This window comes from Thiorhodococcus mannitoliphagus (genome assembly GCF_010915725.1).
GTDB lineage: Bacteria > Pseudomonadota > Gammaproteobacteria > Chromatiales > Chromatiaceae > Thiorhodococcus > Thiorhodococcus mannitoliphagus.
Map to the genome: position 1 here is coordinate 57672 of NZ_JAAIJR010000001.1, position 57671 is coordinate 115342.

The following is a 57671-nucleotide window of genomic DNA, read 5'->3' on the forward strand; positions in this document are numbered from 1 at the left end:
AGATCACCAAGCTCATCCAGGAAGGCACCGAGCGTCTCAACGCTGGACGAAACGTCATCATCTTTCCGGAGGGAACGCGTGTGGCACCCGGAACACATCACGCTTATGGCGTCGGTGGAGCATTACTCGCCGAGCGAAGCGGCCGCCCAATCCTTCCGATCGCACACAATGCTGGCGTTTTTTGGGGGCGCCGCAGCTTGATGAAACGCCCCGGGATCATCGACGTCGTAATCGGCCCACTGATCGAGCCGGCCGGCCGCAAGGCGACGAAGATCAACGCCCTCGCCGAGGAATGGATCGAGAAGACGGTGGCGAAACTGCCGACCGAGTGATGAACGCACCGCCGGCGCTGCGACAGGTGCTGCAGGGATGGCGTTGGTCTTTCCGAGCGGGAATAGAATAAAGGTGGCCGGATCGCTGAGCGTGATCCGGCCGAATGGATTCAGACGTCGAGGTTTTCCACGCTCAAGGCGTTGCGTTCGATGAACAAACGGCGTGGCTCGACCTGGTCGCCCATAAGGGTCGTGAAGATCTGATCCGAGGCGACCGCGTCCTCGATCGTCACTCGCAGCAAGCGGCGGGTCTCGGGATTCATGGTGGTTTCCCAGAGCTGCTCCGGATTCATCTCGCCCAGCCCTTTGTAACGCTGGATGCTGTAGCCTCGCTGTGCCTCGGAAAGCAGCCAGCGAATCCCTTCCCCGAGGTCGCCGATTTCCTGGCGACGCTCCCCCCTCTGGACATAAGCCCCAGGCTGAATCAGGCCCTCAAGCTTTTCGCCGAACTCCTTGAGCTTGGTGTAGTCGGCCGTATGGAAAAACTCAAGCGGGATAATGCGAGTCTCCGGGATGCCATGAATCAGACGCACAAGCTCAAGGGTGACAGGTTTGTCCGAAGAGATCTCGGAAACGCGGGCACGATAACTCAGGGAAGGGGAATCATCTGCGTTGAGGCGGGACTCGATCGTCTTACACCACTCCTCGAGGCGATCAGGATCCGACAAGATGTCTTCGGTGACGGGACCTGAGCTAACGAGTTCCTCAAGGAAGGCGGCGTCGTAACGCGACGCCAATCGTTTCAGGATGGCGACGAAGACTTGATAGTCCTTGGCGAGTGCCTCGAGGGCCGTCCGCGCTAAAGGCAGGGTGTCCGACGTGACATAGAGATCCGCGCCGTCCAAGGCGCTTTGTAGCATTGCGCCATTGAGGGCCGACTCGTCGAGGAGGTAGTCCTCTTGCTTGCCCCGCTTGATCTTGAACAGTGGTGGCTGGGCGATATAGATATGGCCGCGCTCAACCAACTCTGGCATCTGGCGATAGAAGAAGGTGAGCAGGAGGGTCCGGATGTGCGCTCCGTCCACATCCGCATCAGTCATGATGATGATGCGGTGATAGCGGAGATTATCCGGGTTGTACTCTTCGCGACCAATGCCACAGCCAAGGGCCGTGATCAGCGTACCCACCTCTGCAGACGACAGCATTTTGTCGAAGCGAGCCTTTTCGACATTCAGAATCTTACCCTTCAAGGGCAAGATTGCCTGAAAGGCACGGTCACGACCTTGCTTAGCGGAGCCGCCAGCGGAGTCACCCTCGACCAGATAGAGTTCAGAGCGGGCGGGATCTTTTTCCTGGCAGTCGGCAAGTTTCCCCGGGAGTCCGGCAACATCGAGCACACCCTTGCGCCGCGTCATCTCTCTCGCCTTGCGGGCGGCCTCTCGTGCCCGTGCAGCCTCCAGCATCTTATTAGCGATTACCTTGGCTTCGGCCGGCTGCTCCTCCAAGAACATACCTAGATGCTCGACCACAAGGGATTCAACGACGGACTTGACCTCGGAGGAAACCAGCTTGTCCTTGGTCTGGGATGAGAACTTTGGGTCTGGAACCTTGACCGAAAGGACGGCAGTCAAGCCTTCTCGCGCGTCGTCGCCAACTGGCCGAACCTTTTGATTACGATCCAAGCCTTCGCGTTCGATATAAGTGTTCAGCGTCCGCGTCAAGGCGGCCCGCAGGCCGGCAAGATGGGTGCCGCCATCTTTTTGAGGGATGGTGTTGGTGTAACAGAAGATGGTCTCTTGGTAGCTATTGTTCCACTGAATCGCAAGCTCGACAGAGATGTCCTGGCGCTCACTCGTGAAGTAGATGACCGTGGGATGAACCGGCTCTTTGTTCTTGTTCAGGTGCTGAACGAAGGCTTGGATGCCGCCCTGGTACTCGAAGGTATCGGTACGCCCTGTTCCCTCTTCACTGAGCGTTATGCGAACACCGGAATTCAGAAACGAAAGCTCTCGCAAGCGTCGAGCGAGGATGTCGTAGTGAAAATCGAGATTGGTAAAGATCTCGCCGGACGGATAGAAGCGGATCTCAGTTCCTGTCTCAGCCGTTTCCCCGACGACCTTCAGGGGATACTGAGGAACACCCAGTCCATAGGCTTGCTCGTAGAGCGAACCAGCCCGACGGATTTTGAGATAGAGCCGCTCGGAGAGGGCATTCACGACCGAGACTCCGACGCCATGCAGCCCACCAGAGACCTTGTAGGAGTTGTCGTCGAACTTTCCGCCGGCGTGAAGGACGGTGAGGATGACCTCAGCGGCCGAACGATTTTCCTCTGCGTGGATGTCCACCGGAATGCCGCGACCATCATCGCGCACGGACACAGATCCATCGCTGTGCAGCGTCACGGTGATCGTGGAGCAATATCCGGCTAGCGCTTCGTCGATGGAATTGTCCACGACCTCAAACACCATATGGTGGAGTCCGGTTCCATCATCCGTGTCGCCTATGTACATTCCCGGACGCTTACGAACCGCGTCCAGCCCTCTGAGCACCTTGATATTCGTGGAGTCGTACGTCATCGAAGATTAAGAGACTGGTGAATGGAGCGTTGACGGGGAGCCGTCGGGAAGGCTCAACGGCGATTGGCACAGGCGGCGCCACTTTGGCCGGATGGGCGAAGGAGTCAGCCTCGAGCGGTCGACGGGCAGATGAATCTAGACCGCGCCATTATACGCGAAGTCCTGAGCGCCCGCCTAAATGATTGAATCGCCAGATATTCAAAGAAAGAAGGTCACTGGGAGGCGAGGTGATTAACGGCTAAGAGATCGGGCGAACCTGTCCATGTTCCACGTGGAACATGGCAACATCTCGGTCCGAGGCAAGGAAGACGCTTTCCGGCCGGCAACTCACCCGGGTCGCGATGATTTGGCTTCGTGAGGCGCAGCCGAGTTCCCACAGCCGTCTCACCGTCGTTTCGTCGAGTTCCGATTCTAGATCGTCTAAGAGGAAGATCGCCGGCTCCTTTCCCCTCGCGAGATGGACCCGTTCGGCGGCCAGCTGCAAGAGCGTAACCGCGACCTTGGTCTGCCCCCGCGAAAGGGACTGTCGACGACCATCCTGCGTCACGCCGAAATCGGCCCGGCCCGGCCCGGCCAGTGAGAATCCTCGCTGCAATTCTCGCTCGCCACACTTCTTCAGTGTCTCTTCTATGCTTTCCGTCTCTGGCCAGCCCCTGTCATAACGCAGTTCGCAGGCTTCAAGGAAGGAGAATCCCTGGGCCAGCTCCCGAAACATCGCGTTCCAATCAGTCACAAAGGAGGCGCGAAAGGCGTGCATGGCGTTAGAAACAGAGACGAAGGGCGCATTCCAAAGCGCAACGCCCGCTCCCCCAATGCGAAGAGCTGCGTTCCTCTGCGCCAAGACGCGACGAAACTGAGCATGGACCCTTGCGAACCGAGGTTCCACGTGGAACACACCCAGATCTAGAAATCGTCTCCGAAGCTCTGGCTCACCGTCCAAGAGACTTTGCGGGTTCTCGCTCACCAGTTTCACCCGCAGTGGCATCTCAGCCGCTCCGTCATCCAACCAGCTCGGAGGATCTGCCAGTCGATGCACCCCTGCCCCATCCCGCGCGACTTCGATCCGCCCTCTCCCCCGCTCAAGGGTCTCCACCTCGGCGCACACCTCCAAGCGTTCCGACCCACGGGCGCAGAGCGGCCCCGTCTTCACGCTTCGGAACGTCCTCCCCCGAGCGAGAAGGTAGACCGCCTCTAGGAAGGTGGTTTTCCCTGCTCCATTTCCTCCGCTGAGCAGAATAACCGGGGCCTCCGTCTCAACCGTCACCCGTAGGAGGTTCCGCAGCGAGTTGATCTTCAGGCTCCGAAGACCACCGATCGTCTGAGTCCCCTCCTCGCGCTCCGTCACCATCCCTCCCAGCAAGCTAGAGCCGCATTGGCATCACAACGAAGGTCTCATCCTCCGACCCCTCGCCTTTCCAGATCGAACTCTTGTTGTCGACCTGGAATCGAATCTCGACCTTCTCCGCGTCCACCGCCCCGAGCACATCCATCATGTACGCTACATTGAAGGCGACAGAAACCGGCTCCCCGTCATAGTCGATCTCAATCTCTTCCTCGGCCTCTTCCTGCTCCGGATTGTGTGCCAACAGCTTCAGTATTCCCTTCCCGAAGCTCAGCCTGACGCCCCGATACTTTTCGTTCGAGAGAATGGCTGCCCGCGATAGGCTGCGCCGCAGCGCGTCCTTATCCAGGATCGCAACCTCCCCCAAGTCACGCGGTATGACCTGCTCGTAATCCGGGTAGCGTCCGTCGACCAGCTTAGACGTCATGGCCGTCTGACCCAGCAGGATGCGGAGGCTCTTCTCCCCGACACTCAATCGCACGCTGTCCTCCGACACGTTCAACTGACGCTTAAGCTCCATCACCGTCTTAGTCGGAATGATGACCTGCCTCGGCTCGTCGATCGCAAGATCCATTGACACCACGAACTTAGCCAGCCGATGCCCATCCGTGGCAACTGCGGTCAGAAGCGAACTCCTCAGCTCCATGAAGAGTCCGTTCAGGTAGTAGCGCACATCTTGTTGGGCCATGGCGAAGGAGCATTTCTCCAGCATGCGCTTAAGGCGAGTCTCTTCGACGTCGAACTCGAAACCTCCTTCCTCCAACCCCATCGCCGGAAATCCGGCCGCCGCCAGATACCCCAGTGAAAACCGTCCCCGACCCGCCGTGACCACACATCGCTCGTCCTTCAGGCGCATCCTAACGTCCGTCCCTTCCGCAAGATTGCGACAAATGTCGACAAGCTTCCTGGCCGGAACCGTGGTCTCGCCTTCCTCCTTCACATTCGCCCCAAACTCGGTCCTGACCTCCACCTCCAAGTCGCTGCCGGTCAGGGTGACGGTTTCACCCTGCGCGACAACCAACAGGTTTCCGAGGATCGGCAGGGTTTGCCGTCGTTCCACGACCCCGATCACTTTGCTCAGTGCGGGCAGAAAGACTTCGCGGTTCGCGACGAAATCCATGGACATCTCCATAACTAAGAAGAGAAATATAAAGATTGTAATGATAAGGCATGTGGAAAACCGCCAAAATCAGCCAAACTTCTTTCAAAACAGCCCGCTAGCCCTTCACAAACCACTGGGCATCTGTTGCGGAAGCTGTGGATAACATAACACCCCTGTCGCTACCCAGATCCACGCACAAGTTGTCCACAGCTAAGAACTCAGTGTTCTCAACAGGTTCTTATAGTCCTCCTCGACCCCGGCATCACTTTCACGCAGACTCTTGACCTTGCGCGTCGCGTGCAGGACGGTTGTATGGTCCCGCCCGCCAAAGGCTTTGCCGATCTCAGGCAAGCTGTGCTTGGTGAGTTCCTTGGCCAGTGCCATCGCGATCTGGCGCGGCCGCGCGAGCGAACGGCTGCGTTTCGCCGACAGCATGTCGGACGTCCGCAGCTTGAAGTACTCGGCAACCGTCTTCTGAATATTCTCAATGGTGACCTGTTTGTCTTGGGCCGCCAGCACATCTCGCAGCGCGTGCTTTGCGAACTCCATCGTGATCGGCTTGCCCGTGAACTCGGCATTCGCGACCAGTCGCCGAAGCGCGCCTTCCAATTCGCGGATATTGGAGCGGATCCTTCGGCCCACGAAGAAGGCAACGTCCTCCGGGAGTTCGACGCCAAGCTGACTCGCCTTGCAATGCAGAATCGCTACGCTGGTCTCCAAATCAGGTGGATCGATGGAGACCGTTAGCCCCCAGCCGAATCTGGACCTGAGTCGCTCTTCCAGTCCGACCACTTCTTTTGGGAAGCGGTCGCTCGATAGAACGATCTGCTGACGTGACTCGAAGAGCGCGTTGAAGGTGTGGAAGAACTCTTCCTGCGAGCGCTCCTTACCGGCGAAGAACTGCACATCGTCGATCAGCAAGGCATTAACCGAGCGGTATCTTTTCTTGAACTCCTCAATGCGATTGTGCTGCAGCGCCTTGATCATTTCGGCGACGAAACGCTCGGAGTGCAGGTAGACGACTCGGGCCGAGGGATTCGATGCCAAGATGATGTTGCCGACCGCGTGCATCAGGTGCGTCTTACCAAGACCGACTCCGCCGTAGATAAAGAGTGGGTTGTAGGCAGTTCCGGGGTTCTGCGCGATCTGCATGGACGCCGCGCGCGCAAGCTGATTGGATTTGCCTTCCACGAAGGTGTCGAAGGTAAAGTCCACATTCAAATGGGCCGCTGCACGCCGCTCCTGTAAGTCGGTTGCCGATTCGCCAACCTCGACGCCCTGCGCTGTCGTTTCACCGGAGTCCCGATCGAACTCGCCGACATCAAACCGCACTTGTGCGATGGCGCCGTCGCTGTATTGAGCGCAGAGATCGAGCAAGCGCTTCTCATAGTGCTTCTGGGCCCAATCCAAAACGAACCGATTGGGCGCTAGCAATCTCAGCTGAGTGCCATGGACACGCGCCTGTAACGGCAGAATCCAGGTGTTGAACTCCGCGGAGGTCAGCTCCCCCTTGAGCTGTCTGACACATTGATCCCATAAGCCAAAAGATATTCCCGACATTCGCCGTCCTGTTTGAGTGGAGCGAGGATTGCAGCACGCATCCTCATGCGTTGATTCCGATCCGGATAGGCCGAGCCGCTTGCCTCTAGAGGTGTGCTGCTTAGAGCCTAGAAAGCGCTCATCAATTGTTTCCCGATGCGAAGGATCCCGCCCGAAATCCCCCCTGGCCCCCCTTTGCGAAAGGGGGGAAGTTGTTGATGGCCACTTTCCTAGTGGATTCGCGGCGGTCCGCCGCCGATGCCAGTGCTGATTCTGAGCTGAGATGTCAGTGGCCGCCGTCTTGCTGCGCTCTTCACGGCGCGGGGTGCGCCTTGGCGTCCAGCGTCATTGCGCGCAGGATTGGATCCGCCAGCCGGAGGCGGGGCCCCTGTTGGTGGGGTGTCTGGTCGAGTGCGATCGGTCCGCCCGGTCTCGCGGCCGATCCAATGACCTTGCCGCGCCTGAAGTATGGATGACGACTCAAGCTTGGCGCGCATTGTAGGATCTGAAGTCTAACGTCCCGCAGCCGACTTATCCACAACCGCGGACCCTTTTTCGTGAGCCGATCGCAATTGACTTATCTTGTTAGATTGCGTACAGTTCCGGCCCTTTTCTGGCGGGTTCTTTCGGACCCTAAGCACACCTGGATTACTCTGGAGTACCCTTCATGAAGCGCACCTTCCAACCTAGCTGTCTCAAGCGTGCTCGCACCCACGGCTTTCGTGCTCGCAACGCCACCCGCAACGGCCGCAAGGTTCTCGCAGCGCGTCGCGCCAAAGGCCGCGCACGACTCGCGCCCTGACTCCCGCGGAGACAAACTCCCGTCCCGCCCAGCGTTTTCAGCGCGCCTTCAGACTGACCCATCCACGGGAGTTCCGGCGCGTCTTCGCTGAGCCGAAGCGGACGGTAAGACCTGGCTATGTCGTGCTCTACCGGCCGAATGGCCTGGATACAGCGAGACTCGGGCTAGCAATCTCCAAGAAATGCGCCCGCCGTGCCGTCGACCGGAATCGGCTGAAGCGCATTGCTCGCGAGAGCTTTCGGCGGAATCGCCAGCGGCTCCCCTGCATCGATGTCGTCGTGCTCTGTTCCCGTGGTGCAACGACCATGTCGAGTCAGCGACTGACCGAAACACTAGAGCAAGCCTGGGCCACTATCAGGAAATCACCATGCGTCGACTCTTGATCGGACTGATCAAGATCTATCAGTACCTGATCAGTCCGCTCCTCGGCCCACATTGCCGCTTCTACCCTTCCTGCTCCCATTACGCTGTCGAGGCCATTGAGCGCCACGGCATTTTCCATGGGGGCTATCTAGCCGTGCGCCGCGTCTCGCGGTGCCATCCCTGGCATCCGGGTGGTATCGACCCGGTCCCACAAGAAAGGCAGAGAACGATTCATGGATAACCAGCGCTTGTTCCTGTTCCTCGCACTTGCCGCGGTGCTCTTCCTGATCTACGAGGCATGGATGCAGGATTACGGGCGCCCTATGCCGCTCGAGTCCGCCGTCGAGCAGGCGCAAGGTACGCCGACCGTACCGACGACGACGCCCGCGACCGCCGGGGTTCCTAGCGTCGCAACCACACCGGACACCGTGACATCGAGCGTCGTTTCGGCCGAATCGGCTGGCCAGCCAGGCCTCGCTCCGATTCAGGTCGAAACGGATGTGCTCAAGGTTGAGATCTCCCCGCTCGGTGGGACCATCTCCAGCGTTTGGCTGTTGGATTACGCCATTACTCCAGAGCAGCCGGAAGAAAAATATCGGCTGATGAAGCCGGTGCCGCCGAACATGTTCATCACCCAATCAGGCCTTTTGGGTGAGGATGCCGCGCTGTTGCCGACGCACGAGGGCATTTTCTCGAGTCCTGAGGCGAGCTACGCCCTTGGCAACGGCGATTCGCTCGAGGTGGTTCTGACTTGGAAGAACGATGCCGGTGTCGAGGTTGCAAAGACCTATACATTCACCCGTGGCAGTTACCTCATCCAGGCCAAGCAGACCGTCAACAACGGCACCGATGCCGCCCTGGTCGCGCGCGAGTACAACCAGTTTCAGCGCACCGAACTCTATGATCCTAACGAGACCAAATTCATCCGGACCTTCACCGGCGGTGTCTACTACAGCCCGGAAGACAAGTACAAGAAGGTTTCCTTCGATGATATGACCGACGGCAAGCTCGACAAGAGTGTCGTCGATGGCTGGATCTCCATGATGCAGCACTATTTCATGGCAGCCTGGATCCCACCGCGAGGTGTGGCGGAGACCTTCTATACGAACGTCCTGGGGGGCTCTCGCTATATCATCGGCCAGTATTCGCCTGCCGTGAGCATCGCCCCTGGTGCCACTCATACCTTCTCGAACCAGCTCTTCATCGGTCCGAAACTCCAAGACACCTTGGAAGAGATTGCCCCGGGTCTAGAGCTTGCGGTCGACTATGGTTGGCTAACCGTGATCGCCAAGCCGATCTATTGGCTCCTCAGCTTCATCCACTCGCTGACCGGAAACTGGGGCTGGGCCATCATCGTCTTGACCATCCTCATCAAGCTCGGGTTCTACAAGTTGTCCGAGACGAGCTATAAGTCGATGGCGCACATGCGTCAGCTCACGCCTCGCCTTCAGGCCCTGAAGGATCGCTATGGCGACGACAAGCAGCGTCTGAACCAAGCGATGATGGAACTCTACAAGACGGAGAAGATCAATCCGCTTGGCGGCTGCCTGCCGATCCTGATCCAGATTCCGGTCTTCATCGCCCTCTACTGGGTGCTGCTCGAGAGCGTCGAGATGCGGCAGGCACCCTTCATGCTTTGGCTCGACAATCTGTCGGCGCCGGATCCTTACTACATCCTGCCCTTGATCATGGGTGTTTCCATGTTCATCCAGCAGAAGCTCAATCCGCCACCGCCGGATCCGATGCAGGCCAAGATCTTCATGGCCTTGCCCTTCGTGTTTACGGTCTTCTTCGCCTTCTTCCCGTCGGGCCTGGTGCTCTACTGGACGGTGAACAACGTCCTCTCGATCGCGCAGCAGTGGCACATCACCCGCAACATCGAGAAGGCGACCGCCAAGCGTCGCAGATAGGCCTTGCGCTGCCGCCGTGGCCGCGGACACCATCGCCGCCGTTGCCACGCCGCCGGGAATCGGCGGCGTTGGCATCCTGCGGGTGAGCGGTCCATGTGTGCTTCGCATCGCCGAGGAGATCCTCGGCCGAACACCCGAGCCGCGCCACGCCACCTTCGCTGTCTTCCGTGAGGCCGACGGCGACTTCATCGACGAGGGAATCGCCCTCTACTTTCCAGCGCCCAAGTCCTTCACGGGCGAGCATGTCCTCGAGCTTCAGGGTCATGGTGGTCCTGTCGTCATGGATTTGCTCCTGCGTCGCTGTCTCCAGCTTGGGGCGCGTCTGGCGCGACCCGGCGAGTTCAGTGAACGCGCCTTCCTCAACGGCAAGCTGGATCTCGCCCAGGCCGAGGCCATCGCCGATCTCATCGAGGGTTCGACCGCCCTCGCCGTCCGCCTCGCCGGCCGTAGCCTCCAAGGCGCCTTCTCCCGCCGTATCGATGCCTTGATCGAGCGCCTGATCCAGGTCCGCGTCTACGTCGAGGCCACTCTGGACTTCCCCGACGAGGAGATCGATCTCCTGACCGACTCCAGCGTGCTGGCCGACCTGACAAGGCTGATCGACGCGACGGGCGAGATCTTGGCGGAGGCGTATCAGGGGCAGGCGATTCGCGAGGGGCTGGCGGTCGTCATCGCTGGCTTGCCGAATGTTGGAAAGTCGAGCCTGCTCAATGCCCTCTCCGGTGACGAGACGGCCATCGTGACGGATATTCCGGGGACGACGCGCGACCTACTGAAGGTCGACGTCCAGGTCGATGGTTTGCCGATCCGCATCGTGGATACGGCTGGGATGCGCGACAGCCATGATCCAGTCGAACAAGAGGGAGTGAGACGGGCGCGCGACGCCCTGACCCAAGCAGATCTGGTCCTTTGGGTGTACGACGCCCAGATCGGAGCCGATGAGGCGACCCAGGCATCCTTCCCTCCGGGGGTGCCCGTGACCCGTGTGCGGAATAAGATCGATCTGCTTGGTGAGAGCCCGCGCATCGCCGAACTCGACCAAGGTCCCGAGATCGCCCTCTCCCTGCGTGAGCACCAAGGTCTCGATCTCCTCCGGGCGCATCTCAAGGACCGCGCGGGGTTTGCCGCCGGCCAGGAGGGTGCCTTCATTGCCCGCCGTCGTCATGTCGATGCCCTGACTCGTGGTCAGCGGCATCTCGAGACGGCCCTTGCCAACCTGGAAGGCCAGCTTGGCGCAGAGCTGGTCGCGGAAGAGCTGCAACTTGCCCAGCAGACCCTTGGCGAGATCACAGGGCGCTTCACCCCGGACGATCTGCTCGGCAGGATCTTCTCGAGCTTTTGTATCGGAAAATAGCGAGCCTTTCGACCCATACCGCACCCTGGCTCAGCCGACGAGAACCGCCTCAGGGAAGTCCTTCAGCGTCCGCGGGATCGGCGGCAGGCGGGGCATGCCAGTGGCCGTTCTCCACGACGACCGCCTGCTCTGGCTGCCTGTTGAAGTGGGGCGACATGATCTGCACACCATATTCGTTGAAGACATCGAGGATCTGGGCATTGAGGTCCGAGAGGACGCGAATGCGCTCCTCGACCCGCTCCAGACGCACCTGCAGCTCGTACTCGACGTAGAAGTCCGCTAACGCGAGCTGCAGCACCACGGGACGTGGCTCCTTGCGGACCCCAGGGGTGCGCGACGCGGCGAGGTTCAGGAGCGCATGGACCTGCCGCCAGGGGGTATCGTAGCCGATCGTCAACGTGGCGCGGGCGACGGCGCCCTTACTCTCCGCCCGCCGCGAGAAGTTGGTGAGCCGGTGGCCGACCACCACCGCGTTCGGCAGCGTTACCTCTTCCTGCTGGCGGGTCACCACCTTGGTGGAGAGCAGGCCGACCTGACTTACCAGTCCCTCGGTCTCCCCGAGGCGAACATAATCGCCGACGCCAAAGGCGCGCGAATAGACGATCACCATGCCGCTCATGATCTGATTGATGAAGCCCGCCGACCCCAGGGAGATCATCAGCCCCACGAAGACACTCACGCCCTTGAAGGCGGCGGTATCCGAACCCGGGATATAGGGATAGGCGACGGTGAGCGCGAACATCCAGATCACGGCCACTGTCAGCCGCCGGGTGGCATCGATCGTCCCCGCCTCGATCCAGGAGGGTTGCAGCCGGCCGTCCTCCACGGCCTTGAAGAAGGCGTTGGTGCTGCCGACCACCAGTCGCGTCACGAAGAACACGGCGAGCACGGTGAGGACGCCCGGGATGCCCTCCAGGATGCCCGTCGCCAGGCTCGCCAGGAGGTCACTGAGATAGGCGCCGAGGCCCGTCCCCCAAGGTTCGGTGTAGGGGAACTGCACCAGCACAAAGGTCAGCCAGAGGTAGCCGCCGCTCAGCGCGACGGCCAAGGCGGAGAGCTTGATCGCATGGCGCTCGATGGCGCCGAGCAGTGGGCGGATCTGGACCCCGAAGAGCCGCCAGCGGCTGCGTTGCGCGCTGGTGCGGAGTCGATGCTCGACGCGGGCCTTGACGCGGACCACCGCCAGGAGGAGCAGGGCATACGCCAGGGTCGCCCCCAGGGCAAAGCCGATGCCGCGCAGCAGGAGCGGTAGACGCTGCTGTTCCGCTCTGGCCTGGAACACCTCGCGCAAGCGTTCGACGCCGTCGCGGGCGGTCTCCTCGACAGTCCTTCCCGACTCGGGATCGAGATCCTCGGGCAGGATGCCGACGATGATGTCATCACGTACCAGGATCAGCCATCCCCGCAATCGACCAACCTGCGCGGGCTCGGCATGGACCGCGTCACCGAAGTCCTCCGGCGGCAGCGCCTCGATGCGTTCTTGCACCTGCTTTGCCCGCTGCGCCGGCTCCATGGGCCCGATCGCCGCACGCAAGGTCACGATGGGCCGATTCCAGACCTCTACAGTGGCCGGAGCAGCGCCGCCCCGGATCTCGGATGCATTCAATGACGAAAGGGGTTCAGCGGCAGCCTGAGTCGCGGCTAGACACAGGGCTGCAAGCGTCAAACAGCGGTTAAGAGTCCGCATGGGATGTCGAAGAGCCTCACTCGCGATGGTGGGTTGGAGCGCACCAGGTACGCCTCGTCGTCGTTCTGAGCGGCTGAAGGTGGTTCTCGGGAAACACAGTAGTCGCAGGTTCGGCCAAACCCGTGCGACGGAACTCGAGCAGAGCGTCAGACTTGGAGGGGCGCGCCCAGGGTGCGAGCCTTGGAGCCAGTAAGATAGGCGCGCCTCGCAAAGACCGCAACCAAAGGCATCGACTGCCTGCCTGGCCTTTGCCGATTCTAGGAGGGACGATTGCCTCCTTCAAAGGGTCCTGGGGAATTGCTCAACGCCGCCCAGGATCAGGCTTCCTGTGGGAGTCGTGACGGCGGCGGTCGCGATGGCCGCTGCCCCTGATGGCACTGAAGGCGCCGTCAATGAGGGCGCCATTCACGGCCCCTCGCGCACCCCGACCGGCCTCTGCATCACTGGACAGGGCGGTAAACCTATTTCGATCTCAAGAGCAAGGTCGCCTGCTATCGCTCGGCGGAATTCCTCGTGGGTCCGCATCTGGGCAACAACCTGATCAATCTCGACAGCGAGCAGGCGGCTCGGACCGCACTGGCCGAAACAAGCGACCTGCAATCCAAGAGGGCACCTGTTTCGAATCCCCAAGAGGCATCCATCAACCAGGGTCGGACCAGGGTCATGGTCTGTCTTTTGTGCCCGTTCTTGTTCCAAATGCTATTTCTTGAGTGTTTTTGTCTACTTGAAAGACAATGACTTGAGTCGTTTCGCTCCATTCTGTATCGACGCGGCAAGCTCATTCGAACCTCCCGCGTCGAACTCATGGTGCATTATCCAGTTGCACTCATCGCCAAGGCCTCATCCGCGCGCGCCCGAATCTCAGCGAGGCGTTGCTGATTCTGTGTGGCGCCGTTCTCGTAGACGGTCTGCAGCGCCTCATCCCAGCCGGACTCGACCGGAAGCTCGACCCGCTGCGTGCGCCAAGCCCCGAACTCCGGGTTGTGCAAGAGTGTCAGGCGCCCGCCCTTGGAGGCCTTTTCCGGGTCGTCCTTGGGCCGTTTGAAGACATCCTGCCATTGACCGTCGATCCGGATAGCGCAGGCCTTGAGGGCGAACTTCTGGGTGTCGCGGTCCAGTCGCTGCAGCAAGGCGCCTCCCATCCCAAAGGCCAGGTTCTCGGCCGAGAAGCCTGCCCGCTCCGCCTCGGCCAGGATCTCAGCAATGGATGCGTACTCGACGCCGTCGCCTTGAATGACGCGCACCTGGTTGAGCACCCGATAGCCCTTGCCATTGATGGTGGTGCCATAGCCCTCTGCCAACTGCTCCAGGGTGCGCCGGACGACCGTGGGCGGATGTCCCGAATCGGGTCGAATCACCACCGTCGCGCCGGACGCGATCACCTGCTGACGCAGCTCCCGATTCCAGAAGCCAACGGCCCGCTCCAGATCATAGGAGTCCGAGACCACGGCAAGCAGTGCCCCTGGGCGTGCGAAGCGGTCGAGCATGTTGCGATAGGCATCGACCTCCCGCGCCTCGCCCCAGGCCGTGACGGTCGAGTGCTCGGTCGCGGGAATGGAGAAGGCAGCCATGTCAGCGTCATAGTAGCGATTGGCCGCCATGACCCCGACAACCGTGTCGGACCCTTGGAAGCTCACCAAGTGGGCCGCGCCGCCCAGGGCGGCGGACTCCAATGAGCTGACACCACGCGACCCGAAGTCGTGGAGCATGAAGGGCAAACCGGCCAATGTGTCCGCGGTTTGCTCGAGGTAGCGCAGGATCAGTGCCTTCACATGCCAGCTGATGGTCGCCACCGTCGTCGGATACCAGATTGCGCGGAGGATCGCGGTCTCGGCGAATTGCCCGATCCAGGGCACCCGTTCATCTGTCGACTCGAGGGTCGCAAGGACCTGTCGAGCGGGGACCAGAGATCCCTCGGGCACGGCGCGAATGCGGATCGGCAGAAAGCCCTGGTGCCGCTCTAAGATGTATTCCCAGCCCTCTCGATTGAATGGCGAGCCGGACATGTGCCGGGCATAGAAGTCCGCCGCCTCGTCGATCATCTCGCGGGTGATGGGCCGGCTCAGGTACTCCAAGATGAACATCTGCAGGCCAAAGAAGAGGCTGTGTTCGAAGCGCCCTCCCCTGGACTCCACATAGCTGAAGACGGACTCCGTTCCTGGTGGAAACTGGGCGTAGTGCGATTCCTTGTAGGAATCCGTGTTGAGGATGAAGTTGGATTGCAGTCTGGACAGCGTGTCGATCGTCATGGGTCTCTCCCGTTCGACCCCGGAATCCCCGGGGGTGAGCGTCGCCATCGGCGGCATGGCGGAATTGTGAGGATGCTGAGTCTGCTTCGCCCTCTGTCTGTCAAATCCGGCCCAGCAGGTCCTGCACGATATGGAAATGGTCCTCGAACATTTGCGCCTCGAGCGACTGAAACTCAGCCAACGAGGTCCAATGTGCCCTGCGCGCGTCGCTGCCGCCCTTGATCTTCGGCAGCGGACCAGGCCGCAAGTCGAAGAGGAAGGCGTCCGTGATGGTCCGGCCCCGCAGCGAGCGCATGGGATCGTCATAGCGCGCCCGCGCCCGAATGCTGCCGCGCAGCACCGGCTCGGGAACCTTGATGCCGGTCTCCTCACGCAGCTCTCGGATGACGGCGTCCTCAATGCGCTCATCGGCATTTAGGAAGCCTCCAGGCAGCGCAAGCAGACCCCTGCCCGGATGAGCACCGCGCTCGACAAGCAGGATATGGCCTGCCTGAATCACGACCGCGTCGACCGTCTGGAAGATGGGTGGATAGCGCAGCCCCTCGAACTGGGACCGGTAGCGTCTGATGAAGTCCCACTCAGTGCGCAGTGCCCGCCAGGCATCGGCGTGCGAGGCGATCCAGTCACCTAGTAGTGTCTTGACGCCATTCGGTATTGGCTGCCCGCCGAGGGTCTTCGCGAGATCAGCTTCCGGCAGGCCTAGCAGTGCGTCACGGATCTGGGTCGCGGATAGGATGCTGATCTCCTCGACCGGACAGAGGTCCCATTGCGGGAAGAGATCGAGATAATCAGAGGTCTGGTCCTTGCGATGTCCCACCAGGATGACGGACGCATCTCCTCCGGCCGCTGCGCCAACGATGCCATCGACGGCTGCTTGGACTGCCGTGACCCATTGCGGCAGATTGTAGAGTCGATCAGACACGCCAGAGATGATGACCCGATCGCGCAAGCCAAGGGGGATCGCCGCCTCGATCATTTCGCGACGCTCGGCGTAGCTGAAGGGATCGCGGATGTTACGCGGGCGATTGATGGATCCAACCAGGACGATCAGCTTGGATGCGTGATCGAGCGCCTGAGTCAGGCAGGCGAGGTGGCCGTCGTGGAACGGCTGGAAGCGGCCGATGTAGACCGCGAAGTCATAGCGATTCATGGGAATCCCCCAAGAATGTCGATTGATCGCCACCGTCTATCGGTGGCCCATGGCTCAACCCGAGCCACTGACTTGAGCATAGTCGTCAGGTCCGACGAAGGTCAATCGACGTTCGTCGGATCCCGCACCCTCCTGGCTGAGCGACCGCCACAGGACGGCGTCCGCGATGTCCTTGATGCCCGCCCTTCACCGCAGTAATCTCGCGACCTTCCAGCGGAGCGCGGCGAATCATGGTGTCACGCCTTCGCCTCGGCCGATCATCCCAGCGTTCAAACCGAGACAACTGCTATGGAAGAAGTCGGTATCCAGGCGCATGCGCAGCCACAGGCGGCGCAGATTCGCAGCGTGGCGGACGCGGTCCGGCGGCGCGTTCTCGAGCACACGCTCAACAACAATGGCGGCTATCTGAGCCAGGCCTGCTCGTCGGCGGAGATCCTAGCGACCCTTTACCTCGGCATCATGCGACTGGGGTCGAGTCAGGAGCCGCTGGTGCCGCGCCCTTTCGCCGGCGTTCCAAGTAGCGACAATCCGCATGCCTTCACTGGCGCGGGCTACAACGGCCCCAAGGCGCCTGAGCTAGATCGCTTCATTTTCTCGCCAGTTCACTATGCGTTGGTCCTCTATTCGCTCCTGATCGAGCTTGGTCGCCTTGGTCCGGATGCCTTGGACGCCTTCAATCAAGACGGGAGCACCGTCGAACTCATCGGTGCCGAGCATTCGCCTGGTCACGAGGTCACGGCGGGCTCCTTGGCTCAGGCGATCAGCCAGGCCGGTGGTATCGCCCTCGCGCGTCGTTTGCGTGGCGAGACCGGGCGCGTCTGGGTCTTCATGTCGGACGGCGAGTTTCAAGAGGGTCAGACCTGGGAGGCCTTCGCCGCTCTCGCCTACCATCGGATCGGCAACATCGGGATCTATGTCGACGCCAACGCCCAGCAGTGCGACGGCCCCATGGACGCCGTCATGGGAATCGAGCCCTTGGCCGAGCGTCTACGCGCCTTTGGGGCAGAGGTGCATGAGGTCGATGGCCACGATCCAGAGGCCTTGGCCGCTCCCGCCTTGGGATCTGGTGAGCGTGATCGACCCTTGGTGGTGATCGCGCGAACCGATCCTTGCCGCGGGCTGGAGCAGCTGCGCGAGCGTGCGCCCAAGCTCCACTATGTCCGCTTCAAGAGCGACGAGGAATTCGCAACCTACCGCACCCTGCTCGAGACCTTGCGCCAGGAGGCGTGCTGATGGAAAGCGTACAACGTCCCCATCGAGAGAATCTGATCCACTGGGCCGCGAGCCGCCCCGAGGTTCTGGTCCTGTCCGCCGATCTCACCTCCTCCTGCGAGGCGGACGGCTTCCGCGATGCTTATCCAGAGCGCTTCTTTTCCATGGGGATGGCGGAGCAGAATATGATGGGCTTCGCGGCCGGTCTCGCCCGCGAGGGATTCTTCCCCTACATCCACACCTTTGCGGTCTTCATCTGCCGTCGGCCCTTCGATCAGGTTGCCATGTCGATCGCCTACCCCAACCTCCCGGTCAGGCTGATTGGCTTCCTCCCCGGCATTACGACAGCCGGCGGGGTAACCCATCAGGCGATCGATGACATTGCGCTGATGCGCATCCTGCCCAACATGCGGATTCTCGAGTGCGGTGACGCCACCGATGTCGAGTCTGTCCTAGATGTGGCCCAAGCCATCGACGGCCCCGTCTACGTGCGCATGCTGCGGGGCGAGGTGCCGCGGCTCTTCGATGAGACCAAGCCCCTCGTCTTCAATCGCGCTCGGGTCTTGAGCCAGGGCTCGGATGCCGTGGTCCTTTCCACCGGCATCTGCACCGAGGAGGCCATGCGGGCGACCACGGCCGTGCGCGAGCGCGGGCTGGATGTCGGCCACCTGCACGTTTCCACGTTGAAGCCGTTCGACGACCCCAGCGTCCTCGAGGCCATTGCCAATGCCAGGCGCGGCGTCATCACCATGGAGAATCACAGCGTGATCGGCGGCCTCGGCTCCGCGGTGGCGGAACTCATGGCCGAGCAGGGAATCGGCACGCGCCTCGTGCGTCTCGGTCTTCAGGACAGCTACGCGCACGGTGCCAGTCGCCAATACCTGATGCGGGAGTACGGTCTGGATGCAATGGCCCTCGTCCGCGCGCTCGAGTCCTTGCTCACGGGGCCCTTGGGGCTCACCGAGCAGGATTTGGCAGGGGTCCGGCTAGAGACCATGCGGCAGGTGGACAAGACCGAGGATCTCTAAGCCCAGGCATTCCGAACTCGACCTATCCGGTCGGGCTCGGCGCTCGCAGCCACCCATCAGCTTTCGCGGACTTCGCCCATGCCCGAGCCATCCGCCTTGTCGCTCAGTGGTGAGCGCTTCAACGCCCTCTATCACATCACCTCGCCAGCGGCGGAGGTGGAGGCGCGTGCCAGAGATATCTGCGTCGAGCAGACGGTGGAGTTTCCTGAGGCCCTGATCACCAGTGCCGCGATTCGCGACCAGATCATTGGCCGTCTTGAGTCCGTCGAGGAGATCGGCCCCGAGCGATTCGCCGCGCGGATCAGCTATCCGATCGAGGCGGCCGGTCGCGAGCTGACGCAACTCCTCAACGTCCTCTTTGGCAACATCAGCATCAAGCCTCGCGTGCGGTTGGTGCGTTTCGATCTGCCCAATACCCTGAGCCAGGTATACAAGGGTCCCAGATTCGGTCAGGCTGGACTCCGGGACCTGCTCGGGGTCCATGATCGCCCCCTGCTTTGCACGGCCATCAAGCCCATGGGCCTGTCGCCGACCGAGCTCGCCGAGCTGGCCTACCAGCTGGCACTCGGTGGGATCGACCTCATCAAGGACGATCACGGTCTCACCGACCAGAGCTTCTGCCCTTTCGACGAGCGCATCCAGCGCTGTGCGGAGGCCGTGGCGCGCGCCAACGCAGAGACTGACAAGCGCTGTCTCTATTTACCCAACGTCTCCGCCCCTGCCGGGGAGATCGACGCCCGGGCCCGGCTTGCCAAGGACGCCGGCGCCGGGGGCTATCTCTTTTGTCCTGGTCTCTGCGGATTGGATGCCATGCGCCGTCTAGCCGATGACGATAGCCTTGGCTTGCCGATCCTCAGTCACCCGGCCTTCCAAGGCAGCTATTGTCTTGATGCCGATTCCGGGATCGCCCACGCTGTGCTCTATGGTCAACTCAACCGGCTCGGGGGTGCCGATGCCACCATCTTCCCGAATTGGGGCGGCCGCTTCTCATACACCAAGGCGGAATGTCTGGACCTGGTGGACGGCGCTACACGGGATATGGGAGGGATCTCACCCATCCTGCCGGTGCCGGCTGGAGGCATGCGCCTAGAGCGTGTCTCAGAGATGGTCGACTTCTACGGAAGAGACGTGATCTTGCTCATCGGCGGGGACCTGCATGCCCAGGGCGTCGACCTCGTCGAGAGCTGCCGCCGCTTCGAGAGGCTCGCGCGTCAGTCCTCGGCAGCGACCGGCGGCATGCGATCCATGAAATAGAGCATGCTGACCAGCAGCAGGCTGGCAACGGCCATGAGATGCGGGCCGAATAGCCAGAAGACGAGCGGAACGGCCAGGTAGTAGGCACGCATGCCCGCGCTGTAGAAGGATCCGGCGCGGTTCAGATGGGCAGCGACCTGCTCCGGGTCGACCGCCGCGGGGCGCAGCTGGGGCGGCAGACTGACCTGAAATCCGACGTGGTTGTAAAGCCTGACCGACATGGCGAAGCTGAAGAAGGCGATGAGCAGGTCGGCGAGAAGCACGATGAGTTTCAGCTGCCAAAGCCCCGGATGCCGTGACCCGAAGAGATTCAGGGTATGCCAGTCTTGCGCGATCTCGTCCGCCTGGCCGGTTAGACTGAGCACGCCCATGCTGAGAATCACCGAGGTCGAGGCGAAGAAGGTCGCGGCCATGGTCGAGTTGCGGAGCGTCTGCACGCCAAGGATCGCGTGACTGGGCTCGGCCATGATGTTCTGCACCCAGCTCCGCCGTGCCTTGCGATTGACGCTCTGGACCGTGAAGTTGGGGTTCTGTCGGACGCGGATCGCCAGGAAGAGGTGGTAGCCGATCAGGACCGCGGCGCCGAATCCGCACCAAATGATGTCACCGCTGTATTCATGCCACCAGTCTTGCATCACATTGCCTCTAGGATCTTCTCAGTGCTGACAGCGCGCGCAATAGAAGCTGGATCGCTGTCCGATGCGCCGCAGTCGGATTGGCTCCCCGCAGCGCTTGCACGCCTCCCCTTCCCGTCCATAGACCCGCAGCGACTGCGCGAAGTAGCCGGGCTGACCGTCCTCCTGGACGAAATCCCGCAGTGTCGTGCCGCCCTGAGAGATGGATTCGGTGAGCACCGCGCGAATCACTTCGGCAAGCCGGCGATAACGGTCAATGCCGACACGGCCACAGCGTCGCGTCGGATGAATGCCGGCGAGAAAGAGCGATTCATTGGCATAGATGTTCCCCACCCCGACGACGACGGACGCATCCATGATGAATGACTTGACCGCGATCCGGCGGCCTCGGCTCGCGGCATAGAGATAGTCGCCGTCGAATTGGTCGCCGAGCGGCTCTGGCCCCAGCCGGCTCAGCAAGGGGTGCTGTTGCTCCGCGATCTGGGGTGTCTCTGCTGTCCACAAGAAGATCCCGAATCTGCGCGGATCGTGAAATCTCAGGCAACGTTGGTCGCTGACGACCAGATCCAGATGATCGTGACGACGCGGCGGGCTGGTCGCTGGGACGACCCGCAGGCTCCCGGACATCCCCAGATGGATGATGAGGGTGCCCCGCTCGAGTCCCATGAGAATGTATTTACTGCGTCGAGACAGGGTGCAAATCCGCTGTCCTGCGACCAAATCGGCCGTCTCCGGAGCGATCGGTAATCGCAGCCGTGGCTCACGCACCAACAGGGCCTGAACGCGCTTTCCCTCGAGATGGGGTCTGATCCCACGCACTGTGGTTTCGACCTCTGGCAGCTCTGGCATCGGCTGGCCTAATAGGGCGCAGCGGGCTCTTGGACTGTCCCGGCTGGCGGATTGGGGGCGAAGGGATCGACCCCGAATCCAAAGGGGTTAGCGCTCTCGCTCTGGGGCAATCGCTGCGGTGGGCTAGGCACTTCGGGCGATAGCGGAATCTCCCGTCCATCCGGTGTGAGCTTGAATACAGGAGGTTCGCTCAAGCGCGCATCTCCCGGAATGATTCGGTTCGGATCTCCTGGCGGAGCGTAAGGCACCCTTTGCGTCGGTACCGGGCCAAAGGTGTCCACGATGATCTCATCCGGCGACATTTGGATCATGGTGTCAGGGATCATGGTGTCAGGAATCATCGGCTCCTCGGTGGGCATGACCACAGGGGCGGCGGCCGGCATCGGTGATGCCGCGACTGGCTCGGGCGGCGTCGGATCCACCGCATTCGGATCCAGCTCAAGCTCCGGCGGTTCCGTCAGGACATAGAGCAACCCTTGGTCCAAGCGTGCCCACCGCCGCCGACTCTCGGAGACGATGAAGCGCAGTGTCGTGCCGTCATCCATCTTCAGCGCCGCCTGCACGCCACTGGGATCTTCCGCCAAGGTCTCGACCCGCTCGGCGATCACTTCGTTGAGCCCTGTGACGCTTGCCGTCGTCAGCGGTATCCCGTCGAGCCGCCCGAAAACCGGGTTGAAGTCGCGTGGCAGAAGCTTGAGCGAGACATAGTCGATCGGCGGTGCGATCAAGAGATGGTAGAAGCGATCGGAGATCAAATGGACCAGACCGGCGGCCGCGACATAGCGTGACTGGCCTAAGGGATCGATATCGCCAAAGCTCAGCACTTCGGAATCGAGCTGGAGCTTGAGCCTGGGCGGCGCGAGTTTGAGTTCGTCGAGCGCGGCGGACGCCTCGGGGAAACTGCGGATCACGGGTGTGTCGAGGATTTCGAGCAACTTTTGTACCCGCGCGTCGTCTGCGTCGACCTGCATCGGCTCTTCCATCTTCCAGCCCAAGAGATCCTGAGCGAGGACGATGGTCGGGTCACCATCACGCGCGATACGGATTCGATAGAGATTCTTGGCCTCGAGGTCTGTCAGGGTGGGCACGGATCGCCCGGCGTTGATCTCGCTGCGCATCAACATGGCCAGCACGACCACGGCGATCAAGAGCACCAGGTTGATCAGCCAACGCTGTTTCACTGCCCCCTCCAACGATACCAACGCATCAGGAGCCCACCGACCAGGAAGATCGCGGGAAGGATGATCAGGCTCCAGACGCCAACCAAGGTCCGACGGCCGGCGGTCATTTCCAGCCCCTCCACGGCCCCGGGCTCGGGTGGAAGTTCGATCAAGTCTTCGTCCGTGCTCAACCAGCGTAGAAGCTGAATCCCAAGTGCCGAATTGCCATAGCTGCCAATCTGCGAATTGCTCAGGAAATCGCCGTCTCCGACCACGACGACCCGCTGTACCTCGTCGCTCTCAGGAAGGCTGCGCGTCAGGGCGAGAGCCACCGGCAAAGGGCCGGGCAACTCACCGACGATCTCATCTCGGCCGATCTTGCCGAACACGGCCCCTGTCTCGTTCCAGCTCTTATCGCCGGTTGCCAGGAAGGTGGCGAGATTCCAGCTCGGCGCGATGCTGGGATCGAAGGCTAGCGCGCCCGGCAAGAGGGCCGGCTTTGAAAGCCCCTCAGTCAGGGGATGGCTCGGGTAGTCGGAGATCACCGCAACCGCGGGTGTGGCCGCACCGAAGCGCGCCGCGGCAGCGTCCACCACCACCCCTGGCAGCGCCTTCACGCCCATGAGTTCGGCAAGCGGCTCCAGTCCATTCAGTGCGCCGGGGTCCATGAGCCAGAGCAAATTTCCGCCCCGATCCAGGAAGCGCATCAGCCCATCGACCTCACCGGCGAAGAGGGGAAGCTGGGGATTGCTCAGGATCACCAGCCGAGTGTTGTCCGGCACGTCCGGGACGCGCGCCAGGTCGAGGGGACGCGCCAAAAAGCCTTGCTCCGTGAGCGCATTGCCCAGGCGACCCAGGTCCGGTCCCCGCTCGCCCTTGATCGCGCGCTCGCCGTGGCCTTCGATGACGGCGATCCAAGGGCTTCGTCGCTCCATGAGTCGCGCGATCGCCGCGGAGATGGACCGCTCGCTGATCTCCTTCAGGGTCTCGCGCCGGCCGCGATACTCCAGCAGGATCTGCCCAAGCAAGGAGACATCGGCGTCCCGCGCCTGCTCGGGAAAGAGCTGCGGATCGCGATAGAGGATCTCCATGTCGGGCAGCGCCTGCGTGTAGCGCGCCAAGAGCCGCCCGATCGCCTTGGCCAATGGCGCCTGGGCGTCCGCGAAGACCGTGACCCGCAAGGGTGCCTCCAGCCGCTCGAGGATCACTCGACTCTGCGGGACGAGCGTATTGGCCGCCGACCGGGTCCAGTCCCAATAGCGATCATGGCGGGCGACCAGCCAGCCAGAGGTGATGACAAGCGCGAGCAGCAGCAGCGCAAAGAGGGCGTCTGCCAGCGGTCGCTCCAGACGCCTTAGCCGATCCCGAAGCTGATCTAAGAATTCCTTCATTGCAGGCGGCGGTTACTGAGTCGACGGTGAGTCAGGGCAAGGAAGAAGCCCGTGAAGAGCAGGAAGTAGCTGAGATCGCTGAGACGCACCGCACCCATCAGCAGCCAGAACAGGTGCTCGTTCCAAGAGAGCCAGCCGAACAGGGATAGATCCTGGATCGCGAGCGTCGAATCCGCCCGCCCGATGACGGACAAGAGCAGCAGGAGTCCGAAGGCCGCAAGCACGGCCGCGCCTGGCTGGGACGTTAGGCTGGATGCGTAGAGCCCGATCGCGCAGAACATCACGGCCGCGAGCCACAGCCCCAGGGTTGACGCCGCGAGCTGGCCGAGGTCGAGGCTGGTGACGCCGCTCAGGATGAGCACGTTTGCCGCCGGAAGCAGGCACAGCGGCGTGATCAGCGCCGCGAGACCCAGCATCTTGCCCAGCACCACCTGTCCGAGTCGGACCGGTGAGGAGGCGATGAGATCGAAGCTGCCGTCCCGCAGCTCTCCGCTCAACATGCGCATCGCCAGCAGGGGCGCTGCCAGCATGGCGACCACGCCCGCGAAGGCAAAGAGGTTGAGGGTCAGTTCCTGCGTCAGCGGAGCCGCGCGCTCGTCCGCATTGAGCCCGGTGAAGTCCTCGATGACCTGGAGAAAGATCCAGGCGAGCACGATCTGGCCGACACCCAAGAGGACCCAGAGCAGCGGCGTGACGACGCCGGCCCTGACCTCGCGTCCGGCGATGGCCCCGATCATGTCGTCTCCTCCGCACCGATGAGATCGAAAAAGACCCGCTCGAGGTCGCTGCGTTCAGGCACCAGCTCCAACAGCTCCAAGCCGTCCTCGACGATGGCGCGCGCGAGGTCGGCCGAGCCCGCTCCTTCAACGAGATCAATCTGGAAGCCTTCCGCGCCGATCGCAACCGCGCCCGCCACCGGCGGCAAATCCGCGAGCCGTTCGGCATTCATTTGACCGCCGATTTTGACTCGCCAGACATTGCTCGGCTGATTGTCGGCCAGGTCCGCGTCGAGCTGAATGCGGCCCTCGTGCAGAATCACCACACGGTCGCAGACCGCCTGGACCTCGGGCAAGAGGTGGCTGGAAAAGATGATGCCGCAGTCTTCGGCGAGTTCACGGATGAGTCCGCGCAGCTCGCGCATCTGGAAGGGGTCCAGTCCTTCGGTGGGCTCATCCAAGATGAGCACCTGGGGCTTGTGCAGAATGGCTTGCGCGATGCCCAGCCGTTGGCGGTAGCCCTTGGACAGCTTGGCGATGAGGCGAGTCCCGCTATCCTTCAGACCACAGCGATCTTTTGCCGCGAATAGGGCCGCGTCGATCTCGCCCTTGGGAACCCGTCGCAAGCGCGCGCAATAAGTCAGATACTCGTCGATGCGCAGCTCCGGGTGAAGCGGTGGACGCTCGGGCAGGTAGCCGAGCAGTGCCTTGGCGCGAATCGAGTCCTTCGCGAGATCGATCCCCTGGATCTCGATGCGGCCTGTCGTCGGTGCCAAGAGTCCGCTCAAGAGACGCAGGCAGGTCGTCTTGCCCGCGCCATTGGGTCCGAGCAGTCCCAGAACCTCGCCCTTTCGAAGGCACAGGCTCACATCGGACAGAGCCAGATAGCGTCCGAACCTTCGGCTGAGATCAGTCACGCGAACAAGTGTGTCCATGAGGGCGGGAAGATAACCGCTCTCATGCATCTTGCCAAACTTGGTGTGCTTGCCGCGCCTCTGCGACATGGCGTTGATCATCGGACCGCTCAGCCGGTTGTGGACGTGGGGCGGTTGGACCATGAGGATGAGCGACACCTGCGAAATCAACTGGCGTTCGACCTCGAAGCCTCGCCCGCAGGCTGGGCGTCCGTCCCCGACCTCCCAGCCGCGCGTTCAGGTGGATGTCGTCTATTTTTCCTTTGCGGTCTCAGGTGCCTTGGCTGCAGGCGCGACGACCTCTGGTGCATAGCCGTAGGCTAGTCTTGGCCCAAGGAAAGGGTTGCCCCAGGAGCGGTAGCCATGCCAAAGATAGGGGCGTCTCCAGAACTGATAGGGCTGGTGCCAGTAGGCTGGACCGCCCCAATCTCCGGGGTAACCGCCCCACCAGCCGGGTCCGCCCCAGCCACTCCAGCCGCCACCGAAACCGAGGCCGAAACCACCTCCGAAGAAGCCGCAGAAGGCCTGCGACTGTGCCGGGATGGCCAGCAGCAGCGTCGCGAGCAATGCGGACAGGAAGACATGTGACCGTTTCATTGCACACCTCCTCAGGGACCTAGACTCAATCCCACAGAAGTATGGGACCAGGGTCCCTTGCCTCTAGTTTAGTAAATAAACAAAGGCTGATGTGCACTCGCTTCGAACGTCAGGCGCACACACTGCACGCGATTTTGCGATCGCGATTCGGCCGCAGCTGCCTCAGACAGAACTCGCGGGTGCGAAGCGATTTTCAAGGTGGCTCGCTATGAATGAGCGCAGTGACACTCAAGGTTGTGGGAGCGGTACCCCGCCGTGACAGCGGGGCGCCTGAACGGCTGGCGTTCGCAGGCTATCCAACCCACTCATAGATCTCGATCGCGGCCGGATCGCATTTGCAGCAGCCTCCGGCACAAGGGGTGTTGGCGGGCAGCTTGCGCACTCTGCCCTTGTGTTCCAGCGTCTTGAGCATGCCGCGCAAGGCGTCCGGGTCGGAATCGAAATGGTGAGAGAGATCCCGCAGCGCGGCCTGGCCGTTGTTCTGCAGGTAACGTGAGAGCTGCGTGATAATCATGAGCATGTCTCCTCAGGCCGCATCCCGCGCTAGGGCGCCGACGTTTGGCTCGCGCCGTGACCACCAGCGCAGACCCATGACGGTCACTGCCAGCAGGGCGAGCATGCCGGCGATCCAAGCACCAGAGCTGACCGGATCGCGTTGGAAAATGGCCGCTTGATAGAAGATGGTCGCCGAGAGATAGCCCAATCCAGTCGTCCAGGCCACCGCGAAGAGGGTCCAGCCGGGCGATGTCTCCCGATGAATGGCGGCGATGGCGGCGACACAGGGCGAATACATCAGGATAAATAACAGATAGGCAAAGGCCCCGGCCGTGCCGTCGAAGCGCTCCGCCATGGCGCCAAAGGTCGCCGTCATCACCGCTTGCGCTTCTGCTGCGGCCTCCGCGTTGCTCACATCACCGATGCTCAGACCGAGCGGATCGGTCCAGCCGCCCAAGGCATCCACCAAGTTCGCCGGAATGGTCGCGATGGCCGCTTCGAGTCCAGCACTCAGATCATAGTCCGATCCCTCCTCTGCGCGCGCCGCAATCTCCTGATCGGCCTCCCCCAGTGCGGAATAGGTCGCATCCAGCGTTCCGACCACGGCCTCCTTACTATTCGATCTGTGAGGCACCGAAAACCTCGGTAAAATCGCCGGTTTCCAAGCACGCGAAGTTTAGAAAGCTGTGATGCGATTGCCCTGCTGAGTCGAGTCCTCCCGATGACACTGCTAGCTGATGGCCACTCATTGCGACCCTTGCGGTATCGGAGCGACTTCACCGCCGCTCACTCGAGGAGACTCCCTTGCTGAAAGACTACTTGCTCTACCAATCCGGCCTGTCAGGCTCCGAGAGCGTGCGTCACCGCGCGTTCGAGATCAGGCTGAGTCGCTCGCGCACGGCGCAAACCCTCAAACGCTTGGGGCTGGCGCCCGCGCCCGCGCGCCCGGATGGATCGCCGCTCGCAGCCATGACCGCAGAGAGCGAACAGCAGTATTGCGAATGGTATGCCTCGCGGCTCTACAGCGGCGCGGGTGAGATCGTCGAACTCGGCTGCTGGCTCGGCGCGCTCACCAACGCCCTCGCGGCCGGTCTCTCGCGCAATCGCTCGATACCCGAGGCCCGGCGGCGGATCCAGGTATTCGACTACTTTCAGTGGGATGAGGTCATGGAGGTCTGGGTCGCCAACACCCCCTTCGCCAGGCGTGTCGGCGTTGGCGAGAACTATCGTTTTCTTTTCGAAGAGTGCGTGCGCGACATCGCGCCCTTGGTGGTCATCCACGAGGCGGACCTGCGCCACGGGGAGTGGCATGGCGGCGACATCGAGTTTCTATCGGTCGACGCCATGAAATCCACCGAGATCACCGCCGGCATCCTCAAGACCTTCTTCGGCAAACTGATACCCGGAAGCGGCTACGTCTATCACCAGGACTATGTCCACTTCTACCATGGCTGGATCCACGTCAGCCTCTACCTGCTGCGCGACTACCTGGAACTCGTCTACGAAATCCCGGACTCCACCGCGCTCTTGTTCAAGTGCAAGAAGGCAATCCCTCCCGAAGCCCTCGCCTTCCCGGCCACGGCCGAGGCGATGGAGGAGGACCTGATCGAGGAGGCCTTCGCCTGGAACATGAAGCTGGTGAAACCACACCTGAGGCATGCCGTCGCCGCCGCGCACACCATGATGTACGTCCATCGCGATCAGATGCCACGCGCCCGCGAACTCCGCCGTCGCTATCTCGCCGGGGGTTACGCCGGCTCACATGCCTTTCAGTCCATGGCGGAGTTCACCGCCTGGCTCAAACCGGTGGATTGGGACGAATGAGGGTGCCTACCCTATCACCCTCGCGAGGTTCCTGGCCGATCAATCCAACTCCGGGTGCTCTTGGAGCCATTCACGGATCCGGTGGCGTGACTTGGCGCCGCTGAAGCGACCCTTCTCCTCGCCCTCATTTAGACTCGACATCACAGCATGCAATGATGCGAGCCCAGCCCCCAACGCTTCTTCCAAGATTTTGACGTGATCGCGCTGTGCTCGCGTGCGGCTACTCCGTGTGGCTGCGCCCATGCAACTGGGCTTTGAGGCGCTCGATCTCTGCTAAGGCGGCTTCTTTCTCTGCCCGCTCCTCTTCCCTAGCGGCTCGCTCAAGCGTCGCAGTGGCGCGTTCCCGCTCCGCCGCCTCTCGTTCCCGCGTGGCCTCGGCTTGTGCCCGCGCGGTCTCGGCTTGTGCCCGCGTAGTCTCCGCTTGTGCCTGCTCGGCTTCAGCCCGCAGTTCGTCAAGATGTCGCTGAATGCTGCGTTGCTCGCGCAGATAGTTCTGCCGCGCTTGATAGGCGTGATAGGCGCGGTCTTTCTCGGAGAAGGTCTTCAAGGTGCTCATGGCTTGCCTCATCTCAGCGGTCTGCATCCAGGTAGGCAGGGCGGCGGCGTCCAGGCGCTCGCCGTCCTTGAAGAATTTCAGCCACCGTTCTCGTTCGGTTTGGACCTGCTCGGTCTGGAACTTGTTCAGCTCCAACAGCCAGATGCCACCATGGTCGAGCAAGCATCGGCCGTGGGCATCGCGCAGGCGGAAATCGTGGACGTAATCGGCCGTATCGGCCAACAGGTCCTCGCCCAGCAGCCAGATGGCATAGGTGGATTGGAGGCTGCGGTAGTCCTCGCCGCTGTGCAGTTGCGAGCTGTAGAGATCGGCCCAGGTGTAGAGAATGCGTGCGGGCAGGTCGCGATAGCTTAGGAGCTGGATCTCGATCTGATGCAGGCGGCCACGCTCGTCGCGCGCCTTGACGTCGACGATGCTGAGCTTGTCGTCGAGAAATTCTTTGTCGTTGTAGGGGTTGAGGATGTCGACCCAGACAATGGGGACTCCCAGATCCGCGCCGAGAATCGCATTGAGAAAATGGATCAAGAGCGCGCGGTTGGACTCCGACCCCAGCAGGGCCTTGAAGACACAATCGATCTTGGGGTCGATGGGGTGGTGCATCGCGCCAGTCTAGCCAGCTGCGCTGGGACAGACAATCCGCCGCGCCCTGTCGGGCACGCACCGCGTACCCTTGTCATTGCATCCAAGGTCAATGGATGCGGCAGCCAGAGTCCCAGTGGAGGCTCATCGGCTCCTCAACGGGCGCTTCCCGAGCCTCCTGGCCAAATGTCACGAAATGCCTTTCGTCATGATCACGGTCTTCACCTCAAGTCCGGATATCCCATTATCCAAGGGTGTTCGCAGACACGTTGAGAGGCTGTTTGAAAACTCCCTCGTGATGCTTCGTGGGAGCGGCTCCCCGCCGCGACGACCCCGTCTCAGGACGGTGCTCTGAGAAGCCAGATGTTTGGAAACAGCTTCTGATGCGATTGCCTCTTATCCGGCATGGGCCTATTCAGTGGCGGCTGAGCGCACGCGACGTTATCAGGGCCGCGTCTGACCCTGAAGCCTGTCGCGTGCCCTGGACCAGGCGGAGAACGCCGGGTTCGCTGCGGCCGGACAGGGAAGTTGCGATCTTCGCGCGCAGCCTGGTGCCCATGTGCTAACCTCCGACGCGCGCGAGGGAATCCCGGTGCGAGCGCCGTTGATCCCCGCGCTGTCTGCTCGGTTCTCGGTCCCTGGTAGTGCAACGAATGACAGAAGCCGCTAAGAAGCTCATCAACCTCAGGATCAACGGCAAGGATATCAGCGCGCCGGAATCGCTCTCCGTGATCCAAGCCCTGTGGTACGCCGGCTATCCGCGCGTGAAGGGCGTGGGCTGTCTGCAGGGCGTCTGCGGGTCTTGCCGCGTCTTCGTCCGACGTGCCGACAGCAACGAAGTGTCCACGGAGCTGGGATGTGAGCTGTTGATCGAGGAAGGCATGGATGTCAGCTTCCTCATCTATCCCATCCCGCCCTATCAGACCTACAGCCTGGAAGAGATTCCCAACTCCTGGGAGGTTCAGGCCAAGTTCCACGAGATCTTCCCGGAAGCAGCGCAGTGTCGGCACTGCGGCGGCTGCACCACCACCTGTCCCAAGGACATCGACGTGGAGAAGGGCGTGGAGCTGGCCGTGAAGGGGCGCTTCCAAGAGGCCGGCGAACTCTTCGTGCAGTGCGTTATGTGCAATCTCTGCCAGACCGCCTGCCCGGAGTTGATTACACCTAATCACGTGGCGCTCTTCTCGCGACGGGTCACGGCCTACTTTCACACCCGGCCGTCGAACTTGATCCACCGGCTGGAAAAGATGCGCAAGGGACAGCTTCAGGTGATCGAGTAGCCTCCGCCGCTCGACACCGCTTCTCACTATGACGATCAATATCCCCTACGACGAGGCGATCCGGCGCTACCGCCCGCTGGCAGAGCGAGCACTGCCGTGCACGGCCGATCCGGGCGAGGATCTGCTGCAACGCTATCACCCGGATTACATCGCGGATCGCTGCATCCAATTGACCGTGGGCGCCAATGCCGGCGACCCCTGTCACCGCCAACTCGCCGACGTACTCCAGAGCGATTCGCGCATCGACGAGGCCGACCTGGCCGCCTCACCGGAGGTCGAGACCGACGTTTTGGTCATTGGCGGCGGCGGGGCCGGGTGCTCGGCCGCGCTCGAGGCCGCGCGCGCCGGCGCCCGAGTCATCCTGGCGACCAAGCTGCGGCTCGGCGACAGCAACACGGTGATGGCCGAGGGCGGCATTCAGGCCTCGATCGAGAAGGATGACACCCCGCAGATGCATTATGACGACACCGTCAAGGGCGCCAGTGGTCAGATCGACCGCACCCTGGCCGCCCAGATGGTGACGGACGGCCCAGACGTCATCCGCTGGCTCATCCAGCAGGGGATGCAGTTCGACCTCGATCAGTACGGCGATCTGCTGACCCGGCGCGCGGGCGGCACCTCGGCGCCGCGCGTACTCTATTTCCGCGACTACACCGGGCTGGAGATGATGCGCGTGCTGCGCGAGGCGGTCTTCAACAGCGATGTCGAGGTCTGGGACTACTGCCCGGCCGTCGAGCTGCTGTCGGACCAGTCCGGCCATTGCGCTGGGGCAGTGCTCTCCTCGCTCAAGGACTACACCTACAGCCTGGTCAAAGCCAAGTCCGTCATCGTCGCCACTGGCGGCATCGGCCGGCTGCATCTGAACGGCTTTCCGACCTCCAACCATTTCGGTGCCGTCGGCGACGGGCTGGTGCTCGCCTATCGACTGGGCGCCAAGCTGCGCGACCTGGATACCTTTCAGTACCACCCCACCGGCCTCGCCCATCCCCACCATCTCGGCGGTACCCTGATCACCGAAGGGGTACGCTCTGCCGGTGCCTATCTGCTCAATGCTGCGAGCGAGCGTTTTATCGACGAGCTGCGGCCGCGCGACCATGTGGCGGCGGCGATCATCCGCGAATGCGCCGAGGGACGTGGGGTCGATGCCGGTCACGGTCAGTCCGGCGTCTGGCTCGACACCCCCAGCATCGAGCTGAGAAGCCCCGGCATCATGGAGCAGCGCTTTCCCAAGCTGCTGCATCTCGGGATCAAGTCCGGGATCGATCCCCGCCAGCAGCCGATGCTCATCTATCCCACCCTGCACTATCAGAACGGCGGCGTGATCATCAACCGCCAGGGTGCCAGCACGGTTCCCGGTCTCTACTGCGTCGGCGAGGTCTGCGGCGGGGTGCACGGGCGCAACCGCCTCATGGGCAACTCGCTGCTGGAGATCATCAGTTTCGGGCGACGTGCCGGCACGACCGCAGCCAAGCGCGTCCATGGTGCTGGGATGCGTCAGAAAAAGGTCTCGCTCGAGCACCTGCGGGCCTTCCGGCGCGAGCTGATGCTTGCCAAGATGCCCCTGACCCAGCAGAGCCCCTTGCTCTTCCCGGAGTACGCCAAGTTCGAGAAGGACTCCGACTACGACGGTCTGCGCCGCAACACGCGGGTGGCCGACGATGGATAAGGCTCCCGTGCTGAATCAAGTGCTGCTGCAGCCGTCTAGCCGCGTCGGCGCGGATTTCGACGCCTGGCTGTGGGACGTCGGCGGCAGCGGTTTGGAGGCCGCACTGCAGGAGCCTGGCCGCATCGTCGACATGGTCAAGGAGGCGGATCTGCGCGGCCTCGGCGGCAGCGGTTTCCCGACCTGGGTGAAATGGAGCGCGGTCGCCAAGCAGACGGGCGAGAAGTACCTCATCTGCAACGGCAACGAGGACGAGCCCGGCACCTTCAAGGACCGTGTGCTCATGGAGGAGTGCCCGCATCAGCTCATCGAGGGCGCCACCATTGCGGCGGTTGCCTGCGGGATTCAACGGGTGGTCTTCTACATCAATCCCCACCTGAGCGGTGCCATTGACGCCGTTCGGCGTGCCCTGCACCAGTGGCAGCAGTCGGAGTGGCCGGAGCGGATCGCGCAAGCCACCGGAGTGGCGATCGACTATCGCGTCCAGCCGAGTTCGGGCCACTACATCGGCGGCGAGGAGACTGCGGCCATCGAATCGGTCGAAGGCAAGTTCCCCTTTCCCCGCGCCAAGCCGCCCTACCCCACCGAGCACGGTGTTCACGGCCGGCCCACCCTCATCAACAACGTCGAGACGCTGTCCAACCTCCCCCACCTGCTCCGCAACGGGGTCGAGTGGTTTCGGCGTCAGGGCCTGGGCGAGGCGACCGGGACCAAGATCTACAGCCTCAGCGGTGACGTGTTGCGGCCGGGGGTCTATGAGCTGCCGATGGGCACGCCGCTCTCCGACCTGCTCTACCACTACGGCGAGGGCATGCTGGTCGGCAAGAAGCTCAAGGCGGTGTTCACCGGCGGCCCCTCTAACACCATTCTGACCCCCAAGGATATCGACGTGCCCATGGACTTCGAGTCTGTCGCGGCGCGTCGCTCCGCGCTCGGCACCGGGGCCATGATCGCCGTCTCCCAGGGTACCGGCATCGTCAAGAAGGTCGGCGAGTACGTCAGCTTCTTCGCCTCTTCCTCCTGCGGTCAGTGTCCCTCTTGCAAGACCGGCACCTACTACATGTCCCAGCTCCTCAACCGCATCGGCACCGGCCAAGGCACCCGCTCCGACCTCGACAGCCTCATCAACCTCTGCAAGATCCTCCCCGGCTCCGGCCGCTGCCACCTGGTCAACGGCGCCGTCAAGGTGCTCGACAGCTCCCTCTATCACTTCATGGACGAGTACGAGCAGTCCCTGCGCGGGGCACCGACCTAGCCCGCCGCAATGCAAAGGGCAGTAGGGTGGACGAGCCCGAGCGAAGTCCACCGAACCACGCGTCGGCGCTGGTGGATTGCGCTGCGCTTGCTCGCTCTGCGACCCTTGTGACAGAGGTTCTTATTCGGCGGATCAGAGCGAAACGTGCCGCCCGCCATGCTCGGCCAGCCACGCTTTGCGCTGCCCATAGTCCGGCATCGCTCGGCTTACTCGCTGCCAGAAGGCCGGGGTGTGATTGGGCTCTTCCAAATGGGCCAGCTCGTGCACGATGACATAGTCGACGATCCCGACGGGCATCAGCATCACTGCCCAGTGGAAGTTCAGCTTGCCGCCGCGTCCGCATGAGCCCCAGCGAAAGCCGAGGTCTCGTACCTCGATCCCATCAGGCTGTAGCGCCATCCGCCGCGCCCAGCCGCGCACGCGCGTCCGCAGCCAGGTCCTGGCATGCGAGCTGTACCAGTGGACGAAATATCGGCGGCCTTCGCTCGCGAGTGACCGTCTCAGCTTGAAGCGCCCGGCTTCGAGCTTGAGTGGCACCTCCTGCGCGTCGACGAGCAGCAAGCGGTAGCTGCGCCCCAAGTAGGGAAAGCCCGCGCCGCTGACGAATTCCTTGGCCTCCAGCGGCTGAAGGCGGGACTCCTTCTCGGCCATCTTGGCGTAGAGCCAGAACCGTTTCTCGCGCACGAAGGCCGCGAGTACCTCCTGCCCGATGCCGGGCGGCGCCGCGATGATCAGCTCGCCGCCTCGGTCCAAGGTGATCTCCAGCGTCTTGCGCTGCGCGCTGCGTCTGACCTCGAAGGTCAGCTCGTCGACGGCCAACCGCTCCAAGGTTAGGCTCATCGCGCCACCAGGCGCCGATGATTGGCACGGGCCAGCTCCATCAGCCTGTCCGCGACCGGATCCAGCCACGCGAAGTCCATTAGATCCGCATCATCCAGCGCTTGGAAGACCCAGCTCCGCAGGCCGTCCTGAGCCTGCGGCTTGCTCCAGAAACCGACGATGGCGATCTCCTGCTGGATGTGATCGACAACCTCGACCGTTAGCGCGCACAGCTGGTTCAGCGTCTCGCCCTCCACCGCGACCTCGCCGACGGCCTCTTGCTTCAGGAGATCGAAGAAGGGCGCCTGGGTCTGGGGATCCAGGCCCGTCGCGTCATCCCGGGCGCGGCCCTCTTTGGCTTGGTCGATGAGCTGGCGCAGCGCCTCGGCCAGCGCATCCCATCGCCCTTCCAGCGCCTCAAGGATGCCCTTCAGCCGCTCGGAGAGCTTTTCGTAGTGCGCCGGGTCCTCGTTCAGATGCTTGCGGATGTGATAGCGCAGTGCGTGCTCCATCTCGCTGGCCTGGGCGCGCGCCGAGTGCTCTTGGTCGACATGCCGCTCGAAGCGGGCATCGGTGATCTCGATCGGCGGGATGCGCGGGTCGATGCCGAGCGAGAGGATATGGTCGTCGATCAGCTTGCGGACCTTCTCGCCCACCTCCTGCCCGATGGGCCGCTCGGCGCTGCGATAGCGGTTGCGGGCCTTCGCCTGGATGTGCGCGAGCTGCTTGGTGTCCTTGACGAAGGGCAGGCCCTCCGGACGCGGCAGCACCAGATCCAGGGTTGTCAGGAAGGCCTTGAGCTTGACGTGAAACTCCGCCCGCAGCCGCTCCTCCCTGAGGAGCTGGACGCAGGCCTCGGTGTCGTCGATGGACGTGCCGCGCGACATGAAGAGATCCAGCACCCGGCGATGCCGGTCGCGCAGCCGGGGAATCTCGTCCTTGAGGCTGCTCAAGGCGCCCTCGACATCCTCGGCGCTGTAGGCCTCCAGCGCCTCCTTCAGATGGCGGGCCACGCCATAGTAATCGACCACGATGCCGAAGCCCTTCTCGACCCCGCCGCGCGCATAGGTGCGGTTGACGCGGGCGATGGCCTGGAGCAGCTCGGCCTCGCGGATATGCCTGTCCAGGTACATCACCTGCTCGACCGGCGCGTCGAAACCGGTCAGCAGCATGGATTTGACGATAAGGAAGGCGAGCGGATCAGCCGTGTCGCCGTCGAAGGTATTCGGCCCATCGGCGAAGAGCGGCTTCTTGAAGCGGGCGATCCGGGCGTCGATCCGGGCGCGCGCCGACCACTCGCGCCGAGGGTCGACGCGATCGTTGTGCTCGCTGGAGATGACCGGGGCAAACTCGAGCGCCCGGATGGTCGGCAGAAAACGGTGGGCACGCACGAGGAAGCCCTTGTGCCGCTCGAGCTGCAGGGCGGCCTCGTCGTCCAGATCCAGCAGGCTCGGATGCAAGGCCTCCAGCTCCGCCACCAGCGCGTCGCGCGCCTCGCGCAAGGCACCGTGGTAGCGGACCGCCGCCCGGCGGCTGACGGCGACGACCTGCGCCTTGAACCCGTCCGGCAGGATGTGCTCGACATAGTGGCGCAGCATGTTGCGCGCCTTGGCGGCGATGAGCCGCTCGGCCTCCATCACGTGGCCCTTGGTCGCGTACTTGCGCTTGATCGCCTCCAGCTCCTCGGGGCTGCGGCCGACCAGCATGTCCTCGAAGACCTCGTCGAGCTGCCGCCCGTCGTCCACGGCGGCGCCCGTGGTCCGGCCCTCGTAGAGAATGGGCACCGTGGCCCCGTCGGCCTCCGCTTCGCGGATGCCGTAGCGGTCGATGAAGTCGCCGAAGATCCGCGCCGTCTGGCCCTTGGCCCGCATGATGATCGGTGTGCCGGTGAAGCCGATCTTGGCGCAGTTGGGCAGCGCCCGCATGAGGTTGGCGTGGGCCGTGTTGGTATGGCTGCGGTGGGCCTCGTCGACCAGCACCAGGATGTCGGTGTCCGTATTCAGCGCCGGCAAGGGCACCATGCGTCGCTTGCCCTCGGCCAGATAGCGCACGGACGATTCGGCGACCTTGAGCGGCTCGGCCCCGTCGATCGGGTCCGCATCCGTCTCGTCCGCGTCCGATTCATCGTCCCCGATCAGCTCGCCACGGTACTTCTGGATCATGGCGAAGACGAGGTCCTTGCCCGGACGCTCGAGGGTCTCGCGCAGGACGTCGGCGGCGGAGCGCGTCTTGAGTCCGCGCGTCTCGGGCTTGACGATGGTGAGCACCTCGTCGGTCAGGGCCGCGGTGTCGGCCAGCTGCTTCTGCAGATCGCGCCGGTCGGTGACGACCACCACCTTGAAGCCCCGCAGCCGCGGGTCCGAGCGCAGCTTGCTCGGTCGGCCTCTGATTGGCCTCCAGCAGCTTGGCGGTGCCGAGCCGCTGCAGAGCGCCCACAGCCTGAGTGATCCGTCCGAGATCGAGCCATGGCCGACCCTCGGCGTCCAGATTGATACGCCGGAGCGCCGCTCTCAGGTCATCGAGGAGCAGAACGTCCCGGAAGCGCTCGCGGCCGGTCTTACCTGGATCCTCGAGGCTGCCGGCGGTGTGCTCCCAGCCCATCGCGACGAGCTGATCGATGAAGGGTTGCTCGACTTCCAGGTATTCCGGACCTCCGTTCATGTCCTCTGCCTCTTGTCTCCTACTGATTGAGCGTCCTGAGCCTTGCGGGAAGCTCACCCGACTTTGCGGGAAGCTTATTGCTCTTTGCGGGAAGTCCTCCGTGAGCTTTGGGGGAAGCTTCGCTGAACGATTTTGGCATGCCTGCAGTGGATCGACATTCCTACGAAACGACCTCTTCCGCCGCCTTCAACACGAAGCGTCGATTCGTCCGTACAGAGATGACTCGAAAGCTCAGTAATGCCTCTTTGTTCTCCCAACGCGCCTTGAAGCTCGAAATGCTCGACAAAGCCCGATCGACCTTTCCCGCGATCAGCACACCATCCGCGAGTCGGCACTCGAACCGGCGGGATTCGGGGAGAATACCCAGCACCACCCCGCGCAGTTGCTCCTCACGCTCGCTGATGTCCTCGTCTTTCAACGCATCGAGGACACGCTGAACATCCCTGCCCTCATTCAGCCGAACCCGCGCCCCTTCGAACTCCGCGGCGAATCCTGCGCCGCCCTCGAACAAGACCTTGGCGAATGCCTGGATCTTAGCGGCGGCACGCGGATGGATCTCGGCGATCAGATCGGAAATGCCTTCTTCATCGGATTCCGCTGCATCCTTGATCAAGGCGAAGGTCGTCCCGATGGCCCGCTCATAGGGATCGGACTCGTCCTCGAACGATAGGGAAATCTGATCATCGGCAGGTGGCGGAGAAAGCTCAAGCTCGAAACCGAACGAGCCACGGGCTGTATCGACGATCCTCAGCGAGCGCTGATTGCCTCTAGGCAACCTGCCCAGCGCCTTTAGCTCATCGGTCAAACTCGCCGCCACGGTGTCGGTGGCCTCGATAAATGCCCCGAGCGCCGTCGAGGCAAAACCAGCATCGATCGATTGAGATCCTTCCACCGGCGCACCGCGAAAGATGATTGGCAGAGGTTTGCCCAAGGGCTCGGCCTCGATCTTGGCGAGTCGCGCCCTGGCCTGCTCAAGCCGCTCCTCGATGCCGATCCGCTCGATCAGTCGATCTTCCGAAACACTGCTCAGAAGCCCTTCGAGGGTCGCCACCTCGGAGCGCAAGAAATCGCGTTCTTTAGCGCTCATTGCTCGTCTCCTCGGACCCCGTGGTCATGTCCTGCTCGGATAGCCACTCAAGGGCGGGTGTATCACTGTCGGACAGCGAGAGCTGGACGAAGCCTTTCCAACGCCCATCCTCTCGCCGATGACTCCACATCGAATACCAGTAAGACACCCATCTCGCCTGATTGGCATCGAAAGCGATATCCGTCGCAACGAAGTAATGATCGACCAAATACCGTCGCTTCGCTCTTTGGGAGCTGAAAAGGTCGGGGTGAGCAGCGATCAGTTGCCGCTGGCGCTCGACGCCTCCCAGCCCGACGAAGGTCACGACATCGATGTCGCCCGGAGCACGTCCTCTGTTCGCCTCGACATCCTCGACGAAGCTGCCGTCGATCCACTGGAATCCATCGGCGAGTCCGGCCGACCGAAGCGCTTTCCGCAGCTCAGCGAGCCCTCGCAAGATACCTCGCCGCTCCCTTGTGTGACCAAAGCGTCCACAAAGCTCAAGAACCGACGTCCGGTAGGGAGATCGATCAGAGGATATTGGCTTCTCTCCGGGACGGATCGGCGGCAGAACGCCATGGATATCCCATTCCGGAATGTGCGACTCATGCATGACCATTCGCTTGCTCTCGTTCCTTTGATGGGCGATTCGGCACATTGGACCTTGCCCACACGCCGGAGCATGGGGAGCAAAGCTCGACTGCTCAGTCAAACGCGGGATACTGCCGGGGCTTCTCGCCCTGCTCACTGATCAGACGCAGATACTCGCTATCCGGCTCGGGCTCGAAGGGCTTCTTGCGGGTTCGGCCGATCTGGAAGAGCCAGTTGTCGCCGTAGTCGAACAGATAGAAGAGCTTGTGGCCCTTGGGCAGCGGGAACAGGTCCTCCAGGGTCGCGTCGAAGCGGCAGCGAGTGCGCTTCGCACTCGTGGGCGTTCGGGCGACGAAGAAGTCGGAGAGGTGATCGTTGTCGAAGTCGAGGGTCCGCTGGATGAACAGATGCAGATCGTCCAGCGTCGCGGCGGCGTCGATGGCGATGGTTGCGGACCAATCCCCGGTCGCCCAGCGACCGCGGATGAGTTTGATGTCGAGTGTCCAGATCATGGGGTCGGTTCCTGGGGGACCTTGGCGCCGACCGGCTCTCGTTCCCGCGCTCCAGCGTGGGAATGCAGTCCGGCCGCTCCAGCGGCCCGTGGCGTGACGCGACGCTGGAGCGTCGCGACTTGCTCCCACGCCGGAGCGTGGGAGCCAGAGGTGCTCAGCGTCCAAATCATGCGGTCGCTTCCTCTGGCCGCATTGCGGGACCCACGGCATGGTGTGGGAGGCAACCGGATAGGCATGCTTTGTTCAAGAGTCCTGCGGGGCGAGGGGCGTGCCCATCATACTGGCTCAGCGTTTTGCAAGATGGGCACGTCCGTCGGACGCCGAGGTTGTGCTCGGGCTCAGAGCGCGGACTTTGCCCTTCTTGATCTGCGCTCGCGTTAGCCGCCCTGGCGGTCGCGCCGCCGATGCTCGCTCTAATGCGCCTGAGGGTAGTCCGTCTTCAATCGCGTCAGGATCAGGGCCAGCCGATCCAAGGCTTGCGTCATGTCGACGCCCTTGGAGGCCCGATCATCGGCGAGCAGGGCTCCCGCTTCGGCGATCTGGGCGATTTGATCCGCATCGAAGAGTTCGATGGCCGCTTCGACCTCGGTGGGCGATGCGCTCAGCAGTGTGGGCGCCAGCTCCTCGGGGGTGATGGGCGAGTCCGGACGCAGCAGGTCGGCGACCAGGGGTTGCTCGAGCAGCCGCCGATGGATGGCTCTGGCCTCTTCCGCGTCCGCTAGCTCCCGATGCGCAAGCGGGTCTTCGCCAGCTGCGAGCCGCACGGCCTTGGCAATGAGATCGACCAGCTTGCGGATGGCTTGGCGCTCTTGGGTATGGTCTTCAGGCAGACCGTAGGACTGCTCGTAGTGCTGCTCGAGGTCGCCCTTGAGCGCCATGACGTCTTCGCTGCCGGCATCGGGTGGCAGGTCCACGGCGCGCTGGACGAGGGCGCGAAAGCGCTCGCCGAAGGCCTCCATTTCCTCATGGTCGGCCCGTTGCGCCTCCAAGAGTCGTTCCGGTGCGACGGCCTCTGGCGGCCAGGCGAAGAGCGGGTTTCTATGTTTGCGCTTGAGGTGGCGCTCGCGCCAGCCGGGCTGCTGTGTAAAGGGAAGATCCAGCATTGGGATTGCGTCTCAGGAGGGGATTGCGTCTCAGGAGGAAGTGTCGTTGGGGTCGGGACAGAAGGCCTCGTAGAGGGCCGAGTAGTCTTGGTCGCCAAACCCCAACTCCTCGGCTTGCCGGCACCTGTCTTCGAGCGCGCTGATGAGGGCCGTGTTCAGAAAGCTCTCTTCGGCGACCTGCTTGAACAGGCGCACGTCCTTGAGCAGGTGCTTGAGCGGGAAGTTGGCCGCGCCATAAGCGTGGCTCAGGTAGTTGTCCAGCTTCTTGTCGAAGGTCTTGGCGTAGAGCGCGCTGTCTCGGAGCAGGGTCATGAACTGCTCGACATCGATTCCTTCGCGGCGCACCAGTCCGAGACTGAGCGCGAAGGTGGCGGTCAGGCCGGCGATCAGCTGATTCATGGCGAGCTTCATGGCCGCGCCCTGCCCGATCTCACCGATGCGCTGGGGGTCGCGACTCAGGTCTTTGAAGACTGGGAGGCAGCGCTCGAAGAGGTCGGGGTCGCCGCCCGCCATGAGGATGAGTCGGCCTTCGCGGGCCTCGGGCAGGCTGCCGAGCACCGGTGCCTCGAGATATTCGCCGCCCTGAGCAGCGACGCGCCCGGCGATCTCGCGGCTCTCGCGCGGGGCGATGGTCCCCATCTGGACGAGGATGCGACCGTCGAGGGCGTCCGCGTCTCCGCTCTCGAACAGCGTTGCGCGAATGGCGTCGGCATCGCTCAGCAGCAGGAGCGTCAGCGCTGACTCCGAGATGGCCTCGGCCGCGGTCGAGCAGGTGTCGAGTCCGCGCTCGCGCGCCGCCTCGGACCGCTCCGCGCCGCGATTCCAGCAGCGGATCTCTCGTCCCTGGCGCTTCAGGCGCAAGGCGATCTCCGCGCCCATCAATCCTAAACCCAGCACTGCGGTCTTCATCGCTTCGACTCCCGAGTCTGTCATGGAAAGGCGGCCTGCCGCATGCCGGCACGGGCTTCGCGATCGGTCGCAGCGCTGAGGCTAACGAACGCCGCGCAGCAATTGGATGACGCTTGCTGTCTCGGGGCGGACGTCGCGCCATAGCCGGAAGGACTCGGCCGCCTGCTCGACCAGCATTCCCAGGCCGTCCAGGGCGCGAGCGGCACCGTGATCCTGGCCCCAGCGGCAGAAGGCGGTGGGCCGGTCGCCGTAGAGCATGTCGTAGGTCCAGCCGTCATTGCGCAGACAGTCGTCCGGGATGTCCGGGACGCTGTCACTCAGGCCGGCCGATGTGGCATTGATGATGAGGTCGAAATGCCTTCCCGCAAGCGCGTCCAGGCCACATCCGACGACGGCGCCGAGTGGGGCGGCGAGCGCGGCCAGATCGACGGCCTTGGATGCGGTGCGGTTGGCGATGACCAGCTCCGCCAGTCCGGTCTCGAGGAGTGGCACCAGTACCCCGCGTGATGCGCCGCCAGCGCCGAGCAGTAGGACGCTGGCGTTGCTGAAGTCGAAGCCGTGATTCGCGCTGAGGTCGCGCACCAGACCGACGCCGTCCGTGTTGTCGCCTCGCAGCCTGCCGTCTTCGAGCCGGATGAGCGTGTTGACCGCGCCCGCGGTCTCGGCCCTGGCGCTGCGTTCGTCGGCGAGGGCCCAGGCCTGCTCCTTGAAGGGCACGGTGACGTTGAGCCCGCGCCCGCCTTGGGTGATGAATTGCCTGACGTCGGCCGCGAAGTCGTCCAGGCTGCCGAGGATGCGGCCGTACTCCAGATCCTGTCCGGTCTGGCGGGCGAACTCGGCGTGGATGGCCGGTGACTTGCTGTGGGCGATGGGGTTGCCGATGACGGCGTATTGGTCGGCCATGGAGGGGCGTTGCCAGGTGTCGGTTTTCAGGATCGGAGGGGCGCGCGGCTCGACCGCAGCCGGATTCGGGGTGCGGCAATCCCTTGCCGCGCGATGCCTACTCGGCGAGCCAGCGGGCGATGTCCTTCGCGTAATAGGTGAGCACGCCGTCAGCACCGGCGCGCTTCATCGAAACCATCGCCTCCAGCACGACCGCCTTCTCGTCCAGCCAGCCGTTCTGGCTCGCGGCCTTGAGCATGGCGTACTCGCCGCTGACGTGATAGACGAAGGTCGGCGCGCCGAACTGGTCCTTGATGCGGCGGACGATGTCCAGGTAGGGCATGCCGGGCTTGACCATGACCATGTCCGCGCCTTCTTCGAGATCCAGGGCGACCTCGTGGATGGCCTCGTCCGAGTTGGCCGGGTCCATCTGATAGGTGTACTTGTTGCCGCCGCCGAGGTTCGCGGCCGAGCCGACTGCGTCGCGGAAGGGACCGTAGTAGCTTGAGGCGTACTTGGCGGAATAGGCCAAGATGCGTGTGTGGATGTGTCCTTCGGCCTCCAGTGCGGCACGCACGGCGCCGATGCGGCCGTCCATCATGTCCGAGGGGGCGACGATGTCGGCACCCGCCTCGGCATGGGACAGCGCCTGGCGGACCAGGACCTCGACCGTGGGGTCGTTCATGACATAGCCGGCCTCGTCGATGAGCCCGTCCTGACCATGTGTGGTGAAGGGATCGAGCGCGACGTCGGTCATGATCCCCAGCTCGGGAACGGCATCCTTGAGGGCGCGCACGGCGCGCTGGGCCAGCCCGCCCGGATTGAAGGCCTCGGCGGCATCGAGCGACTTGGCCGACAGGGGCGTCACTGGGAAGAGCGCCATGGCTGGAATGCCCATGCGTTGGACCGCGCGCGCCTCTTCGACCAGCAGGTCGATACTCAGCCGCTCGACGCCCGGCATGGATGCCACGGCCTCGCGCTCCCCGGAGCCCTCGAGCACGAAGACCGGGTAGATGAGGTCGTCCGGGGTCAGCGTCGTCTCGCGCATCATGCGACGCGAGAAGTCGTCGCGACGCATCCGGCGCATGCGGGTCACGGGATAGGAGGAACGGGGCGTATCAAGGTCAGCCATGGGTCGAGGGGCCTCGGAGTGGATCCGGCGCGTCCGGGACCATCCCGGCGCTTCAAACCCATTAAAATAGCGCAGCCATCGTGCGCGCTCCAGTCGAAGCGCGTTTTCGGGCTAAGATCCGGTCTGCTATCAACTTCCGGACCCCAATATGCTGCAGGTTTCCCACCCCGATCCACACATCTTCGACACCGACCACGACCGCTTCCAGGCCGAGGTGATCGAGGCCTCCCATGCGCACCCCATCTTGGTGGATTTCTGGGCCGATTGGTGCGGCCCCTGCCATGCCCTGACACCGCATCTGAAGCGTGTCATCGAGGAGCACGACGGCCGTCTCCTGCTCGCCAAACTGGAAGTCGACGAGGGTGAGAACATGCGCGTCGCCGGCCGCTACAAGGTGCGCGGCTTTCCCACGGTGATCCTCTTTCAGCAAGGCGAGGAGCGCGGGCGTTTCAGCGGTGCGCGCTCCCGCCATCACATCAACGAATGGCTGCAGGAACATCTGCGCTGAGCTGGGGACGCGAAGGACGCAAGTCTGAGTTCAGCGCGCAGGCCAAGCATCAATAGGCCCGCTCCAAGGGCTGCTGCACATGCTCCTCAATGGCCTGGTCGAGGTCTTGCGGGAGGAGTGCGTCGCGTTTCAGGATGACGGCGATGAGTACGAGCAAGGTGAGCACCCACACCAACACATAGGTCACCATCGCCCGTTTCGCCTTCTCCTTTTCGAGCCACTTGCGCGGGCTGACGCCCTTCGTGAAGAAGACGATCTTGCTCGCCAGATTCACGCAAACCACGTTGACGGCCAGCAGCAGACCAGCGCCGCTGGCGAGGTCGAAGCGTCCATCGCCGAGCATCAGGCCAAGTGTCGCGGCCGGCGGCAGCAGTGCCACGGCGACCATGACGCCGACCAGGACACTGGAGAGACCGGTCGTCAGCGACAGCGCCGCGGCGGCGCCCGAGGCCAGCGCGAGCGCGACCGATTCCAGGCCAGCGCTGGTGCGCGCGAGCACTTCGTCACTGGTGAGGGCGCTGGGCCAGAGATAGGCGAGCGCTGCCGAGAGCGCGACGGCCACGACGATGCCGAAAGAGAGGGTCGCGACCGCCTTCTTCATGAGCCCGATATCGCCCAGTGCCGTCCCTAGGCTCAACGCGAGATTCGGTCCCAACAGGGGGGCGATCACCATGGCGCCGATGACGACCGCGACGTTGTCCTCGATCAAGCCGATCGCGGCGACCACCGTCGAGAGCACGACCAGCAGCGCATAGTTGCCATCCAGCCGCGCGCTCTTTTCGACGCCTTCGTACAGCGACTCCCGTGCCGCCGTGGCGGAGTCCTCCTCCTTGCGCTCGCCCTCGTCGGGCTGAGGGATGGAGACCTCCACCGGGAGGACGACGATTCGGGCCGTCGGCTGCGCGCCGAGGATGCTTTGCAGGATATCCAGTAGGCGCTGCAGACGGCTGTCGCTCACCAGCATGCGCATCTGCTGCATGCCGTCCTCGCCCACGACGCCAAGCCGGAAGTCCGAGGCCTTGGCCTGCGTCGCCGCCTCCGCGATCGTATCTGCGCTTCCGGCGTTTGCGATGACCTCAACGTACTTCATCCTGAGTCTCCATTCTTCGGCTGGCCGGGCGCACTGGGCCGTTGATCATCGCCCTCCCCCGCCAGCCAATCCTTAACGACCAGGAAACGCTCGTAGAGCGCAGCCTCGGGTGTGCCCGGCTCGGGATGATAGTCGTATCGCCAGCTCACCTCGGGCGGCATGGACATGAGAATCGACTCGGTTCGACCACCGGATTGGAGCCCGAACAGGGTGCCGCGGTCGAACACCAGATTGAACTCGACGTAGCGGCCGCGGCGGTATTTCTGGAAGGCGCGCTCGCGGTCGCCGTAGGACTTGGCCCAGCGGCGGTTGACGATCGGCAGATAGCCGGGAAGGTAGTGGTCGCCCACGCTGCGCATCAGGGCGAAGGCATGGTCGAATCCGCCCTGGTCGAAGTCGTCGAAGAAGAGCCCGCCAACGCCTCGGGGCTCGTTGCGGTGCTTGAGATAGAAATACTCGTCACACCACTGCTTCAAGCGCGGATACAGATCCGCTCCGAAGGGTGCGCAGGTCTCGCGCGCGTTGCGGTGCCAGTGGAGCACGTCTTCGTCGAAGCCATAGTAAGGGGTCAGGTCGAAGCCGCCGCCGAACCACCAGACCGGATCCGCATCCGCCTTCTCGGCGACGAAGTAGCGCACATTGAGATGCGAGGAGGGCACATAGGGGTTCTGCGGGTGGGCGACCAGGGAAACGCCCATGGCCTCGAAGCTGCGCCCGGCGAGTTCGGGCCGTTGCGCGCTGGCGGATGGCGGGAGCTGAGTTCCGTGCACGTGCGAGAAGCTGATGCCGCAGCGCTCGAAGACCATGCCGTTTTGCATGATGCGGGTGCGCCCTCCCCCGCCGCCGGGGCGCTCCCAGCTGTCTTGTCTGAAGCCGGCGCCGCCGTCGGTGGCACGCAGCGCGTTGGTAATGCGCTCTTGCAGATCCGTCAGATAGGCTTTGACGGCTTGCGAATCGGGCTGCGCCGGCATCGCGTTGACTCCTCTGTGGTGGGACAATGGCGGCCCGATCTTAACCAAGTCGTCATCAGGTAGCTAAGGCCATGCTGCGTCGTGTCCTCGCGTGGACGCTGTCGATTTCGCTCCTGCTCCTCGTTGCGGCGGGCGGCGGCGTCTATTGGCTGGGTAAGCGCGCCGAGCCCGTCTACCAAGGCAGTCTGCCCTTGGCTGGGCTGTCCGCGCCGGTCCGCGTGAGATTCGGTCCCCATGCGGTGCCCAGCATCGCGGCGGACAACCTGACCGATCTCATGTTCGCTCAGGGCTATGTGGTGGCGTCCGAGCGACTTTGGCAGATGGATCTGATGCGGCGGCTGGCCTCCGGCCAGTTGGCCGAGCTGTTCGGCCAAGAGGTGCTGCCGGTCGATCGCTTCTTTCGCACCTTTGGGCTGGCCGCCGAGGCGCGGCGCAGCCTCGAGGCCCTCGAGCCCCTGGAGCGTTCATTGCTGCAGGCCTATGCGGAGGGCGTCAACGCCTACATCGAGCACTCGGGTGGGCGGTTGCCGCTGGAGTATCTCATTGCGCGCCTCGATCCCGAGCCCTGGCAGCCGGTGGACAGTCTCGCGATCGGCGCCTACATGGCCTGGACCCAGTCCTTCAACCTGCGTGGCGAGCTGACCTTCCTGCGGTTGGCGAAGCGCATCGGGCCTCGCCTGGCACGCGAACTCTTCCCGGTCGACGAGGGGCTGGCGGCGCCCGCCGTCGAGCCCGAGCTGGTCAGCTACCTCGCGGAGCGCAGCTCCGCACGCATCGCGGGGGTGGATCTGGAGCGGCTGGACCAGCTCTTCAGTCTGCCGGGCCGGCTCGGCCTGCCGATGCAGGCCCCGGCGAGCAATGCCTGGCTGGTGTCCGGTCTGAAGTCCGCGACGGGAGCGGCGCTCCTGGCCAATGATCCGCATCTGGCGGCCTCGACGCCGAGCATCTGGTACGAGCTGGAGCTGACCGCACCTGACCTCCATGTCGCCGGGGCTGCGTTGCCCGGTGTCCCTCTGGTCCTCATCGGCCACAACCAGGATCTGGCCTGGGGGATCACATCGGTGATCGCGGATACCCAAGACGTCTTCATCGAGCAGACGACGGAGGATGGCGCTCAGGTGTTGCGCACTGGCCGAGCGCCCGAGCCGATCGAGACCCGCTGGGAGAGCATCGCGGTCAGGAATGGGCCGCCGGTGCGGGTTGCGATCCGCAGCACCAGTCGTGGCGTCGTCCTCAACGACATTCTGGGGGAGGTCACGGGCACCCAAATGGACCTGCCGGATGCCGGTCTCGAAGACCTCTTGGTGCTGCGTCAGGGCCATGATCTGCCTGATCTCGGCTTCCGCGCGGTGCGTCGGCTGTCCCAGGCACGGACGCTGAAGGAGGCCATGGCGGCGGGTTTGGATCTGCGCCATGTCGCGGCGAATCTCATGCTCGCGCACCGCGACGGCGGGATCGCTTGGCAGATGACCGGGCTGCTGCCCAAGCGCGGCAAAGGGACGGGTGCCTTCCCCCTTCCGGGCTGGCTCGATGCCTACGCTTGGCAGGGGGTGATGCCGCAGGCGATGAACCCTTCCTATGTCGATCCTGTGGTCGGCGTCCTGATCACCGCCAATAACCGTTCCACCGCGCCGGACTACCCCGTGCCGGTGAGCAACGCCTGGAGTTCACCGCATCGCGCGCAGCGCATCGCCGCGCTGCTCGCAGACACCCCGGGCGTCAGGGTCGAGGACATGGCGCGAATCCAAGGGGATCGCATCAGTCTGCTGGCATGCGCGCTGCGCGATGCCCTGCTGGAATTGGAGTCAGAGATCCGCGCACTGGATGCGGAGGCTTGGGAGTTGGTCGAGACCTATCTGCGGGGCTGGGACGGCGCCATGCTTGCGGAGAGTCGCTCGGCGGTCGTTGCCGAGATGCTGGAGCCGGCCTTGTTCCAGGCGCTCTACGGCGACGAGCTGGGCGAGGATCTGCCCGCCCTCATGTCACTCGCGATCGTGCACTACGGTCCGCTCCAGGAAACCCTGCGCACCGGCGAATCGAGCTTCTGGGACGACGTGCGGACACCCGCGCTGGAGCAGCCGGCGGAGATCTGGGTGCGGGCGCTTAACAGCCTAGCCGCCGCGATGGCCGCAGCGCCTTCGGGCGCGGAAGCGGGCGAGCTTGCTGCCCTGGGCAACCTCCGCAGTGTCGCCTTTCCGCACGCCTTCGATAGCCTGCCCCTGATCGGGCGGCTCTTCAGCGTTGGACCCGTGTCCGTAGGCGGCAGCGCCGACACCGTCGACGTCATCAAGGGGTTGCCCCAGGATCCCTGGCGCGGCATCTTCATCGCCTCGATGCGTGTCGTCGCGACCCCGGCGGACTGGAGCCAAACGCGCGGCACACTGCCTCTCGGCCAATCCGGGCATGTCTTCTCGCCCTACCGCAGTGATCAGCTCGAGGATTGGCTCGCCGTTCGCGGCCATGCATGGCCTTGGAATGGACCCTCTCCAGAGGGGATGATCGGCGAGCTCTTGCTGACACCGGACGACTGATCCCGCGACGACGCTCTTACGACCCTCACTGGCATGACTCTGATCGGCATCGATACCGGTGGCACCTTTACCGATTTCGTGCTCTGGCGCGACGGCGAGATCCGTATTCACAAGGTCCTCTCGACCCCGGATGCGCCAGAGCGGGCGATCCTGCAGGGGATCGCCGAGCTTGGTTTGGATCCTCGCGACCTGGCCGTCGTTCACGGAAGCACGGTGGCCACCAACGCGGTTCTGGAGGGCAAGGGCGTGCGCACGCTCTATGTCGCCAACCGGGGCCTGAAGGATGTGCTTGCGATCGGCCGCCAGGCGCGCCCGGACCTCTACGATCTCCAGCCGCCGCCGCGAAAGCCGCCGGTGCCGCGCGAGCTGTGTATCGAGACAGGCGGACGCCTGGCTGCCGACGGCACTTGGGTCGAGCCGCTGACGCAGGCGGATCTCGACGCCTTCAAGGATCGGGTCGAGGAGCTGGCGCCGGAGGCGGTGGCGATCAATCTTCTCTTCTCCTATCTCGACGACAGCGCCGAGCGCGCCCTGGCGGATGCCTTGCCGGGCCACCTCTTCGTCTCCCGCTCGTCCGAGGTCCTGCCCCTGACCGGTGAGTATGAGCGCGGCATCGCGACCTGGATCAATGCCTGGGTCGGTCCGGTCGTCGCCGGCTATCTCGAGCGCCTGGCGGCTGGCCTGCCTGGCGCGCGGATCTCCGTCATGCAGAGTAGCGGCGAGGCGGTCGCGGCCGACCAGACGGCAGGTCACGCCGCCCGCCTCTTGCTGTCCGGGCCGGCCGGAGGACTGGCGGGGGCGGCCTTTGCCGCCGCTGCCGAGGATTGCGTGCCCCGCCTGCTGAGCTTCGACATGGGCGGCACTTCCACCGACGTCGCCCTCATCGACGGGGAGCCGCGCCTGACCACATCCGGGCGCATCGCCGGCTACCCGATCGCCCTGCCCATGGTCGACATGCACACCATCGGCGCCGGCGGCGGATCCCTTGCTCAGGTGGACGCGGGCGGAATCCTGCTGGTCGGCCCCGAGTCCGCTGGGGCCAGTCCAGGGCCGGCCTGCTACGGCCGGGGCGGCGCTCGACCAACGGTGACGGACGCCAATTTGGTACTGGGTCGGCTGGACCCGGAAGGCTTCTTGGGCGGGCGGATGCGGCTGGATGTGGACGCGGCGCGTGAGGCCGTCCGGGGCGTGGCGAGCCAGCTCGCACTCTCGGTCGAGGAAACGGCCCTGGGCATCGTCCGGATCGCCAACGAGCACATGGCGCGCGCCCTGCGGGTGATCTCCGTCCAGCGCGGGCTGGATCCTCGCGACTTCGTGCTGACCTCCTTCGGGGGCGCGGGCGGACTGCACGTCTGTGCCCTGGCGGAGGCCCTTGGCATGACGCAGGCGCTGGTGCCGGTTCATGCAGGTGTCCTCTCCGCCCTGGGGATGCTCGTCACCCCAGCTGGCCGCACCCTGACCAAGACGCACTTGGGCCTGATCGCCGAGCTAGGCGAGCGGGAAGTCTCCAACGCCCTTCAAGCACTTGCGGATGCGGCGCTCGCGGAGCTGGCCCGGGAGGGCTGGGAGCCGGAGGCCATCCGCATCGAGCGCTCACTGGATCTGCGTTATCGCGGCCAGTCTCACACGCTGAATCTGCCCTGGCGCTCGGTCGAGGCGGCCGTCGAGGGTTTTCACGCGCGTCATCAAGCCGCCTATGGCCACCGCCTCGAGCTGCCCGTGGAGCTGGTCAATCTCCGGGTCCGGGCTCGGGCGCCAGCTCCGGCGCTGCGATTGCCGGAGCTGCGAGCCGCAGGTGGGGAAAACCCCCCGCGTGTCTTGTCTGCCTATGGCTGTGAAGTGCCGGTCCGCGTGATCAGCCGGTCGGCCGTTGCACGCGGAGCTGGCATCAGCGGCCCGGCGATCATCGCCGACGACGTCTCTACGACTTGGTTGGCACCCGGCTGGGCTGGGCGACTCGACCGCCGGGGGAATCTACTCCTGAGCCAGGTGACGGACTGAGCGCCGGCGCAATCGCTCCCTTCAAGGCGAGGGCGGCCGATACGCGTTGGGCATCGCGATTGGAAATCGGGAGCAGCGGCTCGACTATACTCAAGAGGAGATCGGTAGACACTAAGCATGGCTGTCTGGCCGCTTTCAGCGATCTGCCTCGACTTCCCCCCTCGACCGATCCGGAGTTCCGAATGACCCCTTACGGCGTCCTCGATATCGGTGTCTGGCAGGCTGTTCTCGCTGTCCTTGTCATGACCCACATTACGATCGTTGCAGTGACGGTCTATCTACATCGCTCTCAGGCGCACCGCGCCCTGGACCTGCATCCGGTTGTCGCGCACTGCTTTCGTTTCTGGCTCTGGCTCACCACCGGCATGGTGACCCGCGAGTGGGTCGCCGTGCACCGCCGCCATCATGCACGCTGCGAGACCCCGCTGGACCCTCACAGCCCCCAGGTGCTGGGGTTGCGCAAGGTGCTCACCGAGGGTGCCGAACTCTATGCCGAGGCGGCTAGCGATCCGGATACCCTCGAGCGCTTCGGCAAGGGTCAAACCCGAGACTGGGTCGAGCGCAACGTTTATGACCGTTTTCACTGGCAGGGCCTCGGCCTGATGCTGGCGATCGATCTGCTGCTGTTCGGGGTCTACGGCATCGTCATCTGGGCCGTGCAAATGCTCTGGATCCCCTTCTGGGCCGCTGGCGTGGTCAACGGCATCGGGCACTATGCCGGTTACCGCAACTTCGAGTCGCCCGATGCCTCCACCAATTTCTCGCCCTGGGGTATCTTGATCGGCGGCGAGGAACTACACAACAACCACCACGCCTTCCCGACCTCGGCGCGCCTCTCGTCGAAATGGTGGGAATTCGATCTCGGCTGGTTCTACATCCGTGTGCTGAGCATCCTTGGGCTTGCCAAGGTTCGGCATGTTGCGCCGCAGCCACGAGTCATCGCCGGAAAGCAGCAGTTGGACATGGATACGCTCAGCGCCGTCATCCGCGGGCGCATGCATGTGATCGCGCGCTACGGCAAAGAGGTGCTCGCCCCGGTCGCGCGTGACGCGCTTTGCCGCGACGCCAACCACTGCCGCCGTTTGGTGCGCAGGTCGCAGAAGCTGCTCGGGAAGGAAGCCGGTCGGCTGGATGCCGCCGCCCGCCAGCGCGTCGAGCAACTCTTGGCCCAACACCAGACGCTAGCGACCGTCTACCACTTCAGAGAGCAGCTTCAAGAGGTCTGGGAGCGCCGCGCACCCACGCAGGAGGCGCTGCTCAAGATGCTCCAAGACTGGTGCCAGCAGGCCGAAGCCACGGGCATTCAGGCGCTGGAGCACTTCTCGCGGAATCTTCGCGGCTATTCGCTGGAGCCCGCACGAGCCCTTTGACTCTGCGTTGATCTTGGCTCGGTCGCGCGGCGATCGAGCCAGGCGGGTGCTTTCGCGTACAAAGGGTTGGAGGCGGTAGACACTTAGAAAGTGACCATCAACAACTTCCCCCCTTTCGCAAAGGGGGGCTAGGGGGGATTTCGGGCGGCATCGCTCGCATCGGGAAACAATTGATGGACACGTTCTTAATCGAGGGGACGCAACCTACCACGCCGTTCGTCGCCGGGGAGCATTCGTTCTGCTGAATTTGCGAGGTCGTTGAGGGGAAAGCTCAAGGGCGTCGCAACTACGCAATGCGCCAAATCGCATTCTCACACCTCTAGCGCCGCGCCTTGTCTCCGCAGCCATTCCTTCCGCCGCCGCGATGAAGTGCTGCAGCAACCGCTGGTAGCGCTCCTCCAGGATCGGCATCTCGCTCAGGATGCTCTTCAGACCCTCACGAACATCCTGCGGATCTTCTTCGGCGTAGATGGTGAGGGCGTGGGCAAGGTCTTCGAACACCCCGATGTAGTCGACGACGAAGCCTCGGTGCTTGTTGGTCGCGACCCGGTTCACGCGCGCGATCGCCTGCAGCAAGTTGTGCTCACGCAGCTTCTTGTCGATATACATGACCTGCTCGATGGGGGCGTCGAAGCCTGTGAGCAGCATGTCGCAGACCACGAGGAAGGCGATACCGGACAGCGCCTTGTCGTGGTCGTCGAGGTCGAAGGGTCGACAGAAATTCTCGACCGCATTCCAACGCTTCGCCTCCCTGCGTGCTTCGGTGATAGCCGCCGGCTCGTTCGTCGGGTCCGACGAGACCACGACGGCAACCTTCAAGAACTCGATGCGCCGGATCAGCTCCGCATCCGGTTCGGGCTTCTGCTTTTCTCGCTCGATGCGTTCATTCAGCGCTCGGCGGATCGCCTTCTGGTAGCGGATCGCGGCCAGCTTGGAGTGACAGACGACCTGCGCCTTGAAGCCGTCCGGCAAGATGTTGTCGACATAGTGATCGACCAGATCCTTCGCGATGGCCTCGATGCGGTTCTCGGCCTCCAGCAGGTCGCCAGTTGCGCCGTATTTCTTCTTGATCGCGAGGATCTCCTCCTCGCTGCGCGCCTTGAAGAGGTTCTCGAACTTGGCGTCGAATCCGTGCTTGTCCTTGAGCGCCGTGTCGGCCGTGCGGCCTTCGTAGAGGATCTGGAGCGTGGCGCCGTCGTGCACGGCATCCATGAGCTTGTACTGGTCGATGTAGTCGCCGAACCGCTTCACGGTGCGCTTGGCACCGTGCTGCTCGGTGATGAGCGGGGTTCCGGTGAAGGCGATCCGGGTCGCGTTGGGGAAGGCCTCGAAGAGGTTGTCGCCCAGATCGGAGCCCTGAGTCCGGTGAGCCTCATCGATCATCAGGACGATGCGGTCGGACGGATTCACGACGCCGAAGGTCTTGCTGGACGGGATCGCGCGATAGATCGCCGCTGCCGAGTCGGCCGCCATGAGGACCTTGGGCCTGGGGATCGGCTTGCCGCCGTAGGCGAGGGCCAGGGCCAGCGTATCGGGCAGCGTCTCCGCGCGCTCGTTGAACTTGTGCACCATCACCATGTTGATGTCCGAGGCGTCGGTGCTGAGATGCTCGCGGAGCTGCGCGGTGCTCTCGATCACCTTGACCTTGCCGCCAATGAGCTTGGCGGTGCCTGCCAGCTGCTCTTCCAGGTCGGCCCGGTCGTTGACGAGCAGGATCTTGAAGTCCTCCAGGTCCGCCGCGGCGCGCAGCATGCGAGCGACGAAGACCATGGTGAGCGACTTGCCCGAGCCCTGCGTGTGCCAGACCACGCCGGATCGGGACTCTGGCGACTGACCGAAGCGCAGTCGGTCGACGATCTTGCGCGCGGCGCGGTACTGCTGGTAGCGGCTGACCACCTTGATACGTCTGCCGGAGTCGGTATCCATGAACACCGTGCAGGTGCGCAGGACATCGAGCAGGGTGTCCGGCGCGAGCAGCCCCTGGATGAGCGTCTCTTGCTCACGCTCGACGCCCAGCGGCGGCCTGTAGGTGCGGTTGCTTTCGGGCCAGACGTCCTTCCAGGCGTAGAAGTGCTCGTGTCCAGAGGTGATGGTGCCGAATTCGGCCTTCTCGCCGCAGGTGCGGATCAGCAGCAGGTTCGTATGGAAGAGTCGTGGCTCGCCCTCGCGCAGGCCGGCCTTGATGGTTTCTGGCCGGGCGTTGCGATAGCGTCGCAGTTGCTCGTAGGCGGCGTGCAGCGGGTTGGCCGTATTCGGATCGCCGATCTTCGCCTCGATCAGGACCAGCGGAATGCCGTTCACGAAGAGGACGATGTCCGGGATGATGCAGCTCTTCACGCAGCCCGGCGTATCGATGCGGAACTGGTTGATGGCGTGGAACTGGTTGCGCTCTGGATTCGCGAAGTCGATGAGCTTGACGACCGGGTCGGCCTCGCCGGTGACCTCGTTGCGGTCCACCTGGGCCTTGAGAAAGAGCGCTTGGATCGTCTCGTTGGCCTCCAGCAGCGTCCGATTGGGCTGCCGCACAATCTGGTCGCGCAGGTCGTCGAGCTGGCGGTCGGTCAGCCAGGGCGTTCCGTCGGACGTCAGGTTGATCGCACGGACGGCGTCGCGGAAGACCTCGGGGAGCAGCCACTCACGGAAGCTCGTGCGCAGGCTCTTTGCGGGGTCCGAGGGAATAAGCCCCTGGCCCTGGTCGACCGCCTGCCAGCCGAGCGCCGCGAGCTGGTCGAGGAAGGGCTTCTCGACGTGGAGGTACTCGGACATCGCTAATCGCCTTCCATGATTGACCAGACTCGATGGTAGCTTTCTCCTCGCTCGCCCATCGCCGCTATCCACTCCCCCACATCGGTTGCTCGGAGCCGAGCACGGATCTGATGAAGCGGCTCGTCCGCGCCAATTCCGAGACTCGCTGAAAGGACCGGTGCTGCACTCCTCGGCACGCCCAGCAGCCTGAGGGCGATGGCCTCGTCCGAGTTGACGCCGTAGTAGACGCGCGCCGGCAGATTGCGAAGGCTCTTTTGTTCGTTCAGCGGCAAGGCGTCGAAAGCACTGCCCAGAGTGAGCGACTGCAGTGCGGACAGGCCCCATGACGCTGTTTGGGTGAGCCTTCCAAAAATGTTTCGACAGCAATCCGTCATCGCAGCGACGGGGTCGGTCGCGGCTTCTTCGTCCTCCTGTCCGACGTTCTTACCGAAATACTCGCTTGCCATATCGGTGAGCGGGCGTCCTTGGACCCAGTCGCAAAGGATTCGGGCGAGCTTGTCTCCATCCGAGCCTGCTCCCCCCGTCACATCTTCGAGAGGTTCTCGAAGCTCAGGCACCTGGAGCAACAGCCCCATCATTCGACGAAGGTCGTCTCGACGGCCCGCGAATAGCTCGGCGGACCAGATGTCGTCAGGCAGCTTTTCCTGACCGAGTCTTGCCAGGGTGGCGTTCACGGACTCCCATGAGAACCCCGTTGCGTCAACGAGGGCGAGCGGCTTTCCTTTGATCCTTTCAGCATACGCATAGACACCCCACACAAGGGCGTCCGCCCAGCCCTTGTGGTTCTTACGGAGTGCTTGGAACCCCAGAGTTCCGCGTAAGATTTGCTCGACTTCTGCAGCGAATAGGTCGTGACTCCCAATCTGCCGGTATGTATGAGCCAGGTATTGAACGAAGGCAGACCAGCCAGGCTGATGCGATAGAGATTCCAGATTCAGAATCGAACCGACATTGACAGCCTGCTCGACCATGTCGATGAGCGTCGAGTTGAGCTCGCCCACGGAGGCATTAATGAACTCTTCCAGCACCTGCTGCTTGGTGTCGTCTTGAGCTGCCAGAGCTACGACCCCGAGATCTCCTTGGTCCACGCGCCCCGCGCGACCCGCAATATTCCAGAAGTCCTCGGGCGGCATTTCGGTCCGATACGGAAACGTTCGTGATCGGTACTGGTGGCTGGCGAATACGACACCGGACACAGGGAAGTTCACGCCTTGAGCAATGGTCGTCGTGGCAACCAGAACGCCCAAGCGGTCGTTCTCCGTCAGCCACTCCACGAGCGCGCGCGTGTCATCGGACATTCCAGCGTGATGAACGCCGACGCCATACTCCAGCAGGCTGGCGAGCGGAAAGTCCTGGCCCATCTCGTCGACGAGAAACCGTTGCACGTGCCCGAGGTCGTCACCGTCAAGGGGGCGCTTGTTCTCCTCGACCTTGAATGCGTCGGCGATGCTCCAGGTTGCCGCTGGAGTGTCGGCGAGCACGATGACGGTTCCGCGCTTCTTAAGGACCTGTGCTGTTGCTGCCGCGATCTTGCCGGGTGAATTCTTCACTGCAGACCAAGCCAAGCCCAGAGGACGTGGCTCGCCAATGCCGATCTCTTCCGGAATATCCAGGGTGTTGCGCGAGGTATGCCGAGTCCGCAGCGCCACACTAAACTCGCCTCTGCCATCGCCCTGGTGTGCTCGGGCAATCGCGACCACACGGTCGTTTGGGGTCCAGTCGACGCCCAAATCGATGCTCTTATTGCTGTCTGGGGAGAGCCAGCGAGCGATTTCGGCGCCGTTGTGAATGAAAGGCGTCAGCAAGAGGAACTGCGCGTAGCGGCACTCGCGGTTCATGGTTGCAAGCAGCAGCTCCAGCTTGAGCCCACGGTTCTCGGAGGCCAGGCCATGCGCCTCGTCCACAACTGCCAGGGTAAGGGGCCGTCCGATCCTGTCCTCCCACCCCCCGCGTAACATGAGGTCCAGCTTCTCTGGGGTGGTCACCAGGATCCGGAACTGCTGCGCCTGGTCAGCCTCGGTCAGCATCCCAGCTTCGAGGCCATCGACCTCCAGGGCGGGACTCACCTTCTCGACGACAAGTCCCAACTGGGCGAAATCGTGACGGAGCCGCCGAGTAAGCTGATTCACGAGTGCACGCGTGGGCGCAAGATAGGCGACCCAACCCTTCTCCTGGTCGAACTGGTTCAGCGCCTGCAAGATGCGAAATTCTGCGATGAACGTCTTGCCGCTTGATGTCGGCAAGCTCACCACGACGGACCGGTGACCGGAGCCGAGCAGGCCTTCTTCCCTCAAGGTCCGCCTCTGAGGCGGCAGCATCTCGAAGATCGGCCGTCTTCGATCACGGGCCGTCAACGACTCGACGAATCGGGTGACCCTGCTGTTCACGGCACGCGTCACTGTCCAGATGCTGCTGTCCACCATGGCACGTGCAGTCCGCGCGAGCAGACGTGACATCGTCTCGCGCTCGATGAGCTGGCCACGAGCACACGCGCCAACCGCTCGGTCGAACTGCGCCTCGAGCTGCTCCCGAATGTCGTAGTGACCATCGGCCGATCCTTGACCGAGGTAGATCCCCAAAATCTCCGCAGCCTTCGCAAGATGGTAATGCGCCATCAGCTCCCAAGCGGGCTGCACGTCCTTTCGCGCCTCCGCTTCGGCGAGGAAACCTGGCTCAAGCTCGCGTTGAGCTTCACGAATCGCAGCGATTCGCCCCTGGACCGCATCGAGATCCTCCCACCCTCTCTTTCTCAGAAGGCGCAGCCAGATATCCAGGATCGAGGACCAAACTCGGACTCCCCAGTCTGGCGAATCGAGCGGAAGGATCGGAAGCTCGCACTCGGCCAGAGTGCGCCGGAAGTCAGCCGAGCGATCACCGAGCACAGCGATACAACCCAGCCGAACGAGCCATTCGGCGGAGGCTACGGGCTCTTGCGGCCATGCCAGCGTCCTTGCGATCTGGAACGTCTCGGCCGCGACGGCCGTCAGCTCAGACGCATGCTCCTC

The 57671-nt window shown here is 63.3% G+C and carries 49 protein-coding genes (2 of these 49 cut by a window edge); 19 read left to right on the plus strand and 30 right to left on the minus strand.

The window, feature by feature from the left end:
- Positions 1 to 332: the 3' end of a lysophospholipid acyltransferase family protein gene (locus tag G3480_RS00260; RefSeq protein ID WP_164651653.1), read on the plus strand. 385 nt of this gene lie to the left of the window's left edge; the window shows 332 of its 717 coding nt (coding positions 386-717); its start codon lies off the left edge, out of view; the stop codon is at positions 330 to 332.
- 110 nt (positions 333 to 442) lie between these two features.
- On the opposite strand, the gene gyrB is transcribed toward G3480_RS00260, so the two are convergent.
- The 4 genes from gyrB to dnaA form a co-directional block, all read right to left on the minus strand.
- Complete coding sequence (gyrB, locus tag G3480_RS00265) at positions 443 to 2848, minus strand: DNA topoisomerase (ATP-hydrolyzing) subunit B (RefSeq protein WP_164651654.1); 2406 nt, start codon at positions 2846 to 2848, stop codon at positions 443 to 445.
- 238 nt (positions 2849 to 3086) lie between these two features.
- Positions 3087 to 4196 (minus strand): DNA replication/repair protein RecF, encoded by a 1110-nt coding sequence (gene recF / locus G3480_RS00270; RefSeq protein ID WP_164651655.1) that lies wholly within the window; start codon positions 4194 to 4196, stop codon positions 3087 to 3089.
- A 13-nt stretch (positions 4197 to 4209) separates the two neighbouring features.
- Positions 4210 to 5310, minus strand: a complete 1101-nt coding sequence (dnaN, locus tag G3480_RS00275) for a DNA polymerase III subunit beta (protein ID WP_164651656.1) — start codon at positions 5308 to 5310, stop codon at positions 4210 to 4212.
- Positions 5311 to 5502: 192 nt separating this feature from the next.
- Positions 5503 to 6852, minus strand: a complete 1350-nt coding sequence (gene dnaA / locus G3480_RS00280) for a chromosomal replication initiator protein DnaA (protein ID WP_164651657.1) — start codon at positions 6850 to 6852, stop codon at positions 5503 to 5505.
- Between the two features lie 646 nt (positions 6853 to 7498).
- Between dnaA and rpmH the strand changes: the two genes are divergently transcribed.
- From rpmH to mnmE, 5 genes are read left to right on the plus strand one after another with little or no spacing between them, the layout of a single operon-like run.
- A complete protein-coding gene (gene rpmH / locus G3480_RS00285) occupies positions 7499 to 7633 on the plus strand; it encodes a 50S ribosomal protein L34 (RefSeq protein ID WP_164651658.1) in 135 nt (44 codons plus the stop codon).
- A complete protein-coding gene (rnpA, locus tag G3480_RS27745; protein WP_206171420.1) occupies positions 7630 to 8016 on the plus strand; it encodes a ribonuclease P protein component in 387 nt (128 codons plus the stop codon). Before rpmH ends, rnpA begins: the two co-directional genes overlap by 4 nt.
- A complete protein-coding gene (yidD, locus tag G3480_RS27750) occupies positions 8001 to 8237 on the plus strand; it encodes a membrane protein insertion efficiency factor YidD (RefSeq protein ID WP_206171411.1) in 237 nt (78 codons plus the stop codon). The genes rnpA and yidD overlap by 16 nt, the downstream gene beginning before the upstream one ends.
- Positions 8230 to 9906 carry a membrane protein insertase YidC gene (yidC, locus tag G3480_RS00295; protein WP_164651660.1) on the plus strand — a complete coding sequence of 559 codons (1677 nt, stop codon included), beginning with the start codon at positions 8230 to 8232 and terminating at the stop codon, positions 9904 to 9906. The genes yidD and yidC overlap by 8 nt, the downstream gene beginning before the upstream one ends.
- Positions 9907 to 9922: 16 nt before the next feature.
- Positions 9923 to 11260, plus strand: coding sequence for a tRNA uridine-5-carboxymethylaminomethyl(34) synthesis GTPase MnmE (gene mnmE / locus G3480_RS00300; RefSeq protein WP_164651661.1), 1338 nt, complete (start codon positions 9923 to 9925; stop codon positions 11258 to 11260).
- Between the two features lie 49 nt (positions 11261 to 11309).
- On the opposite strand, the gene G3480_RS00305 is transcribed toward mnmE, so the two are convergent.
- The 3 genes from G3480_RS00305 to G3480_RS00315 form a co-directional block, all read right to left on the minus strand.
- On the minus strand, positions 11310 to 12866 hold the full coding sequence (locus G3480_RS00305; protein ID WP_164651662.1) for a mechanosensitive ion channel family protein: 1557 nt from the start codon (positions 12864 to 12866) through the stop codon (positions 11310 to 11312).
- A gap of 893 nt (positions 12867 to 13759) precedes the next feature.
- A complete protein-coding gene (locus tag G3480_RS00310) occupies positions 13760 to 15196 on the minus strand; it encodes a nicotinate phosphoribosyltransferase (protein ID WP_164651663.1) in 1437 nt (478 codons plus the stop codon).
- Positions 15197 to 15296: 100 nt separating this feature from the next.
- Positions 15297 to 16346 carry a bifunctional nicotinamide-nucleotide adenylyltransferase/Nudix hydroxylase gene (locus tag G3480_RS00315; protein ID WP_164651664.1) on the minus strand — a complete coding sequence of 350 codons (1050 nt, stop codon included), beginning with the start codon at positions 16344 to 16346 and terminating at the stop codon, positions 15297 to 15299.
- A gap of 288 nt (positions 16347 to 16634) precedes the next feature.
- Here G3480_RS00315 and G3480_RS00320 point away from each other — a divergent pair, with 288 nt between their 5' ends.
- The 3 genes from G3480_RS00320 (at position 16635) to G3480_RS00330 (ending at position 19840) form a co-directional block, all read left to right on the plus strand.
- Complete coding sequence (locus G3480_RS00320; RefSeq protein ID WP_164651665.1) at positions 16635 to 17579, plus strand: transketolase; 945 nt, start codon at positions 16635 to 16637, stop codon at positions 17577 to 17579.
- On the plus strand, positions 17579 to 18586 hold the full coding sequence (locus G3480_RS00325; protein WP_164651666.1) for a transketolase family protein: 1008 nt from the start codon (positions 17579 to 17581) through the stop codon (positions 18584 to 18586). The genes G3480_RS00320 and G3480_RS00325 overlap by 1 nt, the downstream gene beginning before the upstream one ends.
- Positions 18587 to 18664: 78 nt before the next feature.
- Positions 18665 to 19840, plus strand: coding sequence for a RuBisCO large subunit C-terminal-like domain-containing protein (locus G3480_RS00330; RefSeq protein ID WP_164651667.1), 1176 nt, complete (start codon positions 18665 to 18667; stop codon positions 19838 to 19840).
- Here G3480_RS00330 and G3480_RS00335 read toward each other — a convergent pair.
- The 9 genes from G3480_RS00335 to G3480_RS00375 all read right to left on the minus strand — a co-directional run bounded on the left by G3480_RS00335 (position 19798) and on the right by G3480_RS00375 (position 27231).
- A complete protein-coding gene (locus G3480_RS00335; RefSeq protein WP_164651668.1) occupies positions 19798 to 20475 on the minus strand; it encodes a DUF599 domain-containing protein in 678 nt (225 codons plus the stop codon). The two genes, G3480_RS00330 and G3480_RS00335, sit on opposite strands and share 43 nt — an antisense overlap.
- Before the next feature lie 21 nt (positions 20476 to 20496).
- On the minus strand, positions 20497 to 21324 hold the full coding sequence (gene mutM / locus G3480_RS00340) for a bifunctional DNA-formamidopyrimidine glycosylase/DNA-(apurinic or apyrimidinic site) lyase (protein ID WP_164651669.1): 828 nt from the start codon (positions 21322 to 21324) through the stop codon (positions 20497 to 20499).
- Between the two features lie 8 nt (positions 21325 to 21332).
- Positions 21333 to 22505, minus strand: coding sequence for a DUF4340 domain-containing protein (locus G3480_RS00345; protein WP_164651670.1), 1173 nt, complete (start codon positions 22503 to 22505; stop codon positions 21333 to 21335).
- Positions 22502 to 23875 (minus strand): GldG family protein, encoded by a 1374-nt coding sequence (locus tag G3480_RS00350; protein WP_164651671.1) that lies wholly within the window; start codon positions 23873 to 23875, stop codon positions 22502 to 22504. Before G3480_RS00350 ends, G3480_RS00345 begins: the two co-directional genes overlap by 4 nt.
- A complete protein-coding gene (locus tag G3480_RS00355; protein ID WP_164651672.1) occupies positions 23872 to 24612 on the minus strand; it encodes an ABC transporter permease in 741 nt (246 codons plus the stop codon). The genes G3480_RS00350 and G3480_RS00355 overlap by 4 nt, the downstream gene beginning before the upstream one ends.
- Complete coding sequence (locus G3480_RS00360; protein ID WP_338114020.1) at positions 24609 to 25664, minus strand: ABC transporter ATP-binding protein; 1056 nt, start codon at positions 25662 to 25664, stop codon at positions 24609 to 24611. Before G3480_RS00360 ends, G3480_RS00355 begins: the two co-directional genes overlap by 4 nt.
- A gap of 93 nt (positions 25665 to 25757) precedes the next feature.
- Complete coding sequence (locus tag G3480_RS00365; protein WP_164651673.1) at positions 25758 to 26102, minus strand: hypothetical protein; 345 nt, start codon at positions 26100 to 26102, stop codon at positions 25758 to 25760.
- A 292-nt stretch (positions 26103 to 26394) separates the two neighbouring features.
- Positions 26395 to 26616, minus strand: coding sequence for a FeoC-like transcriptional regulator (locus G3480_RS00370; RefSeq protein WP_164651674.1), 222 nt, complete (start codon positions 26614 to 26616; stop codon positions 26395 to 26397).
- Positions 26617 to 26628: 12 nt separating this feature from the next.
- A complete protein-coding gene (locus G3480_RS00375) occupies positions 26629 to 27231 on the minus strand; it encodes a P-loop NTPase family protein (RefSeq protein ID WP_338114021.1) in 603 nt (200 codons plus the stop codon).
- A 170-nt stretch (positions 27232 to 27401) separates the two neighbouring features.
- Between G3480_RS00375 and G3480_RS00380 the strand changes: the two genes are divergently transcribed.
- Positions 27402 to 28421, plus strand: coding sequence for a hypothetical protein (locus G3480_RS00380; protein WP_164651675.1), 1020 nt, complete (start codon positions 27402 to 27404; stop codon positions 28419 to 28421).
- 220 nt (positions 28422 to 28641) lie between these two features.
- On the opposite strand, the gene G3480_RS00385 is transcribed toward G3480_RS00380, so the two are convergent.
- Complete coding sequence (locus G3480_RS00385; protein ID WP_164651676.1) at positions 28642 to 29577, minus strand: Rpn family recombination-promoting nuclease/putative transposase; 936 nt, start codon at positions 29575 to 29577, stop codon at positions 28642 to 28644.
- 632 nt (positions 29578 to 30209) lie between these two features.
- On the opposite strand from G3480_RS00385, the gene G3480_RS00390 reads away from it, so the two are divergent.
- The 3 genes from G3480_RS00390 to G3480_RS00400 are packed head-to-tail and all read left to right on the plus strand — an operon-like array spanning position 30210 to position 33754.
- A complete protein-coding gene (locus G3480_RS00390) occupies positions 30210 to 30836 on the plus strand; it encodes a 2Fe-2S iron-sulfur cluster-binding protein (RefSeq protein ID WP_164651677.1) in 627 nt (208 codons plus the stop codon).
- Positions 30837 to 30864: 28 nt separating this feature from the next.
- Entirely contained in the window at positions 30865 to 32502 is a 1638-nt protein-coding gene (locus G3480_RS00395) for an FAD-dependent oxidoreductase (protein WP_164651678.1), read from the plus strand.
- Positions 32495 to 33754, plus strand: coding sequence for a complex I 51 kDa subunit family protein (locus G3480_RS00400; RefSeq protein ID WP_164651679.1), 1260 nt, complete (start codon positions 32495 to 32497; stop codon positions 33752 to 33754). The genes G3480_RS00395 and G3480_RS00400 overlap by 8 nt, the downstream gene beginning before the upstream one ends.
- A gap of 132 nt (positions 33755 to 33886) precedes the next feature.
- On the opposite strand, the gene G3480_RS00405 is transcribed toward G3480_RS00400, so the two are convergent.
- Both G3480_RS00405 and G3480_RS00410 read right to left on the minus strand, forming a co-directional pair.
- On the minus strand, positions 33887 to 34594 hold the full coding sequence (locus G3480_RS00405) for a M48 family metallopeptidase (RefSeq protein WP_164651680.1): 708 nt from the start codon (positions 34592 to 34594) through the stop codon (positions 33887 to 33889).
- A complete protein-coding gene (locus tag G3480_RS00410; protein ID WP_206171412.1) occupies positions 34591 to 36909 on the minus strand; it encodes a type I restriction enzyme subunit R domain-containing protein in 2319 nt (772 codons plus the stop codon). Before G3480_RS00410 ends, G3480_RS00405 begins: the two co-directional genes overlap by 4 nt.
- A 1-nt stretch (position 36910) precedes the next feature.
- On the opposite strand from G3480_RS00410, the gene G3480_RS27755 reads away from it, so the two are divergent.
- Complete coding sequence (locus G3480_RS27755; protein WP_206171413.1) at positions 36911 to 37264, plus strand: hypothetical protein; 354 nt, start codon at positions 36911 to 36913, stop codon at positions 37262 to 37264.
- A 130-nt stretch (positions 37265 to 37394) separates the two neighbouring features.
- Here the strand turns inward: G3480_RS27755 and G3480_RS00415 are convergent, their stop codons facing one another.
- From G3480_RS00415 to hemB, 7 genes are all read right to left on the minus strand, one after another.
- Complete coding sequence (locus tag G3480_RS00415) at positions 37395 to 38321, minus strand: hypothetical protein (RefSeq protein ID WP_164651681.1); 927 nt, start codon at positions 38319 to 38321, stop codon at positions 37395 to 37397.
- The gene (locus G3480_RS00420; protein ID WP_420824599.1) at positions 38311 to 38958 is read right to left on the minus strand and encodes a DUF6932 family protein; all 648 of its coding nucleotides are present in this window, start codon (positions 38956 to 38958) and stop codon (positions 38311 to 38313) included. The genes G3480_RS00415 and G3480_RS00420 overlap by 11 nt, the downstream gene beginning before the upstream one ends.
- Before the next feature lie 46 nt (positions 38959 to 39004).
- Positions 39005 to 39403: a plasmid pRiA4b ORF-3 family protein gene (locus G3480_RS00425; RefSeq protein ID WP_164651683.1), complete on the minus strand. Its 399-nt coding sequence runs from the start codon at positions 39401 to 39403 to the stop codon at positions 39005 to 39007.
- A gap of 413 nt (positions 39404 to 39816) precedes the next feature.
- Positions 39817 to 40506, minus strand: a complete 690-nt coding sequence (locus G3480_RS00430) for a hypothetical protein (protein ID WP_240905486.1) — start codon at positions 40504 to 40506, stop codon at positions 39817 to 39819.
- A gap of 30 nt (positions 40507 to 40536) precedes the next feature.
- Complete coding sequence (locus tag G3480_RS00435) at positions 40537 to 41415, minus strand: NAD(P)-dependent oxidoreductase (protein WP_164651684.1); 879 nt, start codon at positions 41413 to 41415, stop codon at positions 40537 to 40539.
- Between the two features lie 81 nt (positions 41416 to 41496).
- Positions 41497 to 42318, minus strand: coding sequence for a shikimate dehydrogenase (gene aroE / locus G3480_RS00440; protein ID WP_164651685.1), 822 nt, complete (start codon positions 42316 to 42318; stop codon positions 41497 to 41499).
- A gap of 97 nt (positions 42319 to 42415) precedes the next feature.
- Entirely contained in the window at positions 42416 to 43429 is a 1014-nt protein-coding gene (gene hemB, locus G3480_RS00445) for a porphobilinogen synthase (protein WP_164651686.1), read from the minus strand.
- A 148-nt stretch (positions 43430 to 43577) separates the two neighbouring features.
- Here hemB and G3480_RS00450 point away from each other — a divergent pair, with 148 nt between their 5' ends.
- A complete protein-coding gene (locus G3480_RS00450) occupies positions 43578 to 43937 on the plus strand; it encodes a thioredoxin family protein (protein ID WP_164651687.1) in 360 nt (119 codons plus the stop codon).
- Between the two features lie 49 nt (positions 43938 to 43986).
- Here the strand turns inward: G3480_RS00450 and G3480_RS00455 are convergent, their stop codons facing one another.
- Positions 43987 to 45027 carry a TIGR00341 family protein gene (locus tag G3480_RS00455; RefSeq protein ID WP_164651688.1) on the minus strand — a complete coding sequence of 347 codons (1041 nt, stop codon included), beginning with the start codon at positions 45025 to 45027 and terminating at the stop codon, positions 43987 to 43989.
- Complete coding sequence (hemF, locus tag G3480_RS00460; RefSeq protein WP_164651689.1) at positions 45024 to 45998, minus strand: oxygen-dependent coproporphyrinogen oxidase; 975 nt, start codon at positions 45996 to 45998, stop codon at positions 45024 to 45026. Before hemF ends, G3480_RS00455 begins: the two co-directional genes overlap by 4 nt.
- Positions 45999 to 46069: 71 nt before the next feature.
- On the opposite strand from hemF, the gene G3480_RS00465 reads away from it, so the two are divergent.
- The 3 genes from G3480_RS00465 to G3480_RS00475 all read left to right on the plus strand — a co-directional run bounded on the left by G3480_RS00465 (position 46070) and on the right by G3480_RS00475 (position 51900).
- Positions 46070 to 48529, plus strand: coding sequence for a penicillin acylase family protein (locus G3480_RS00465; RefSeq protein WP_164651690.1), 2460 nt, complete (start codon positions 46070 to 46072; stop codon positions 48527 to 48529).
- A 33-nt stretch (positions 48530 to 48562) separates the two neighbouring features.
- Positions 48563 to 50530: a hydantoinase/oxoprolinase family protein gene (locus G3480_RS00470; RefSeq protein WP_164651691.1), complete on the plus strand. Its 1968-nt coding sequence runs from the start codon at positions 48563 to 48565 to the stop codon at positions 50528 to 50530.
- A gap of 182 nt (positions 50531 to 50712) precedes the next feature.
- On the plus strand, positions 50713 to 51900 hold the full coding sequence (locus tag G3480_RS00475) for a DesA family fatty acid desaturase (RefSeq protein ID WP_164651692.1): 1188 nt from the start codon (positions 50713 to 50715) through the stop codon (positions 51898 to 51900).
- 204 nt (positions 51901 to 52104) lie between these two features.
- On the opposite strand, the gene G3480_RS00480 is transcribed toward G3480_RS00475, so the two are convergent.
- Positions 52105 to 54666, minus strand: a complete 2562-nt coding sequence (locus G3480_RS00480; protein ID WP_206171414.1) for a type I restriction endonuclease subunit R — start codon at positions 54664 to 54666, stop codon at positions 52105 to 52107.
- A 2-nt stretch (positions 54667 to 54668) separates the two neighbouring features.
- Positions 54669 to 57281: a DEAD/DEAH box helicase gene (locus G3480_RS00485; protein WP_206171415.1), complete on the minus strand. Its 2613-nt coding sequence runs from the start codon at positions 57279 to 57281 to the stop codon at positions 54669 to 54671.
- On the opposite strand from G3480_RS00485, the gene G3480_RS27760 reads away from it, so the two are divergent.
- Positions 57273 to 57671: the 5' portion of a hypothetical protein gene (locus G3480_RS27760; protein WP_206171416.1), read on the plus strand. It continues 21 nt past the right edge of the window; 399 of the gene's 420 nt are visible here — the first part of the coding sequence; its start codon is at positions 57273 to 57275; its stop codon lies beyond the right edge, outside the window. The genes G3480_RS00485 and G3480_RS27760 overlap by 9 nt on opposite strands.

What these genes read in the sequence shown, in the direction of transcription:
- gyrB (WP_164651654.1), bottom strand. Translation starts at nt 2,848, where the DNA reads ATGACGTACGACTCCACGAATATCAAGGTGCTCAGAGGGCTGGACGCG.
- recF (WP_164651655.1), bottom strand. Translation starts at nt 4,196, where the DNA reads ATGGTGACGGAGCGCGAGGAGGGGACTCAGACGATCGGTGGTCTTCGG.
- dnaN (WP_164651656.1), bottom strand. Translation starts at nt 5,310, where the DNA reads ATGGATTTCGTCGCGAACCGCGAAGTCTTTCTGCCCGCACTGAGCAAA.
- dnaA (WP_164651657.1), bottom strand. Translation starts at nt 6,852, where the DNA reads ATGTCGGGAATATCTTTTGGCTTATGGGATCAATGTGTCAGACAGCTC.
- rpmH (WP_164651658.1), top strand. Translation starts at nt 7,499, where the DNA reads ATGAAGCGCACCTTCCAACCTAGCTGTCTCAAGCGTGCTCGCACCCAC.
- yidD (WP_206171411.1), top strand. Translation starts at nt 8,001, where the DNA reads ATGCGTCGACTCTTGATCGGACTGATCAAGATCTATCAGTACCTGATC.
- yidC (WP_164651660.1), top strand. Translation starts at nt 8,230, where the DNA reads ATGGATAACCAGCGCTTGTTCCTGTTCCTCGCACTTGCCGCGGTGCTC.
- G3480_RS00310 (WP_164651663.1), bottom strand. Translation starts at nt 15,196, where the DNA reads ATGACGATCGACACGCTGTCCAGACTGCAATCCAACTTCATCCTCAAC.
- G3480_RS00315 (WP_164651664.1), bottom strand. Translation starts at nt 16,346, where the DNA reads ATGAATCGCTATGACTTCGCGGTCTACATCGGCCGCTTCCAGCCGTTC.
- G3480_RS00320 (WP_164651665.1), top strand. Translation starts at nt 16,635, where the DNA reads ATGGAAGAAGTCGGTATCCAGGCGCATGCGCAGCCACAGGCGGCGCAG.
- G3480_RS00325 (WP_164651666.1), top strand. Translation starts at nt 17,579, where the DNA reads ATGGAAAGCGTACAACGTCCCCATCGAGAGAATCTGATCCACTGGGCC.
- G3480_RS00330 (WP_164651667.1), top strand. Translation starts at nt 18,665, where the DNA reads ATGCCCGAGCCATCCGCCTTGTCGCTCAGTGGTGAGCGCTTCAACGCC.
- G3480_RS00335 (WP_164651668.1), bottom strand. Translation starts at nt 20,475, where the DNA reads ATGCAAGACTGGTGGCATGAATACAGCGGTGACATCATTTGGTGCGGA.
- mutM (WP_164651669.1), bottom strand. Translation starts at nt 21,324, where the DNA reads ATGCCAGAGCTGCCAGAGGTCGAAACCACAGTGCGTGGGATCAGACCC.
- G3480_RS00350 (WP_164651671.1), bottom strand. Translation starts at nt 23,875, where the DNA reads ATGAAGGAATTCTTAGATCAGCTTCGGGATCGGCTAAGGCGTCTGGAG.
- G3480_RS00355 (WP_164651672.1), bottom strand. Translation starts at nt 24,612, where the DNA reads ATGATCGGGGCCATCGCCGGACGCGAGGTCAGGGCCGGCGTCGTCACG.
- G3480_RS00365 (WP_164651673.1), bottom strand. Translation starts at nt 26,102, where the DNA reads ATGAAACGGTCACATGTCTTCCTGTCCGCATTGCTCGCGACGCTGCTG.
- G3480_RS00370 (WP_164651674.1), bottom strand. Translation starts at nt 26,616, where the DNA reads ATGATTATCACGCAGCTCTCACGTTACCTGCAGAACAACGGCCAGGCC.
- G3480_RS00385 (WP_164651676.1), bottom strand. Translation starts at nt 29,577, where the DNA reads ATGCACCACCCCATCGACCCCAAGATCGATTGTGTCTTCAAGGCCCTG.
- G3480_RS00390 (WP_164651677.1), top strand. Translation starts at nt 30,210, where the DNA reads ATGACAGAAGCCGCTAAGAAGCTCATCAACCTCAGGATCAACGGCAAG.
- G3480_RS00395 (WP_164651678.1), top strand. Translation starts at nt 30,865, where the DNA reads ATGACGATCAATATCCCCTACGACGAGGCGATCCGGCGCTACCGCCCG.
- G3480_RS00400 (WP_164651679.1), top strand. Translation starts at nt 32,495, where the DNA reads ATGGATAAGGCTCCCGTGCTGAATCAAGTGCTGCTGCAGCCGTCTAGC.
- G3480_RS00405 (WP_164651680.1), bottom strand. Translation starts at nt 34,594, where the DNA reads ATGAGCCTAACCTTGGAGCGGTTGGCCGTCGACGAGCTGACCTTCGAG.
- G3480_RS00415 (WP_164651681.1), bottom strand. Translation starts at nt 38,321, where the DNA reads ATGAGCGCTAAAGAACGCGATTTCTTGCGCTCCGAGGTGGCGACCCTC.
- G3480_RS00420 (WP_420824599.1), bottom strand. Translation starts at nt 38,958, where the DNA reads ATGTGCCGAATCGCCCATCAAAGGAACGAGAGCAAGCGAATGGTCATG.
- G3480_RS00425 (WP_164651683.1), bottom strand. Translation starts at nt 39,403, where the DNA reads ATGATCTGGACACTCGACATCAAACTCATCCGCGGTCGCTGGGCGACC.
- G3480_RS00430 (WP_240905486.1), bottom strand. Translation starts at nt 40,506, where the DNA reads ATGCTGGATCTTCCCTTTACACAGCAGCCCGGCTGGCGCGAGCGCCAC.
- G3480_RS00435 (WP_164651684.1), bottom strand. Translation starts at nt 41,415, where the DNA reads ATGAAGACCGCAGTGCTGGGTTTAGGATTGATGGGCGCGGAGATCGCC.
- aroE (WP_164651685.1), bottom strand. Translation starts at nt 42,318, where the DNA reads ATGGCCGACCAATACGCCGTCATCGGCAACCCCATCGCCCACAGCAAG.
- hemB (WP_164651686.1), bottom strand. Translation starts at nt 43,429, where the DNA reads ATGGCTGACCTTGATACGCCCCGTTCCTCCTATCCCGTGACCCGCATG.
- G3480_RS00450 (WP_164651687.1), top strand. Translation starts at nt 43,578, where the DNA reads ATGCTGCAGGTTTCCCACCCCGATCCACACATCTTCGACACCGACCAC.
- G3480_RS00455 (WP_164651688.1), bottom strand. Translation starts at nt 45,027, where the DNA reads ATGAAGTACGTTGAGGTCATCGCAAACGCCGGAAGCGCAGATACGATC.
- hemF (WP_164651689.1), bottom strand. Translation starts at nt 45,998, where the DNA reads ATGCCGGCGCAGCCCGATTCGCAAGCCGTCAAAGCCTATCTGACGGAT.
- G3480_RS00465 (WP_164651690.1), top strand. Translation starts at nt 46,070, where the DNA reads ATGCTGCGTCGTGTCCTCGCGTGGACGCTGTCGATTTCGCTCCTGCTC.
- G3480_RS00470 (WP_164651691.1), top strand. Translation starts at nt 48,563, where the DNA reads ATGACTCTGATCGGCATCGATACCGGTGGCACCTTTACCGATTTCGTG.
- G3480_RS00475 (WP_164651692.1), top strand. Translation starts at nt 50,713, where the DNA reads ATGACCCCTTACGGCGTCCTCGATATCGGTGTCTGGCAGGCTGTTCTC.
- G3480_RS00480 (WP_206171414.1), bottom strand. Translation starts at nt 54,666, where the DNA reads ATGTCCGAGTACCTCCACGTCGAGAAGCCCTTCCTCGACCAGCTCGCG.
- G3480_RS00485 (WP_206171415.1), bottom strand. Translation starts at nt 57,281, where the DNA reads ATGGCGCATTACCATCTTGCGAAGGCTGCGGAGATTTTGGGGATCTAC.